Source organism: Polaribacter gochangensis, from assembly GCF_046224025.1.
Lineage (GTDB): Bacteria > Bacteroidota > Bacteroidia > Flavobacteriales > Flavobacteriaceae > Polaribacter > Polaribacter gochangensis.
Genome location: NZ_JBJXRF010000005.1, coordinates 57,672 through 115,342 on the forward strand (window position 1 = coordinate 57,672; position 57,671 = coordinate 115,342).

Sequence of the window (57,671 nt, forward strand, 5' to 3'; positions counted from 1 at the left end):
AGCCGGAGTTGCACAAACGTGGACGCCAGATTCTTTTGTAGAAAGTACTGTTGAGAAAATTAGAGCAAAAGTTGGAACAGAAAAAGTTGTTTTAGGATTGTCTGGCGGAGTTGATTCTACCGTTGCAGCAGTTTTATTACACAAAGCAATTGGAGAAAATTTACATTGTATTTTTGTAAATAATGGCCTACTTCGTAAAAACGAATTTACTGATGTGTTGAAGCAATACGAAGGAATGGGCTTAAACGTAAAAGGTGTTGATGCATCTGATCGTTTTATGGATGCATTAAAAGGAATTTCTGAACCAGAAGCAAAAAGAAAAGCAATTGGAAATGCGTTTATTGAAGTTTTTGATGCAGAAGCACATCAAATAGATGATGCAAAGTGGTTGGCACAAGGAACTATTTATCCAGACGTGATAGAATCGGTTTCTGTAAATGGTGGACCGTCTGCAACCATTAAGAGCCACCATAATGTTGGAGGTTTACCAGATTTTATGAAATTAAAAATTGTAGAGCCTTTGCGTATGATTTTTAAAGATGAGGTTCGTAGAGTTGGAGCATCAATGGGGGTTGATAAAGAACTATTAGGAAGACATCCTTTTCCTGGTCCAGGTTTAGGAATTAGAATTTTAGGTGACATAACAAGAGAAAAAGTACAAATTTTACAAGAGGTAGACGCCGTTTTTATCAATGGATTAAAAGCCAGCGGATTGTACGATAAAGTTTGGCAAGCGGGAGCTATTTTATTGCCTGTAAACTCAGTGGGAGTTATGGGAGATGAAAGAACTTACGAAAAAGTTGTAGCTTTAAGAGCTGTAGAAAGTACAGATGGAATGACAGCAGATTGGGTTAATTTACCGTATGAATTTTTGCAAAAAACATCTAACGATATTATTAATAAAGTAAAAGGTGTAAATAGAGTTGTGTACGACATAAGCTCTAAACCACCAGCAACAATTGAGTGGGAATAATATACTAAGTGGGCATTTTTTGTGTTATACTACAGAAGTTGCTAGCTATAAAAACGTTTTCTAATAGCAGAAAAATAAATTACATGAAGCATTTTAAATTATTAGTTACCCTTTTTGTTTTTACCATTGCAGTTTCTTGTGGGCAGCAAAAAAAGTACATCACTTATAAGGTGAAGAAAGGTGAAACTATGCGAACCATTGCAAAAAAACTAGATATTGCTACTAAAGATTTACTGACCTTAAATCCTGATGTTGGAAGAAGACCAAAACCAGATACAGAGATTTTTATTCCAAATAAAAACTCAATTAAACTTCTAGAGAAAAGCGATAATTCGAAAGATATTGTTGTAAAAGATACCATTCAAGTTGATACTGATCGTATAAAAAAGCTAGATGATATTGAAGATTTAAACGAAGATTTTATAATTCATAAAGTTCGTAAAGGCGATACCTTTTACAGTTTAACGAGATATTATAATGTGTTAAAATCAGATTTATTAGCGTTAAATCCAACTTTAACTGAGGGATTAAAACTTGGTTCAGTATTAAAGATTAAAAAACGGGTAGAAGGGGAGAGAATTGACATAATCTATAAGGATAGCATTGTGAATGATGCTGTGCTAAAGGTTGCATTATTACTGCCTTTTAGAGCAAAAGTATTTGACACCGTTTCATCACAAGATATTTTTAAAAATAGAGCGTTGCCAAATATTGTCACTGATTTTTATCTTGGTGCAGAATTAGCAATAGATTCATTAAGAAATCAAGGAATTCAAATTGATTTTACTGTTTTTGATACAGAAGATAGAAATACTAAAATTAACGATATTATTACAGAGAATTCTTTAGACGATAAAGATGTAATTATTGGTTCAATTTACTCTGATGAAACGATAAAATTAGCAAATAGTGTAAAAGCACCATTAGTTTTCCCTGTCTTTTCAAACGCTCAAACTTCTTTTACTTCTTCTAGAATAGTAAAAACATCGCCAGATAAACATTTGTATAAAGAGAAGTTGTTGTCGTATGTTACTAAGCAATATAAGAACGAAAATATTATTATTGTTGGCGATTCTACAACAGCATCGATCACAGAAATTAATCAGATTGCAAATATTTTAAAGCAACACGATTCAATTAATGAAGTTTATCAAATTGTTCCGCATTTTGGATATATTGCCCAAGAGCGCTTTTTAAAGATGATGAAACCAGACTCTACTCAGGTTGATAATTGGGTGATTATAGCAACGAATAACGATGTAATTGCTTCAGATGCTATTAATAGTTTGATTAGTTTTCCTGATCCGCCAGAACCAGAAGAAGGAGAGGAGCCAGAGCAAAAAATTAACTATAAAGTAAAATTATTTGGTTTTAATAAGTACGATTATGTTGCATATAATAAGCTTGCACAGTTAGAATTTGTATATGTTACAGATACATATGTAGATGAAAGTTCTTTAGCGGCTAGAGTATTTAATAAACAATATTTACAGAAAAATAAAGCTTTGCCTTCTCATTACGCTACACGTGGATTTGATGTTACTTATGATGTCATTATGCGTTTGGCTTCAGGAAATGACCTGTATGATACCTTCAAAGACGGAGTTTCTTACCGAGTAGAAAGTAAGTTCGATTTTAAGAAAAGACTCTTTGGTATTTCACAAAACAGAGGGTTGTTTTTACTTGAATTTCAACCAGATTTAAGTTTAAAGAGAATTGAGTAAACTAAAAAAAAGCTTCTGAATTTTTCAGAAGCTTTTTTTAGTTGATTTATTTATAAGAAACTAGATTTTTTTCATCTGTTGTTTCATCATTTTTATTTGATCGTTTAGCATACCCTGTTTGTCTAATTTCTTAGCTTCGTTCATTAACATAGTTGCTTCACGTTTTCTTCTTTTTGTCATTGCAATTCCTGCCAACTGTAATTTTGCCATTGCTAAATCATGTCCCATAGACAACCCTAATTTTACCGCTTTTTTTAAATATTTTTCTGCTTGTGTTATATTTGTTTGCGATAACATAATTCCGTGTAAAAAATTATAATAACCTTCTTGCTTTCTTGTTAAGGCAGCACTTGGGTTTTTAATATAGTTCAGCCATTTTTGAGCTCCAGGGAAATTTTGCTTACGCAATTGTAAAAACGCCAATAAAATAAATTCGTTTTTAAAATATAAAAGGATAAAAATTCCGGCTAATAATAAAATAGAGATTCCATTCATGATGTGTCCTTGCGAAAATTCGTACACAGACCAGGCAGTAATTATAGTTGCAATTATTAATTTAAAATTTTTATGAAACATATATTGTTATTTTAATTTTTAAGAAAGCAAAAATACAGCTTTCATTTTATTTTTATCTATCACCTCTAGTCAAATTTCAATAATGAAATTTAAAATTAAGAGCTTATTTTTTATAATATTTTTTATATTTAAACCAAGCAAAAGTTCCTAATATTGCTACAAACCCGATAGAGTAATACACCGAAGTAGGGGTAATAACTTTATCTCCACTTGCATACGAATGCAATCCAGATAAGTAGAAATTAACTCCAAAATAGGTCATCATAATAGATGCATAAGTAATAATAGACCACAAGTTAAATGTAAACCTACTTCGCAAACCAGGAATTAAGCGCATGTGCAGTACAAAAGCATATAACATAATACTAATTAATGCCCAAGTTTCTTTTGGATCCCAACCCCAATAACGACCCCAACTTTCGTTGGCCCACATTCCGCCTAAAAAGTTTCCGATGGTTAACATAATTAAACCAACTGTAATAGACATTTCATTAATGATGGTTAATTCTTTAATGGCCAAATCTAATTTATTTTTGTTCTTTTCGTTTGTAAAAGCCATTAAGAATAATACAAAAATCCCTAAAATCATTGCCAAAGAAAAGGGTCCGTAACTAGCAACAATAATTGAAACGTGAATTAATAACCAGTACGAATTTAATACAGGTTGTAAGTTTGCAATTTCTGGATCTAACCAGTTCTGATGTGCAAATGCTAAAATAACTGCGGTTAAAAATGTTGTTGCAGCTATTGTTAAAGCAGATTTTCTTCCGAAAGACAAACCAAAAAGCATCGTTGCCCAAGCAACATATATAATGGATTCGTAAGCATTACTCCAAGGTGCATTTCCACTTATATACCATCGAGCACCTAATCCTAATGTATGGAAAACAAACAATCCAATAATGATTCCAATCAATCCTTTTACCAAGTAATTAAATACTTTTTTATCAGAAAATATTTGTGCAATTACCACAATAATTAACAAAGCACCTGCCAAACCTAGGTATTTAGCTAATCGACTAAAAATACTGAACTTATTGTAAGCAATTTCTAATTCAATTTTGTCATCAGAAGGAATTACACTAGCACCAAATTTCTTTTGAAAGTTTTTAATTCCAGCTAAAATTTTATCTGCTTGTTCATAATTTTTAGATTCTTTAGATTTTTGAAGCATTTGAATATACACTGGTAATACCTGACGAACAAAAACAGAATCTGTTCCTTTAAAACCGGCATGTAACGTTTCTGGTTGAGAAACCCAAGTATTGTTTGCGTCATTCGGAATTGGAAAAATCTTAAAGATTTGCCCACCAATTGCCGTGTATAGCAACCCAACTCTTTTGTCAATGTTTATTAAATCTTTTTCAAATTTATTTTTTACATTTTTCTTTTGAGCTTCATCAATTCTTGCTCTTATTTTATAGATACCTTCTTTAGTTAAGAAGTCAGACAATCTTGCATGTGTGGCATCATTTGAAACCCCAATAATTTCTCTAATTTGAGAATTCCCTTTTTCTAAATAAACCATTGGTACTTCAATCCAAAATCTTGGATTTTCAATGATTGATAATAAGACTTGACTCGGATTCATTCCTTTAAAAGTCTCTTGATGTGTTACTTTTCTTACCAATTGAGAAGCAAAAGTGTGCGCTGGTTTCATTCTTCCTCCAGCATCTTGAATGACCAAACTATTAAATAAATCGGCATGTTTTGCATCTACAATATTGGCGGCTAAAATGGAATCTATTTGTTGTTCTGATATGGCATGTTCTTGATGTTGAGCAGAAATAGATACAGTAACAAACAACAATCCAATAAGTGATAAGGCTGCTTTTTTCTTTCTGATTTTTTTCAAGGTATTTTTTAAATAATCAAAACGAGTCTTTTTTGCAAATAGAATACTAATCATACCAAAATACAACATCGAATATCCGATGTAAGTAAAAAGTGTTCCCCAAAAATCATGGTTTACAGACAAATGCGTTTCTTCTACTTCTTTAGAATTATCATAACTAGATTGAAATAATTTATAGCCTTTATAATCTAAAATATGATTCATGTAAATTCTGTAATCAAAGGTTTCTTCTTTTGTAATTACAGTCACTTCACTTGCATAAGAAGCTGCACTTTCTGATCCTGGATATTTTTCTAATTGAAAATCTCTTAATTTCACATGAAAAGGTGTTTCCAACGTTTTAGAACCATATAACATTCTAAAATTTAAATTATCAACAGTTATTTGCTCGGAGTTTTGTGTGTTAAATTTCCCACCTAATAACTCAACTCTTTCTGTTTTGTTATTTGTGGTTATATCAACAATGATGATGTCGTATTTTTGGTCATCTTTTGGTCCACTAACCATTTTTAAAACGCCTTTTTCAGCAGGTTTTGGAATTACAAATTGTAAATCAGAAATAGAATGAAGAGTAAGATACTTAAACGGAGTTAAAGAATCTTTGGAGATGGTTCCATTAGCTTGATCTGCCATTCTAACCCAAGTTCCTTCTTTTTTTGAAGACATTTTTAATTCGCCATCTACAGTTGTAAAATTGATGGTTGAATTTTCTCCAGAATCAAATCCAACTAAAACATTATGGATGTTTTGTGAAGTCCCTTTTTTAATATAATGTTCGTGTCTTGTTCCTTCGCTAGATTCTACAAAGAATAAATATTCATCACCATTTTCATCTTCAACTAATTTTTTTTCTGCCCATGGGATGTATTCTACTAATTTAAAATCTACTTCCTGATTGATGAATTTTGTAGAAAACCCCCAATTGTTAGTTCCCCAAGCTGATAATAATATGGGTTCATGAATGGTTGGTTTTTGTTGTGAGTTGTCATCAATCACAACATTTAAATAGGTTGTTTCTGAAATAAATTTATTGGTAACTTCACCTTCTTTAATAATCATCAATCCCTCATAACCAATATAGCGAGTAATTCCTGCTCCAATTAATATGAATAAAAATGATACGTGAAATAATAATACAGGCCATTTTTCTTTTTTATGTAAACGATATCTAAAAATATTACCAAAAAAATTGATAACAAAGAAGATCATGATTGCTTCAAACCACCAAGTATTGTAAACTAAAGCTTTTGAAGTTTGTGTTCCGTAATCATTTTCTATAAAAGTGGCTACACCCATTGCAGCTGCAAATAGGAAAAATAAAACAGCCATTAAACGTGTTGAGTAAAGTATATTTAAGATTTTTTTCATCTTTGAAGAGTGTAAAATAAAAGTTCACAAATTTAAGGATAAAAGCTTGAATAAACGTTTGGATTTAACTGTTTTTTTAATAGAAGAAACAATTAATTCTCTCGTCTAAACTCGGCACGTTTTAATAAAAATGTAATTTCATCTTTCCCCGTATAAACTTTGTTCCATTGCATTTCAAAAGCAGTTTTGTCAATGGTAATCATAGCCGTTAGTTTGTCTTGTAAACTATCATGTAGAATTGCATATTCTTCTCCTTCATAATAATACATGCTATCGCTAACTTTAAAAAAGGTGGAAGTGAAAACCGCTCTTTCACAATAAAAATTAGCGTTCAACTCTAAGTAACAATCCACAAAGCTTTCATCTATATAGGTTAATAGCTATTCACTTTTGTTATTTTATAGTTGCTTTAAAAGGATGTTATTCTGCAATACTATCAATTAAAATAGTTAACATATCAATAGCAGCTTGAGCAATTTTTGTGCCTGGACCAAAAACACCAACTGCGCCAGCATCAAATAAAAATTGGTAATCTTGTGCAGGAATTACGCCACCAACAATCACCATAATATCTTCGCGTCCGTATTTTTTTAATTCAGAAATTACTTGCGGAACCAACGTTTTGTGTCCGGCAGCCAACGAAGAAATTCCTAAAATATGAACATCATTTTCTACGGCTTGTCTAACGGCTTCTTTTGGCGTTTGAAACAACGGACCAATATCTACATCAAAACCTAAATCAGCATAACCCGTTGCTACTACTTTTGCGCCTCTATCATGACCATCTTGCCCTAATTTGGCAATCATTATTCTTGGACGTCTTCCTTCTAATGTAGCAAAATTATCTGCTAATTCAGATGCTTCTTTAAAAGTTTTGTCTTCTTTTATTTCTTTACTATACACGCCAGAAATGGTTTTATGAGCTGCTTTATGTCTTCCGAAGACTACTTCTAAGGCATCAGAAATTTCGCCTAATGTTGCTCTGTTTCTTGCAGCAATAATTGCTAATTCTAACAAATTTTCTTCACCAGTTTTTGCAGCTTCAGTCAAAGCTAATAAAGATTTTTCAACTTCGGCTGTATTTCTTTTAGATTTTAGTTGGTTTAAACGTTCAATTTGCGACAAACGAACCGCTTCATTATCAACTTCTAAAATATGTAAAGGATCTTCCTCCTTTAGTTGGTATTTATTGACGCCAACAATCACATCTTGGCCACTATCAATTTTTGCTTGCTTAATTGCGGCAGCCTCTTCAATTCGCATTTTCGGAATTCCCTTTTCAATAGCTTTGGTCATTCCGCCCAGTTCTTCTACTTCTTTGATTAGTTCCCAAGCTTTATTGGCAATATCTTCTGTCAATTTTTCAACATGATAACTCCCTGCCCAAGGATCAACCGTTTTGGTAATATTGGTTTCTTCTTGTAAATATATTTGTGTGTTTCTTGCAATTCTTGCAGAAAAATCTGTTGGTAAAGCGATGGCTTCATCCAATGCGTTTGTGTGTAAACTTTGCGTTCCTCCAAAAGCAGCAGCCATAGCTTCAATAGTAGTTCTGGCAACATTATTAAACGGATCTTGTTCTGTTAATGACCAACCGCTTGTTTGACAATGGGTTCTTAATGCTAATGACTTTAGATTCTTCGGATTAAACTCTTGTACAATCTTTGCCCACAACATTCTTGCTGCTCGCATTTTTGCAATTTCTCTAAAATGATCCATTCCAATTGCCCAGAAAAAAGAAAGACGAGGAGCGAAACTGTCAATGTCCATTCCGGCTTCAATTCCTTTTTTGATATATTCTAATCCGTCTGCTAATGTATATGCCAGTTCAATTTCTGCAGTTGCACCAGCTTCTTGCATATGGTACCCAGAAATGGAAATAGAATTAAATTTCGGCATTTTATTGCTTGAATATTTAAAAATATCAGCAATAATTTTCATAGAGGGCGTTGGCGGATAAATGTAGGTATTTCGCACCATGAATTCTTTTAGAATATCATTCTGAATGGTTCCAGAAAGATTTTCCGGGGCAACACCTTGTTCTTCAGCAGCTACAATATAAAAAGCTAAAATGGGTAAAACGGCACCGTTCATTGTCATAGAAACCGACATTTTATCTAATGGAATTTGGTCAAATAAAATTTTCATATCCTCAACAGAATCGATTGCAACTCCCGCTTTACCAACATCGCCTTGCACACGTTCATGATCGGAATCGTAGCCTCTGTGAGTTGCCAGATCAAACGCAACAGACAAGCCTTTTTGACCGGCTTCTAAATTTCTTCTATAAAAAGCATTGCTTTCTTCTGCTGTAGAAAATCCAGCATATTGTCTAATTGTCCAAGGTCTACGTACATACATTGTAGAGTAGGGCCCGCGTAAAAAAGGCGGAATTCCTGCAACAAAATCTTCGTGAAAAAAAGTATTTTCATCTTGATTTTTAGGAGTTGACAATGAAATGTTTTGAAGATTTTTTCTATTCATTTTGTAAGAACTTATAACTTCATTTTTTTATACATTTTTTCTCCTAAAGATTGAATTTCTTTATTGATGTCTTTAATTTTAAGAGTAATTATAACGATATAAATTGCTGTTGTTAAAACAAAAAAAGCACTAATAACGAGAATTAAATTATAACTATTACCCAAAAATTTATCAAGCTTTCCTTCTAGTAAAAATACAAGGGCAATTGCAAAAAAAATAAAAATAAAAATAGAGTATGGTATTTTTCCTTTTATTTTTTTGACACGTTTTTTTAGTACTCGCTGTTTTGTTTCTTGCTCAACTACTGTTTTTTCTTTTACCATAATAATAGTTTTATTCTGAATTTATTCTATTTTTTTCAACAGACTCAGACAATCGTCTTTTTATTACGGGAGATAATAATGTTTTGATCGGTTTTATTTTTACAAACGGATAAATTTCAATTTCATTTTTCATGAAATCATCTTTATTAGCTTGTTTGTTTGTACCTAATAAAACAATTTCTTTTTTGTCAAATTTTTCTTGTTCTTTAGTCGCACTTTCAGTAATTTTTCGTTGGATGACTCCTTGTTTTAACTGTTTTAAAAATCCGCCAGATTTTTCAATATCTTTAAATATTTGTAGCGCTTTTTCTGCTAACTGATTGGTAATACTTTCTATATAATACGAACCATCTGCAAAAGTATTTGCATTTTCTAAATAGCTTTCTTTTTGTAAAATCAGCAATTGATTTCTTGCGATACGCTCTCCAAATTCATTTTTTTTATGAAAAACACTATCGTAAGGTAGGTTGTTAATTGTGTTTGCGCCCCCTAAAATTGCACTCATACATTCTGATGTTGTCCTTAACATATTTACATTATAATCGTAAATTGTTTTATTTCGTAGTGTTGGTTGTGCAAAAATATGTGTGTTTGTTTCTGTCACATCGTACTCATTTAAAAGCGATTTCCAAAGAATTCTAAAAGCTTTTAGCTTGGCGATTTCAAAAAAATAATTGCTTCCAACCGCAAAATTAAAATGAAATTTATGTGCAATGCCTTTACCGAAATGATTTAGATATTCGTTCGCATGGGCTAATGCATATGCTAATTGTTGTGTAATTGTTGCGCCAGCATTTTGATATAAAGTAGCATCAACTCCAACAGAATTATTACAAGAATTTACAACGTTTTCAAAGGCTAAATGATCTGCTTTTAAATTTGTGAACCAATTTCCGCTTTGGGCTAAATTATTGATAATATCAACCTGTATAAAGCATTTTTCTGAATTGACACATTTGGCAACTTCATGAATAAATATAGCGTCTAAAAAATAAAACCTAAAATAAAGTGTTGTTTGGTTGGTGTCAATATGTTTGATGACAGCTTTATAATCAAAGGTTTTGTCTGCAATAAATTCAATAGCATTGGCGCCTTTTTCAAGAGCGTTTAGAGCTATGTAGTTGGCTATTTTTTCATCATTAATAAAAAGCGATTGAGAAATATTACTATTGAATTTGGTTTCTGTTGTGGTACTGTTTTTTCTGTCATCTTTTGTGTAAAATGGTTTTACAACAATATCCTCATCTGTTTTCCATAAAAGCGTATCGTTGTAATCCGCGCCTTTTAAATCAACCTGAATTTTTTGTTTCCAAGCTGCAGCAGAAGTGGTATTAAAGTGTTTAAATAACGTTGAACTCATTATTTTTTTATGGTATCAAATTCTATAATATAAATATCTTCATTTTTCTTCTTCATCAAATATTGCTCTCGAGCAAATCGTTCTATTTGTAAAGAGTCGTCTAAGTTCTTTATAGTTAGTTTATCTTCTTCAATCTTTTTTTTGTAGAATTCTATTGCAGTTTCTAATTCATCAATTTCTTTATTGAACTCTCTGTGTACAAGATAAGAATTTTCATCAAAAAATAACATCCAAATTGAAAATACAATTAGAATAATTACATATCTATTGGTAAAAAATATGACAAATTTATTTTGTTTAAACTGCTTAAAAGTCATTATAGTTTATTACTGATTACAGTTCTAACTATATCAATAGCAACATTATTGTGCCTGTCGTTTGGGATAATAATATCAGCAAAATTTTTTGTTGGCTCAATAAACTGTTGATGCATTGGTTTTAAAGTATCTTGATATCTACTTAAAACTTCGTTAACATCTCTACCGCGCTCATTAATATCTCTTCGAACTCTTCTAATTAATCTTTCATCCGTATCAGCATGCACAAATATTTTTATGTCAAAAAGATTTCTTAACTCTTCATTGTTAAAGATTAAAATCCCTTCAACAATTACTACTTTTCTTGGATGTGTTTTAACAACGTCTTTGGTTCTGTTGTGTGTAACAAAAGAATAAACAGGTTGATTAATGGTTTTGCCCGTTTTTAATTTTTTTAAATGCTCAATAATTAATTCGAAGTCAATAGCTCTAGGGTGATCAAAATTTATTTTTGATCGCTCTTCATAACTTAATTCGTTGGTAGCTTTGTAATACGAATCTTGTGATATTACACAAACCTCATCGGTAGGAAGCTCTTTTATTATTTTATTAACAACAGTAGTTTTTCCACTTCCTGTTCCTCCAGCAATTCCAATTATAAGCATAATGATAAGGTGATTTATGTGTGATAATTGTGAACAAATTTAATGAAAATTCATTCAAGTTTAAGCATAAAAAAAGTCCTTTCTTTTGAAAGGACCTTAAAGAGCCGATGAAGGGACTCGAACCCCCGACCTGCTGATTACAAATCAGCTGCTCTAGCCAGCTGAGCTACATCGGCTTTTGCTTATTTTTAAGCGTGGCAAATATATTATCATTTCTGATATTGACAAACTATTTTTTAATTTTTTTAAAAATAAAAATTGGTTCTTAAAAAGCTTGCCTCTTTTTTATTTTAATGAGCTATGTTTTTTAAAATAATTAAGAAAAGATATAGTAATTTAATTAAATAATCTTAATTTGTAATCTAAGTTTAATCCGTTAGCATAAATTGTAATTAACAAGAATGTTTGGCACTATTTAGATTCTTTACTATGCATAAATCTTTTACCCTCAAAGAAGAATTTTACACCTTACTTCAAGAAAAATTATATTTGTATGATTGGTTAACAGAAGATGTGCTTTACGGAGTATGGTATTGTAATCTTACCAATCCTAATGATTTATTCATAAACGATTCTTTTAAGAAAACCTTGAAATATTCAACTTCTGAAGATCAAGATACTTCTGATATTTTCACCAATATTTTAATTCCAACAGAAAAGAAGAAGCTAGAAAAATGGTTGCAAACCTGCCATAAAAATGGTTCTAAAAATTTCGATTCCGTTTTTGAATTTAAAGATTATGAAGGTGAAAAAATAACACTACTAGCAATAGGAAAAACCATTGTAGATAAAACTGAAAATAGAAAAGGTCTAATCATTAAGTTTTTAAAACCAGAAAAACCAGAAGAACGAACTGTTGGTTTAAAAAGTAAAAATATAGCTTTAGATAAATTTCAGAAAATTTACGATGAAACGAATGAAATTGCAAGAGTTGGTGGTTGGGAAGTAGATTTGGTTTTGGGTACTGTTACCTGGACAAAAGTCACAAAAGACATTCATGAAGTAGCACAAACATATGTACCTGATTTAACTACAGGAATCAATTTTTATAAAGAAGGTTATTATCGAGACCTCATTACTAAATTGGTAAATGATGCTATAGAAAAAGGAGATTCATTTGATACTGAGCTTAAAATTGTAACCGCAAAAGGGAATGAAATATGGGTGAGATCTTTTGGGAAACCCGAATTTGAGAATGGAAAATGTATTAGAATTTACGGAGCTTTTCAAGATATTAACGAGAAAAAGAAACGTGAGCTACAAATGAAAGGTGCCAATGAGCGTTTCGAAAAAGTTTTTACAAACTCTTCTCTAGGGATTCTCCTTGTAAATACAAATAATGAGATTTTAATGATTAATAAATCTATTTATAAAATCTTTGGCTTTAAAGAATCTGATAAAGGAAAAATGTTGAATATGACCTTTAAAGATTTGTTGCATCCCGATTATTTAGATGAAGCAATAGAAAAAAGAAAAAAACTTCTTGCAGGAAAAATTAATAGCTATAAAACAGAAGCTAAATATTTTACTGCTAATAGAGAAATAATCTGGTGTGCCACCAATACGTCTATTGTATTAGGTAATGATAATTCTGATGACCTAATCATTACTCAAGTTGAAGATATTACTAAAAGAAAAGAATTTGAACGTCTTTCGTTAGAAAATTCTAATAAGTTTATGAACGCCTTTGAATACTCTCCTAATGGAATGGGTGTTGTTTCTATTGAAGGTGAGTGGTTAATGACTAACAAAAACTTATCTCAGATAATAGGGTATAGTAAAGAAGAACTTTTACAACTTAAATCTAAAGACATAACTCATAAAGACGACTTGTATAATGACACCGAATTATTACGTGAGTTAATAAGTAAAAAACGGGAGTCCTACAGTGTAAAAAAACGATATATTCATAAAAACGGAAAAATTGTTTACTGTTATTTAAATGTTTCTTTATTAACGGATAAAAATGGTAACCCCACTTCTATTATCGGTCAAGTTGTTGATATTACTGAGAGTGTAAAATCAGAAAAAATTTTAAAAGACACTTTAAATGATCTACAAAACCTTCTCAACGCCACTACACATGTTTCTATCATAGAAACAGATTTAAATGGTATTGCTAGAAAATTTAATAAAGGAGCAGAAAATTTATTACAATATAACGCAGAAGAAGTTGTGGGCAAACTAAATGTAGGAGTATTACATGATGCAACAGAGATAGAAAAAAAAGAGTTAGAACTATCTAATAAGTACAACAAAGAGATAAAAGGGTTTGATGTATTTACTTACAAAGCGAATTTAGGAGAACATGATTCTAGCGAATGGACTTATATTCGAAAAAATGGAGAAAGATTCCCTGTGCAACTAGTAGTTACCGCAATCAAAAACTCTGAAGGAGAAATCACAGGTTATTTGGGAGTCGCTACAGATATCTCTGTGTTAAAGAAAATGGAAACTTCTTTGGTAAAGTCAAAACTTAAGGCAGAAGCCGCTAACAAATCTAAATCTGAATTCTTGGCCAATATGAGTCATGAAATTAGAACACCATTAAATGGGGTAATAGGTTTTACTGATTTATTAATGAGAACCAATCTCTCTACGGTGCAGAAAAAGTATATGGATACTGTATACAATTCTGCAAACGTTTTGTTGGATTTATTGAGCGATATACTTGATTTTTCTAAAATTGAAGCAGGTAAATTAGAAATTAGTAAAGAGAGAATAGATTTGGTGCAGCTTTGTGAGCAAACTATAGATATTATTAGACATCAAGCACACGAAAAAGGCTTGGAATTACTGCTAGATATTCCTCCAAACACAAACAAATTTATCGAAGCAGATTCGGTTCGTTTACGTCAGGTTTTAACAAACTTATTAGGTAATTCAGTAAAATTTACTGAAAAGGGGGAAATTGAACTAAAAATTAGAACGGAACCAAACCCAAACAATAAAAAAGAAATGCTTTATGAGTTTTCTATAAGGGATTCTGGTGTGGGTATAGCTCAAAAAAACTTAAAGAAAATATTCTCAGCATTTGATCAAGAAGATTCATCAACTACTAGAAAATACGGAGGAACTGGTTTGGGACTTACAATTAGCAATAAATTGCTTCACCTAATGGATAGCCAACTTCATGTAGAAAGTGAATTGGGTGTTGGTAGTACTTTTTCATTTAAGGTAAGTTTTAAAGTAGAAAAGGATGATGAATATATAGGTCGAAACTCAAAAAACATTAAAAGCGTTTTGATAATTGATGACAATACAAACAATCGTACTATTTTAGAACGTATGTTGGCTATTGATAAAATTGAAACTACCTCTTTTAATAATGGTGCAGATGCCATTGAGTTTTTGAAAAAGAAAAACCCTTTTGATTTAGCAATAATAGATTATCACATGCCAGGTTTAGATGGATTGGAATTAATTAAACAGCTTAGAAAGAAGCTGGCAATTGGCTCAGTAAACCTTCCAATTATTTTATTACACAGTTCTGGAGATGATAAGATCATACATCAAGAATGTAAAGCACTTGATGTACAGTTTAATGTGGTAAAACCCATCAAGATAAGTACATTGTTTGAACTGATTGGGAAAATTGATGAACCATTAATAAAAAAGAAACAAGAAAAGCCTGTTATTGAAGGTGGTGATTTGTCTGAATTATCCTTTAACATATTAGTAGCAGAAGATAACCCCGTTAATAAGTTTTTATCTAAAACAATTATACAGAAAATCCTTCCAAAGGCAACTATTTTGGAAGCAGATGACGGGCTTGAAGCTGTTAGACTTTATGAAGAAAAAGAGATAGATCTTATTTTTATGGATATTCAAATGCCAAACATGAGTGGTTTTGAAGCAACAGAAGCGATAAGAAAATTGGAAATGAATGAAAGTCATGTACCTATAATTGCATTAACTGCTAGAACTATTAAAGGCGAAAAAGAGCGTAGTATAGAAAACGGTATGGACGATTACATTACAAAACCTGTAATTCTGGAAACGATGAAAAAAGTCATCATAGAATTTTTGGTTAAACCAAATACATAAAAACGTAGCATCAATAATACGCAAATAAAAAAAAACTGATAATCATTTGATTATCAGTTTTTTTAGTCGGGGTGGCAGGATTCGAACCTGCGACCTCCTCGTCCCAAACGAGGCGCGATGACCGGGCTACGCTACACCCCGAAATTTGAAATTTGTAATGTTATTTATCTTAAAAAAATCAAGAGATTACACCTCAAATATTCGGATTGCAAACATACTATATTATTTCTATATTGTAAAGTATTTCTGTTTTAAAAATAAACAATAAAATGAAGAATTTAAAAGCAATTTTCGGGATCATATTAACGTGTTTTGTACTACTTGGTTTTATCAAACAAAACAATGTAGAACCACAAGAAAGTAAAGAATATGAATTGATTGTTCCAGGTTTATCAATTCCGTGGGGATTTACCTTTTTACCAGACAATTCGATGTTAATAACAGAAAAAGAAGGGAAGTTAATTCATTTTAAAAATGGTAAAAAGCAAAATATTTCAGGGTTGCCAAAGATTAAAGTGCAAGGCCAAGGCGGTTTGTTGGATATAGAATTGCATCCAAATTATAAAAAAAATGGCTGGATTTATTTTACATACTCATCAGCTTCAGGAGATGGAGATGGAGCAAACACAACATTGATGAGGGCCAGATTGAGTGACGCCAGGTTAATTAATCAAGAAGTTTTATATAAAGCAAGTCCAAATTCTAGAAGAGGACAACATTTTGGTTCTCGTATTGCTTTTGATAGAAAAGGATATCTTTATTTTAGTGTTGGAGATAGAGGAGACAGAGATGTAAATCCGCAAGATCTTACAAAAGATGGAGGTAAAGTTTACCGATTGCATGATGATGGTAAAATTCCAAAAGACAATCCGTTTGTGAAAATAAAAAATGCAAAATCAGCAGTTTATAGTTTCGGACATAGAAACCCGCAAGGAATGGAAATAAATCCGTTTACTGGAGAAATTTGGACGCACGAACACGGACCAAGAGGCGGAGATGAAATCAATATCATTAAGAAAGGAAAAAATTATGGATGGCCAACAATAAGCTACGGTATTAATTATAGCGGAACAAAATTTACAGATAAAACAGCTTTGCCTGGTATGGAACAACCATTACATCAATGGACACCATCAATTGCGCCAAGCGGAATGGCTTTTGTAAATTCTGATAAATATCCAGGATGGAAAGGCAATTTATTAGTTGGTTCTTTAAAGTTTCACTACATATCGTACTGTGTTTTAAAAAACGGAAAAGTGGTCAAAGAAGAAAAAATATTAGAAGGCTTAGGAAGAGTTCGTTCTATAGAGCAAGGAAATGATGGATATTTATATGCAGGAATTGAGCAATTGGGAATTGTAAGAATTCTTCCAAAGAAATAATTTTCAGCACTATTTGTTTTTATTATAAAACTATTTTAATTTATCATATAATATCCTTTAGAAAATAGTTTAAAAAAAATACATTTGCAATCATAAAATTAAAACAACAATGGCAGAAAGAATAAAATGTTTAATTATCGGTTCTGGTCCAGCAGGATATACAGCAGCAATTTATGCAGCAAGAGCAGATATGAAACCAGTGATGTACACTGGAATGCAAATGGGTGGTCAGTTAACAACTACAACTGAAGTAGATAATTTTCCTGGTTACGCAAACGGAACAGATGGAACTGCAATGATGAACGATTTGCAAAAACAAGCAGAACGTTTTGGAACAGAAGTTCGTTTTGGAATGGTAACGAAAGTTGAATTGAGTGAAGAAGTTGGCGGAATACACAAAGTTATTGTGGATGAATCAGTAGAACTTGAGGCAAATACCATAATAATATCGACTGGTGCAACAGCTAAATATTTAGGTTTAGAAAGTGAACAACGATTAATTGGTGGTGGAGTTTCTGCTTGTGCAACTTGTGATGGCTTCTTTTATAAAGGACAAGATGTTGTTGTTGTTGGAGCAGGAGATACTGCTGCTGAAGAAGCGACCTACTTAGCGAATATTTGTAAGAAAGTAACCATATTAGTTCGTAAAGATTTTATGAGAGCTTCAAAAGCAATGCAACATCGAGTTAATAAAACAAAAAATATTGAAGTCTTATACAATTCTGAATTGGATGAGGTTCTTGGAGATACTGTTGTAGAAGGTGTTCGTGTTGTAAATAATCAAACAAAAGAAAAACATAATATAGATGTTACTGGAGTTTTTATTGCCATCGGACATAAACCAAATTCTGATTTGTTTAAAGGAGTTTTAGAGATGGATGAAGTAGGTTATTTAATAACCAAAGGAAAGTCTACAAAGACAAATTTACCTGGCGTATTTGCTGCTGGTGATATTCAAGATAAAGAATACAGACAAGCGGTAACTGCAGCCGGAACAGGTTGTATGGCAGCTTTGGATGCGGAGCGTTATTTAGGTGCTTTAGAATAAGTAAATTATATATTATAATAAAAAAGAGACTGCGATTGCAATCTCTTTTTTTTTGCATTAAAAAGACCGTTAGAAATTTCTAACGGTCTTTAACAAACAACTAAATTCTAAAACTTATAAAAGTTTAAGAAAGTTTTAAATATTTTTAAAAACAATATTTGTTTTCTGCTTTTACTTTTTCTGCAATGATGTTCCTTAATTCAACTACGTTTGGGTAATTTGTGTATTTTGTAAAACGTTTTAATCCCATCAACATCATACGTTGCTCATCACCTTCGGCAAAAGAAACAATTCCTTCTTTTCCGTTTTTATTGATGATTTCTACAGCGTTGTATAAATACAATTGAGACATTGCAATTTGTTCTTTTTGAGATTCAACACCAAAACGTTTTGCGTTTTTTTCAGTTCTTAAAACCCCAGATTCTGCCATGTATATTTCAATCAAAATATTAGCAGCAGCATTTAATAATTGTTGGTGCTCTTCTAATTCAGGTCCAAACTTTTGTATTGCAGCTCCGGCAACCATTAAAAAGACTTTCTTTAAATTGATAAGAATTTGTTTTTCTTCAGCAAATAATTCAGAGAAATCTGGCGTATCAAAAGAAGGAATTCCTAATAATTCTTCACCAACTGCCATTGCAGGATTTAATAAATCAACATGACCTTTCATTGCTTTTTTTACCAACATTCCAACAGATAACATTCTGTTGATTTCGTTTGTTCCTTCGTAAATACGAGCAATTCTTGCGTCTCTCCAAGCAGATTCCATCGGTGTTTCCTCAGAGAATCCCATTCCACCAAAAATTTGAATTCCTTCATCAGCACAATGTTGTACATCTTCAGAAACAGCAACTTTTAAAATAGAACATTCTATAGCATATTCTTCTACACCTTTTAATTCCGCTTCTTGATGAGAATTCCCAGCTGCTTCACGCATTGCAATTCTATCTTCAATGTTTTTTGCAGCTCTGTAAGATGCAGATTCACCAATATACGTATTGGTTGCCATTTCAGCAATTTTAGATTTGATGGCACCAAATTCTGAAATTGGAGTTTTAAATTGTTTACGCTCATTGGCATAATTTACAGCAATACTCGTAACTCTACGTTGAGAATCTAAACAGGCTGCAGCTAATTTAATACGTCCAATATTTAAAGCATTCATGGCGATTTTAAATCCTTCACCACGACCAGCTAACATATTTTCTACAGGAACAACTGTATCACTAAAAAAGACTTGACGCGTTGAAGAAGCTCTAATTCCTAATTTGTGTTCTTCTTCTCCTAAAGTAATTCCATTTGGATTTTCTCCATTATATTCAACGATAAATCCAGTAATATTTTTATCATTTTCAATACGCGCAAAAACAATCATCAAACTACAGAAACCTGCATTTGAAATCCACATTTTTTGTCCGTTGATTTTATAACTTTTTCCATCTTCTGATAGAGTAGCAGTTGTTTTTCCTGAATTTGCATCAGAACCTGCTCCAGGTTCTGTTAAACAATACGCACCAAACCATTCTCCACTAGCTAATTTAGGAACGTATTTTTGTTTTTGTTCTTCAGTTCCGTATAAAGTAATTGGCATTGTTCCAATTCCTGTATGAGCACCAAAAGCAGTACTAAAAGATCCCGTTCCGCTTGAAATATAATCACAAGTTAACATGGTAGAAACAAAACTCATTCCTAATCCGCCATAAGCTTCAGGAACAGCAACACCTAAAAAACCTAATTCACCAGCTTTACGCATCACTTCTTCAGTCAATGCATAATCTTTAGCTTCAAATCTTGCTTTGTGAGGAATAATTTCACGATCGTTAAACTCCATCACAGCTTCTTTCATCATGGTTTGCTCTTCCGTAAAATCTTCTGGAGTAAACACATCTTCACACTTTGTTTCTTTGACAAGGAATTGTCCTCCTCTTAGTAATTCTTTATTTTCTGTACTCATGATCTATTTATTTTTTAACTTTCTTGCTTTAATACTTTGTGATTATTTTAAAAACTCATAAATTCCTGCAGCACCTTGTCCAGTACCAACACACATGGTAACCATACCATATTTTCCAGACATATCTCTTTTGCGCATTTCATCAAATAACTGAACAGATAATTTTCCTCCTGTACAACCTAAAGGATGTCCTAAAGCAATTGCTCCACCGTTTACATTTACAATGTCTTGATTTAAACCTAATTCTCTAATCACAGCTAAAGATTGAGATGCAAATGCTTCATTCAATTCTATTAAATCAATATCATTTTGTTTTAACCCTGCCTGCTTTAAAGCTTTTGGAATTGCAGCAACTGGTCCAATTCCCATAATTCTCGGCTCAACACCAGCAGCAGCATAATTTACCATACGAGCAATTGGTTCAATGTTTAATTCTTTAACCATTTTTTCGCTCATGATTAATACAAAAGCTGCTCCGTCACTCATTTGAGAAGAGTTTCCAGCAGTTACGCTTCCACCTTGAGCAAATACAGCTCTTAGTTTTGCTAATACTTCTTTGCTTGTTCCAGCTCTTGGACCTTCGTCCTTTGTAACTGTATACGATTTTGTTGCTTTTTTTCCGTTCGCATCAATATATGTTTGTTCTACATTGATAGGAACAATTTGATCTTGAAAACGATTTTCAGCTTGAGCTTTTAATGCTTTTAGGTGAGAATTGTAAGCAAACTCATCTTGATCTTCTCTAGAAATTTTAAATTGATTTGCAACTGCCTCCGCAGTATTTCCCATTCCCCAGTAATATTCTTCGTAACCAGCCTTTACTAAATCGTAATTTAATTCTGGTTTAAACCCTGTCATCGGGACTGCACTCATGCTTTCTGCTCCACCAGCAATAATACAATCTGCCATTCCAGCTTGAATCTTAGCTGTTGCCATAGCAATTGTTTCTACTCCAGAAGAACAAAAACGATTTACAGTAACTCCAGGAACATCAACAATGTTTAATCCCATTAACGAGATTAATCGTCCCATGTTTAACCCTTGAGAGCCTTCTGGCATTGCATTACCAACAATAACATCGTCAATACGTTTTTTGTCAAAGTTTGGTAATTCGTCCATCATATACTTGATGGTTTCTGCAGCCAATTCATCCGTTCTTTTAAAACGGAATACACCTTTTGGAGCTTTTCCAACTGCAGTTCTGTATGCTTTTACTATATATGCTGTTTTCATTTTTTTATGCTTTTGGCTTTAAGCTGTAGGCTCTAAGCTCTGATTTGTATTAGTTTTAGCCTATTGCATATAGCATAAGGCTTTCAGCGTCGCAATTAATTGCGAAGCGGTTTTCCTGTTTTTAACATATGTTGAATACGTTCTAATGTTTTTCTTTCTGTACAAAGACTTAAGAAAGCTTCACGTTCTAGGTCTAATAAATATTGTTCTGATACTCTTGTTGGTTCAGATAAATCTCCACCAGCCATTACATAGGCAAGTTTATTGGCAATTTTCTGATCGTGTTCTGAAATGTAGTTGCTTGCTTCCATAGAGTCAGTTCCTACTAAGAACATACCTAATGCTTGTTTTCCAAGAACTAAAACATCTTTGCGTTTTACGGGTTGTGTATATCCAGCTTCTGCTAATAAAACTGCGTGTTTCTTAGCTTCAGCAATTTGTCTGTCTTTATTGACAACCACTACATCTTTTCCTTTTTGCAAAATTCCCAAATCAAAAGCTTCGTATGCTGAGGTTGCTACTTTTGCCATTCCGATTGTTAAGAAATGTTCTTGTAATACATTTAATTGCACATCACCTTTGTGAAATAAATCTTGTGCTCTTAAAGCCATTTCTTTAGATCCACCACCGCCAGGAATTACCCCAACGCCAAATTCTACCAATCCGATATACGTTTCTGCAGCAGCAACAACTTTATCTGCGTGCATTGAAATTTCACATCCACCACCTAAAGCCATTCCGTGTGGAGCAGCAATGGTTGGGATTGATGAATAACGCATGCGCATCATGGTATCTTGAAAATATTTGATGGCCATGTTTAGTTCGTCATATTCTTGCTCAACAGCCATCATAAAAATCATTCCAATATTTGCTCCGACAGAGAAATTTGGTGCTTGATTTCCGACAACTAATCCTTGAAAATCTTTTTCTGCTAAATCAATAGCTTTGTTGATTCCTGCCAACACATCACCACCAATGGTATTCATTTTAGATTGGAACTCACAGTTTAAGATTCCGTTTCCTAAATCCTCGATAACAACTCCTGAATTTTTAAATACTTCGTTTGATTTTCTGATATTATCTAAAATGATAAATGAATCTTGTCCAGGTTTTTTAGTTTGTGATTTTGCAGGAATATCATAATAATATGTTGCTCCTTCTTTTACTGTATAGAATGAAGTTGAACCATTTGCTAACATTTCTGTTACCCAAGCAGCAGGCGTTTTCCCTTCTGCTTTCATAATTTCAATTCCTTTTTCTACACCAATTGCATCCCAAATTTCAAACGGGCCATTTTCCCAACCAAATCCAGCTTTCATTGCATCATCAATTCTGTAAACTTCGTCTGAAATTTCTGGAGTTCGATTAGAAACATATTCGAACATTGCCGAGAAATTTTTTCTGTAAAATTCCCCAGCTTTGTCCTTTCCACTAACCAATACTTTAAATCTATCAATCGGTTTATCGATTGTTTTTGTCAACTCTAAAGTTGCAAACTTTGCTCTTCTATTTGCTCTGTATTCTAAGGTATCTAAATCTAAAGTTAAGATCTCTTTTTTACCATTTGCATCCACAGATTTTTTGTAAAAACCTTGCCCGGTTTTACTTCCTAACCATTTATTTTCCATCATGGTATTGATGAAACTAGGAAGCTTAAACAACTCGTGCGCTTCATCATCTAGACAGTTTTCATAAATTCCGTTTGCCACATGAACCAACGTATCTAATCCAACAACATCAACAGTTCTGAAGGTTGCAGATTTAGGACGTCCAATAACAGGCCCCGTTAATTTGTCAACTTCTTCAACAGTTAATCCCAATTCTTTTACTTGATGAAATAAAGACTGAATTCCGAAAATTCCAATTCTATTTCCAATAAAAGCTGGCGTATCTTTAGCTAAAACCGAAGTTTTACCTAAAAATTTAGAACCATAATCCATTAAGAAATCAGTTACTTCTGGTTTACAATTTGGACCAGGAACCACTTCAAATAATTTTAAATATCTAGGAGGATTAAAAAAGTGTGTAACTGCAAAATGTTTTTGAAAGTCTTCACTTCTTCCTTGGTTCATAAATTTGATCGGAATCCCAGAAGTATTTGAAGAAATAAGAGTTCCAGGAGTTCTGAATTTTTCAATCTTTTCAAAAACTTGTTGTTTGATGTCTATACGCTCAACTACAACTTCCATCACCCAATCAACATCTTTTATCAAATGTAAATCATCATCGATATTACCGGTGGTAATTCTATCGGCAAATGCTTGAGAATAAATTGGTGAAGGTTTCGATTTTAACGAAGCAGTTAATGCATCATTTACCAAACGATTTCGAACCACTTTATCTTCTAAAGTTAGTCCTTTTGCTTTCTCTTTATCATTGAGTTCTCTAGGAACAATGTCCAATAAAAGTACTTCAACACCAATATTGGCAAAATGACAAGCAATTCCGCTTCCCATTATTCCAGAGCCAACAATTGCTACTTTTTTAATTCTTCTAGTCATTTGTTTGTCGTTTATTTTTATACAGCTTTTTTATTGATTTCTTTATAAATCTGTTTGTCTGCAATTAGTTTATTAATCGTGGAAGTTACTTTAAAAAAAGTGTTTATTTCTTTTTCTGAAAGATGTTCTCTAACCACTTCATTAAATTGTATGACAGAATCTTTAGATATTTTTCGCATCTGTTTTCCATATTCTGTTAATTTAATAAGTACACTTCTTCCGTCTTCTGGATTTTTTTCTCTAGAAATAGCTCCTTTGTCTTCCATCGTTTTTAAAATTCTAGACAAACTCGTAGGCTCCATTCCCATTAAAGGGCCTAAAGAGGTTGATGGCGTTCCGTTTTCATAATCAATATTTAACAACACAAAAGCAGTTGCCATTGTGCTATCGTGCTTTGCAGCTTGCTCATTATACAGTTTTGCAACTGCTTGCCAAGTTGCTCTTAATTGATGATCTATAGAAAACGTTTTATCCATGTTTACAAATGTATAAAAAATATATTATGCACGCATAGTAAATTGCAAAAAATTATGCACGCATAGTAAATTTTTCTTGTACCACTTTATTTTATTAACAAACAATTAAAAACTAATGGGATGGAGTAAAAGAATATTACTTAATTTTGTTCACTATCAAAAACTACTAGTATTTGTTTAATTATCAAACCAAATCAATGAGTAACTTATTAGAAATACAAAATGTAACGAAGAAATACGGTGAGTTTACAGCTTTAAACAACATATCGCTAAGCATTTCAAAAGGAAGTGTTTTTGGGTTGTTAGGTCCAAATGGAGCAGGAAAAACATCGTTAATTAGAATAATCAACCAAATTACATTGCCAGATAGTGGAACTATTTTGTTGGACGGACAACCGTTGCAACCAATTCATATTGAACAAATTGGATATTTACCAGAAGAACGCGGTTTGTATAAAAGCATGAAAGTGGGTGAGCAAGCGTTGTATTTAGCACAATTAAAAGGTTTGTCTAAATCGGAAGCTAAAAAACGATTAAAATATTGGTTTGATAAATTTGACATTTCTGCTTGGTGGGATAAAAAAATTGAAGAACTATCAAAAGGGATGGCGCAAAAAGTACAATTTATAGTTACAGTTTTGCATCAACCAAAATTATTGATTTTTGATGAGCCTTTTTCTGGATTTGATCCGATTAACGCACAATTAATTGCCAAAGAAATTTTACAATTGCGTGATGAAGGTGCAACCATCATTTTTTCTACACACAGAATGGAATCTGTTGAAGAAATGTGTGATGAAATTGCTTTGATTGATAAATCAAACAAAATTGTTGATGGAAAACTAGACGATATTAAAAGACAATATAGAAGCAATACTTTTCAAATTGGGTTAAAAACAGCGAATTCTTCAGAAATTGAAACCATTTTAAAACAACAATTTGAAGTAACTCCAACAGACTTTAGAATGTTAAGTGAAGGGTTTACAGCGAATGTTAAAATTCCTGAAAACGAATCTCCAAATCAATTAGTATCCTTGTTAACAAACTATGGAGAAGTGCAACATTTTTTAGAGTTGGTGCCAAGTGCAAACGATATTTTTATTCAAGCAGTAAACAAAAACAGCTAAGTTATGAAGAAGTTGAAGTTAATTATTAGAAGAGAATTCTTGGCAAAAGTGAGAAACAAATCATTTATAATGATGACTTTTTTGAGTCCGTTATTAATGGTTGGTATTGGGTTTTTAGTATTCTTTTTAAGCAAAAAAAACGATGAGAAAGTAAAGGAAATTGTGTATGTAGACGAGTATCAGTTGTTTACTAAAGAAGATTTTAAAGACTCTAAAACAGTACACTATTTAGATTATACAACAATCGGAATTGAAGAGGCTAAAACCAAAGTTGAAGCAGGAAATTACTACGGAGTTTTATACATTCCTAAAAAAGAAAGTTTAGAAACCTTGGCAAAGGCGGTTGAGTTTTATTCAAAAGAATCGCCAAGCATGTCGGTAATTGGGAATTTAGAAAATAAAGTAGAAGCCAAGTTGAGAAACCTAAAGCTAGATCAATTTGGAATCGATTTAGAAAAAATAGAAGCATCTCGAATCTCCACAAATATTAAAATGTATAATTTTTCTGGAGAAGAATCATCCAAATTAATTAACGGCTTAAAGATTGGTGTTGGTGCCATTGCAGGCTATCTATTAATGATGTTTGTAATGATTTATGGAACGTCTGTAATGCGTAGTGTTATCGAAGAAAAAACGAGTAGAATTATAGAAATAATTGTTTCGTCCGTAAAACCGTTTCAATTAATGTTAGGTAAAATTATTGGAAATGCTTCTGCAGGATTGTTGCAATTCTTTATTTGGGGAATCATTTTGTTGATCATAAGTATTGTTTCATCATCTGTTTTTGGAGTTGGAATGACAGAAGTACAAGCTTCTAAATTATCTCCAGAACAAATTGCAGCAATGAAAGATGTAGCCGGAAATGGTGAAATGCAAAAAGTAATTCAAGAATTTTTTAGATTGCCATTAGTAACTATTTTTATCTTGTTTATTTTTTACTTTTTAGGCGGATTCTTTTTGTATAGTTCTTTATTTGCTGCAGTTGGTGCCGCAGTTGATAACGAAACAGATACACAACAGTTTATGTTGCCAATCATGTTGCCTTTAATTTTAGGAGTTTATGTTGGTTTTGCAACCGTAATTAATGATCCTCATGGACCTATTTCTACCATCTTTTCTATGATTCCATTTACTTCTCCAATTGTAATGTTAATGCGTGTTCCGTTTGGTGTGCCTTGGTATGAGATTGCAATATCAATAGCATTATTATTATTTACCTTTGTGTTTATGGTTTGGATGGCAGCTAAAATTTATAGAGTAGGTATTTTAATGTATGGTAAAAAACCAACCTATAAAGATTTGTATAAATGGATAAAATATAAAGGATAAAATGTATCTTTAAAACATGGAAAATATCAAAGAGTTTTTAAATTATTCGTTTTCTTTTGGTGAAAAAATACAGATAAACGTTTTGGCGATTATAATTTTAATTCTGGCTTTAATATTTACAGGATTTTTGTTAAAAATATTGCGAAAATTTATAACGAGAAAGCTGCCGGATAATGATAAAGTAAAATTTATATCAGTATTTAATTACTTAAAGTGGTTGATATATATTATTATTTTTTTAATAACAATGCATACTTCTGGAGTAAATGTAACTGCAATATTTGCTGCGTCTGCAGCCTTGTTAATTGGAGTTGGTTTGGCTTTGCAAACGCTGTTTCAAGATATCATTTCTGGTATTTTTATATTAATAGACCAGTCGGTGCATGCAGGAGATATTATTGAGTTAGAAGGGAAAGTAGGTCGTGTTACAGAAATTAATTTGCGAACCACAAGAGCTGTAACTGTTGATAATAAAGTGATGGTGATTCCAAATCATATGTATTTAACAAATACCTTGTATAATTGGACAGCAAATGGAGAGGAAACGAGGGAAGGAGTAGAAATTGGAGTAGCTTACGGAAGTGATGTTACACTAGTAAAAAAGATATTATTACAAGTGGCATCAGAACACAAATCGGTATTAAATTATCCTGAACCAGCAGTCTTTTTTACCAATTTTGCTGACAGTTCTCTGAATTTTCGTATTTCTTTCACAATCAATAATAGCTTTGAAGTTCGTCATGTGCAAAGTGAAATTCGATTTGAAATTGATAGACTGTTTAGAGAAAACAATGTTTCTATTCCTTTTCCACAAAGAGATATTCACATTATAAATAAATAAAAAAAGTATGCCAAAGATTTTAATCATTGAAGATGAAGCAGCAATTAGAAGAGTACTAAAAAAAATTATCTCAGAAGAAAATGAGACCTATAATCTGGAAGAAGCAGAAGATGGTTTACAAGGAATTGAAATGATTATGAATACGGATTATGATTTGGTTTTTTGTGATATAAAAATGCCAAAAATGGATGGTGTTGAAGTGTTGGAGAAAGCAAAAAAAATTAAACCAGAAATACCTATAGTTATGATTTCTGGTCATGGTGATCTAGAAACTGCTGTAAATACAATGCGTTTAGGAGCTTTCGATTATATTTCTAAACCGCCAGATTTAAACCGTTTGTTAAACACTGTCCGGAATGCGTTAGATAGAAAAGAATTGGTTGTAGAAAACAAACGATTAAAGAAAAAAGTAAGCAAAAACTATGAGATGGTTGGCGAAAGTGATGCTATTTCTCATATAAAAGAGATTATAGAAAAAGTTGCGAGAACAGATGCACGGGTTTTAATTACAGGCCCTAACGGAACAGGAAAAGAATTGGTTGCACATTGGTTGCACGAAAAATCGGATCGTTCTAAAGCAGCAATGATTGAAGTTAATTGTGCTGCGATTCCGTCTGAATTAATTGAAAGTGAATTGTTTGGTCACGTAAAAGGAAGTTTTACAGGAGCAAATAAAGACCGAGCAGGAAAGTTTGAAGCAGCAAATGGAGGAACTATTTTTTTAGATGAAATTGGCGATATGAGTTTGTCTGCACAAGCAAAAGTGTTAAGAGCATTGCAAGAAAGTAGAATTTCTAGAGTAGGGTCAGACAAAGATATAAAGGTAAATGTTAGAGTAGTAGCAGCAACAAATAAAGATTTAAAAAAGGAAATTTCTGAAGGAAGATTTAGGGAAGACCTATATCACAGATTAGCTGTAATTTTAATTCAAGTTCCGGCGTTAAATGACCGTAGAGAAGACATTCCGTTATTGGTAGATTTTTTTTCTCAAAAAATATCCGAAGAACAAGGCGGTGCAAAAAAATCATTTTCTAAAGAAGCAATTCAATTGCTACAAGAATACGATTGGACAGGGAATATTAGAGAATTACGGAATGTGGTAGAACGTTTAATTATCCTTGGAGAAAAAGAAGTATCAAAAAGTGATGTAAATTTATTTGCGAGCAAATAGTTTATATCTATTTCGGTTTTAATTAAGTATAAATAAAGTTGATGTTAATATAAAAAATTAGCATCAACTTTTTTCATTTTTACTGTAAATGCTTGGTATATTTGTTGTAGAAAAAAAAGAATATTAATCATAATAAAACATAAAAAATGGCAACAGCAGTTGGTAAAAAATTTCCAGATTTAAGTGTAGATGCAATGAACGAAATGGGAGATACATTTAAATTAAATGTATTAGAAGAAGCAGTTAACAACAAAAAGAAAGTGGTATTGTTTTGGTATCCAAAAGATTTCACATTTGTTTGTCCAACAGAATTACACGCTTTTCAAGCAGCAATTGGTGAATTTGAAAAAAGAAACACCATTGTAATTGGAGCATCTTGTGATACTCCAGAAGTACATTTTGCTTGGTTAAGTACAGCAAAAGATAATGGCGGAATTGAAGGTGTAACCTATCCAATTTTGGCAGATAGTAATAGGAATTTATCATCTATCTTAGGGATTTTAGACATCACTAACGAAACTTTTGATGAAGCGACTCAAACCATTCAAGTTGAAGGAGATAATGTAACATATAGAGCTACATACTTAATTGACGAAGAAGGAACTGTTTTTCATGAAGGAATTAACCATATGCCAGTTGGTAGAAATGTAAATGAATATTTGCGTTTAATTGATGCTTATACTCATGTTCAAACAAACGGAGAAGTTTGTCCGGCAAACTGGGAAGAAGGAAAAGATGCAATGCAGGCAAATGCAAAAGGAACTGCTGCATATTTGGCTTCTCACTAATTAATAATATAAAAAGGTTAAGTTCGTGCAATACAATTGGGGGATTTGAGCACGAACTCCTTTTTTTAAAAAATTGAGTTATGGTACAAGAATTAGATCAAGATAATTTAGGGCACATAGTTGCAGACAATAAAACAGTTGTTGTTCAATATGCAGCTACTTGGTGTGGAAACTGTAGAATTATGAAGCCAAAATTTAAGAAGTTAGCTTCAGAAAATGAAAACATAGTTTTTGTAATTGCAGATGCAGAAAAATTTCCAGAAAGCAGAAAGTTAGCAGATGTAAGTAATTTACCAACATTTGCCACTTTTGTAGATGGTAAATTTGTAAATCAAACACAAACAAACAAGTTTGATGTTTTAAAAGAATTAGTAAACGAAGTTGTGTGAAAACACATTAATACATTAAAAAATTCAAGGATTAAAAGATTAATAAAGTAGACCAAAATTTAGCTTTTAATGATTTTAATTTTTAAATAGAAAAAATGAAACTACCAATAATAAAACACTTAACTAATTTTATCGAAGAAAACGATCAGGATTATGTTATTGAAACAATAGAGACCTTAGAAGCATTAACAGAAGTTCCGTCTTTAAAAGACGAAGAACTGGATGTAATCGGAGAATTAATTTCTAATATGTACGGAGCTATTGAGGTAGATAAAATGATCAAAGAAGGCAGGCCAAAGAAAGAAGCATTAAACGCTTTTATGAAACGTGTGTTGGGGTCTATTGATGCCTAATTCTTTAAATATAATTTAAATATAAATCCCGAGTAGTTTACTCGGGATTTTTGCTTTATTATTTAGTCAACTGAAAAATTTTCTCTGATTATTGCACCAACCACATCAGCAGTTAAAGGCTTTGATATAAATCTATTTATTTGGGTAATTGCTTTTGCTTTTTCTTTATCTAAAGGATCTGATGAGGTTGAGAGCATTATAACTACTTTTTCACCTTTTTGCTTGTGGTCAATTTTTTTGTATTCCTCAATAAACTCCCATCCATTCATTCCAGGCATGTTAATATCCAGAAAAATGATATCAGGCTGAGGATACTTATTATCTACTTTAGAAGTTAAATAATTTAACGCATCTTGTCCACTTTGTTTGCAAATAATATTTTTTGCACATTGTTCTTTTTCTAAAATAAACTTGTGAATAAAATTGGTGGCTTGATCGTCGTCAATTAACAAAATAGTATCTAGTTTTTTCATATTTTTTCGTTTGATATTGTAAAATAAAAGGTACTACCTTCATTTGGTTTAGATTTCACCCATATTTCTCCGCCATGAAGATGTACTATTTTTCGACAATGTGCTAGTCCAATTCCTGTACCTTCATATTCTTCTCTTAAGTGAAGTCGTTGAAAAATAGCGAATATTTTTTCTTGAAATTCTTGCGGTATACCAATTCCGTTATCTTTTACAGAAAATTCCCAACCATGCTCCATGGTTTTGGCTTTAATTTCTATAATTGGGTCAATTCCTTTTTTAGAAAATTTTATTGCATTGCTAATTAAGTTTTGAAAAAGCAATCTAAATTCAGTTGGAGAAGCCTCAATGATTGGTAGTTTTTTATACTTTATAATTGTATTACTGTTCTTAATTAAGCTATTTAAATCAATAGAAATGGTCCCTAAAATTAAATTTGTATCAACATCGATAAACTTTTCTTTTTGCCCAATTCGAGAATAATCTAATAAGTTTTTAATCAAAGAACTCATTCTGCCAGTTGCTTGTTTGATAAAGGTGAAAATCTGCTTGGCTTGATCATCAAGTTTATCGTTGTATTCTGAGTAAAGAATGTCAGAAAAGCTAGTGATAGTTCTTAAAGGTTCTTGTAAATCGTGCGAAGCGATATAGCTAAATTGTTCAAGTTCTTTATTTTTATCTTCAAGTTTTTTTACATATTTAGAAGCAAGTAGCTCCTCAGCTTCTTTCTTTTTTGTGATGTCTAATTTAATAGCCATATATTCATACACTTCACCAAACTTGTTTGTAAAGGGTACAATAGCCGTATCTGTCCAGTAAAAAGAACCATCTTTCGCTTTGTTTTTTACTTCTCCAAACCAAGTGTCTCCTGAAGATACAATTGCTAATATATTTTTATGAAATGAAATAGGATGATGGTTAGATCTTACAATCTTGTCGGTATAGCCAATAATCTCTTTTCTGGTGAATTGAGAAATGGTGCAAAAATTATCGTTGACATATTTAATAACGGCATTTTTGTCTGTAATGGCAACAATAGCAATTTTATCTAAGGCATCTTTAAATTGAGATAGCTCTTCGTTTTTTGCTATTAATCTATTTTCTAAAGCTTTTCTCTGTATGTCTGATTTGTTTAGTCCGATAGAGATAATATAGGTGTAAAAAAAGCTTAAAAAAATTAGAATCATTGTGTACAAGATGATTCCAAATTTTGCATCAACTTGTTCTGTGTTGATAAAGTGAAGTAACAGAGAACTTAAAAGGAAGGGTATAAAAACGATAAATGGTATAAGTTTTCTTAAAGATTGACTTCCAAAATAATCACCAAACAGCATTTTAGTAAACCCTACATTTGGAAATTTAAAGGCTAGTAAGAAAGTGCTAAGTGAAAAACCTAAAGAAGTTTCTATAGACATTGTTTTAAAAAAAACAGTTTTACTATCTAAAGGGATACGCAAAGCATACGTAATAATTGATATAAAAGCAATCATCGTTGTGATAAGTACTAAATGCTGTGCAACTTTTTGATACATTTTGCCTTTTATTATTAATCCCGATAAACCAATACCAAAAAATAAAAAGCAAAAAGCAGAAGATAAAGACATTCTTCCAGGATGAATAATTGAAATGGTATCTTTAATTAAAAAGTGATCAACGAGATTTATATCATAGGAATATTCTATAATGGTAAGAAAGCTAAAAACTAGAATTATAAAAGTGAAAATTTGAAATAAAATTCGATAGATTTTCTTTGTTTGAGTGGATAACTGAATGCTAAGAGCAGATAGAAAAAACAAAAAAGCAGTATTAAATTTCATTGTTGCTCCGCTCGCTTTGTAGTGTCCTAAAAAAGTATTGGTTTTAGAAATCCACTCAAACATAACGATGCTACTAAAAAGGAGTATAATACCTATAATTACTATTTTAGTATTCGTATGTTTTAGTAACTTCATAGGTAGGTTTATAAGCTTGAAATTATCTTCTTATATTCGGCAAGGCTTACTTCAAAATTAGCCATTATTTTTTTGTTTAATGCCACTATAGTAGCATGGTCTTTTTGTTGAGAGCTTAATCGTTCTATTTCCGCAAGATCATCTTTAGATTGTAGCCCCATGATGCTAAAAGTTGATTTTAAAAAATGTGAAGTTTCTTTTATTACCTCAAATTTTTTTTCGGAAACACTACTGTCAAGAAGTTTTATTTTTTCTGGACTTTGATCTAAGAAAAGTTGAATCATTTGTTTTAACATTCCTAAATCTCCAGAAAGCGATTCATCTAAATAACTAAGGTCAACGACCTTACTTGAAAATAGGTTTTTTTCTGACTTATTTATATCTTGAGAGCTCAAAATTTACTATATTTGGTTAATAAGTTTGCTTAATTGATAAAAGTAATTAAAAAAAAATTAGCATTGCAATACTTCCTATAAATAAAAAAATGAAAGAAGTAAAAAAGATAGTTATTGCAGAAGATAACTCGGTATTTTTAATGCTTATAAAATTCCGATTAGAAAAAGAGGGTTATAAATTGTTTCTTGCAGAAGACGGTAAAAAAGCTATTGAATTAATAGAGACTCATAATCCTGATTTAATTCTAACAGATATTATGATGGCCTATGTGAACGGTTTAGAAGTAATAAGTCACGTTAGAAATAAGTTAAAACTAAAAACACCAATTATTGTTTTTTCTGCTTCTGGTCAAGAAGAAATGGTGGTAAAAGCTTTTGACTTAGGTGCTAATGACTTTATGGCAAAACCATTAAGTCCAAATGAGTTAATAATTCGAGTAAAAAGAGCTTTGATGTAATTTTTTTACCCGTGCTAATCTTTTTATGGATAGTATACAAGAATTTATAAATTTATTTAAAGAATTCCCTTTTATCATTAAAGTAATGTGGGGAATCGCTATTCTTTCACTTTTAATATTGGTTGAGCTTACAATACATTTAAAAATATTAAGAAAGAGACTTAGAAGGCACGAAGCTTCATTACTTAAATTTCAAAATGAATATGAAGAGCTGTTGATAAGCTATTTATATGCTTCTGAAGAAACAGGAGAGCTTAATAAAGTTCAAAAAAAAATTAATAGTAAAATTAAATTAGGACTTTTTAAGAACTTCAAAAGAAAAATATTCGTCGATGTAATGATTAAGTTGATGAATGAGGTTTCTGGTGAGGTGGTAGAGGATTTAAGAAAATTATATAGAGAATTGGATTTGGTGAAATATGCCAAATTAAAATTGCATCACGAAAAATGGCATGTAATTGCTATCGGAATAAGAGATTTAAGGCGCTTTAAAATACATGAAGTTGCAGATGAAGTGATTGGTCTTATTAATCACCCTCAAGAAGAGGTTCGTAGAGAAGCCCATTTGTATTTCTTAAATGTATTTAATTTTAAAGGCTTAGATTTTTTAAGTCAATTAAAAGCATCATTATCAGAATGGGATCAAATAGGTTTTTTTAGTGTATTGCAAAAATTTGATGAACAAGAAATTCCAGATCTTACAAAATGGTTATTGTCAGAAAATGATTATGTAGTGTTGTTTACATTAAACCTCGTAAAAATTTATAACAGAATAGAAACGAAGGAAACGTTATTGAAATTATTAAACCATAAGAACTGTGAAGTTCGTTGTAAAGTGATAGAATTATTAGACTATTTTTATGTGGTAGATGCAAAACCAACCCTTCTAAGGATTTATCCAGAATTAACTGAAAAAGAAAAAAATAGAGTGTTTAGGTTCTTAGAAAACATGAATGATGCCGAAGATGCACATTTTATTTTTAATCATATAGAAACTGCCAGCTTCGATTCTAGAGTTATTGGGTTAAAAATATTAAAAGAATTAAATGCCCCAATGTTTATTGAGTTAAAAGAACAAACAGAAGACGAGCAAACACACAAAATTTTTAATTTTATAGAAAATAACCAAAAGTGAATATAAATCAGATACTCCATCTTGTTTCAGAAGTATTTCAGTACTTGTTTTTGATGTATGCTTTTTTGGTTATTACATCATATATTTTATTGGCCATTTTTTCTACCAAAGAAACAATTTCGTATCTCAAAAAAAACAGCTTTGTAAATTATTCAGATATTTTATCTTCTAAAATAGCACCATCTATATCTATTATAGCGCCAGCTTATAACGAAAGTTTAAACATTGTAGATAATGTAAGATCGCTACTCTCTGCTCATTATGTTAATTACGATGTGATTATCGTAAATGATGGAAGTAAAGATGATAGTTTAGAAAAACTAATAGAAACCTATCAATTGGTAAAAGTAGATTACTTGATAAACGAGCGTATTAAAACCCAACCACTTAGGGCTGGTGTTTTTAAATCTACCAATCCAGCTTTTGAAAAATTAATAGTAGTTGATAAAGAAAATGGAGGAAAATCAGATGCGTTAAATTTGGGGCTTAATATTAGTAATAATGAGTATGTTGCTTGTATTGATGTTGATTGTTTATTGCTTGAAGATTCTTTACAAAAAATGGTAAAACCTTTTCTTGAATATACAGACAGAAAAGTAATAGCATCGGGAGGAGTTATTAGAATTGCTAATTCTTGTGTTATCGAAAACGGAAAATTAATTGAAGTAAATTTTCCAGATAAATTAATAGAAAGAATGCAGATTTTAGAATATTTCAGAGCATTTCTATTAGGAAGAATGGCTTGGAGTCGTTTAAATGGTTTGTTGGTGATTTCTGGAGCTTTTGGTATGTTTGATAAAGAAATAGCAATAAAAGTTGGAGGTTATGATGTAAAAACGGTTGGTGAAGACATGGAAATTGTTGTTCGCATGAGAAGGCATATGGAAGAGAATAAAGAAAAATATAAGGTTGCCTATATTCCTGATCCTTTGTGTTGGACAGAAGCACCAGATAATTATAAAATATTTATTTCTCAACGTAATCGTTGGACACGTGGTACTATAGAAACTCTTAAAGAACATAAAAAAATTGGATTCAACAGAAAATATGGTGTGTTGGGTATGTTAAGTTTTCCATATTGGTTCTTTTTTGAACGAATGGCGCCTATTATAGAAGTTTTAGGAATTATTTATTTTATCTTGTTGGTAATTTTTAGAGACATTCGATGGGATTTTGCATTAAGTTTTTTCTTGGCAGCTTATTTGTCATCCATTATTTTTACAGTATTTGCGATCTTTTCTGAAGAATTAACGTATCATCAATACAAGAAAAAAGGTACAGGAAAAAAACTTATTATTACAGCATTTTTAGAACCATTATTGTTGCATCCATTTTCTTTGTATGCAGCATTAAAAGGAAATTTTGATTACTATTTTAATAAGAATATTAAGTGGGGAGCAATGACTAGAAAAGGATTAAGTAAGAAGTAGAATTAAAAATCAAGAATATGAGTTTATCAAAAAAAATACCGTATCGTTATTTAAAAGTGATTTTAGCGCTGCTACTAACTTTTTGGGCATTGAGTGCGTTGGAGGTTTTCACAGGTTTTCAAAGTGAAAAAACAGCTGTAATTATTTTAAAATCAATTGGGTTTAAATTTTTAAATGATTTTTGGGCAGTTGCTATTATTGGGATTCTTTTTTGTCCAATATATTATATTTTAAATCTAGGAAAGAAAAAGTTTGGAGAAGCTATTCTTTTAATTTTCTGTATTATTTTAGTGTTAGGAGAGTTTTCTTTAGTACAGTATAGTCAAACCACATTATTAAATTTAGGAGCAGATTTGTTAGGCTATTCCTTTGATGATATTTCTAGAACAGTTTCTTCATCTACATCTTTTTCTTTATTAAGTTTACTTCCCATCTTCTTATTCCCATTATTGTTTATTTCAGCGAGGTACTTTTTTATTAAAAAAATGACAAAGACATTTATACATGTCGTCGTAATTGTATGTACAGTACTTGTAGTTTTTTTGAAGTTTTTCATGTCAGAATTTAATGATACTAATTATCAAAATAAAATAGATTTTTTATTTTCTGATATTATCAAGTCAAAATTAAACACATATCAATCGGGTAATTATATTGTTACAGATTCAAATGAATATCCTTTATTAAAAGCAGCAACAGAAACAAAAGATGTGTTAAAGCCGTTCTTTAATATTCAGTCAGAAAAACCCAACATTGTTATGGTTGTACTTGAAGGAATGGGAAGTGAGTTTGTTGATGGAAATGCCTATAGTGGCTTTTCTCCGTATTTAGATAGTTTGATTACCAAATCGCTGTATTGGGAGAATTTTGTAAGTACAACTGGGAGAACTTTTGGAGTAGTACCATCTTTAGTAGGGTCGCTGCCATATGGTGAAAATGGCTTTTTGGCAATTCAAAATACTCCAACTCATGTTTCACTTTTTAATATTTTAAAAGAAAATGGATATACAACATCATATTATACGGGCACTCAGTCAAGTTTTGATAATGTTATTAATTTTTTAGAATATAATAATGTAGATTTTATTGAGGATGAAAAAAAGTTTGGGCAAGATTATCAGAAAACCAAAGGAGTTGCTGATGGGTTTTCTTGGGGGTATCCTGATTCAGAGTTATTTAGAAAGGCATTGCATACTTTTAAAGTTAAAAAAGAACCAAGATTCGATGTGATTTTGACCTTAAGTAATCACGAACCATTTAGTTTTCCTAGAAAAACAATTTATGAAAGTAAAGTTGATAGTTTATTAAATTCAAATCAAGTTTTTAAAGTTTCTAAAAGTAACTTTAGCAAACATAAAGATATTTTTGGCGCTATTCTTTATGTAGATAATTCTCTTGAAAGCTTTATGAAATCTTATGAAAAAAGAGACGATTTTAAGAAAACAATTTTTATCATCACAGGAGATCATCGATTAATTCCTATTGAGCAAAAAGATAAATTAAGTAGGTTTCATGTTCCTTTTATTATTTATAGTCCAATGTTGAAAAAACCAGCGCGTTTTAAATCAGTTTCATCACATTTAGATGTGGCGCCAAGCTTAATGGCTTTTTTAGCGAATAATTACAACCTCTCATCAATTAAAAATACCGCGTGGATGGGAACTGGGTTAGATACTGCTAAAAGTTTTAGAAACATTCATCAAATAGGTTTAATGCGTTATAAAGGCGGATTGAAGGATTTTATCTATAAAGATTATTTATATAATGAAGGTGATCTTTTTAAAATTAGTAGTTCGTTTGATCTAAAAAAAATAACTGACGAGCATTTACTTAAAAAAATACAAGATTCGTTTGCGGCTTTTAAAAAGTTGAATACTTATGTAACAAGTCAAAATAAAATCTACCCTCTTTCTTTGGTAGGAAACTTTAAGAAAGTAAAAGTTGAGTTTACAGAAGCGCAACAACTTCAAATTAAGGAATTAACAGAAGGGAAAACGATGGATGAGGTTTTTTTAATAGCTAGAGAAAATGCATTTAACGAAAAGAGAGAAGTGGCTAGGTTATTGTGTAATTATATTTTAAATGATTTTCCAAACCACTCGGATGCAAGAATTTTAAAAGGAAGAACTTTGTCTTGGGATGGTATGTATAAAGAAGCTGAAGAAACGTTACTAGACGCTGTTAATAGAGACCCTTTTTATTTTGATTCTTATTCTGCATTGTTAGATATGTATTGGTGGTCAGATCAAGAAGAAAAAGGTGTTGAGCTGGCAAAAAAAGCATTGAAAAATAAGATTGAAAACCCTGAGATTGCTTTCAAATTAGCAAAATCATATCAGCGACTTAATCAAAAACTTAAGTCAGAAACAATTATAGATAGTCTTTTAAAGATTTATCCAAAAAACAACGAGTATACAGCATTTAAAAATTTACTAAAATGATGAGTTTTAACAACAAAAATATAGCCGTTATCATATTAGTCTTACTAGTGTCTCCAATGTTTTCTCAAGAAAATGAATTTACGGGAGATCCTGATAAAGGTTTTGAAGATGCAAGAAATATGGCTTTTAACAACCAACGTAAAGCAGCGCAAGAATTATTAATACGCATTATTGCTAAGTATCCAAATTATTTAGATTTACGATCTTTTTTGGCTACTACCTATTCTTGGGATGGTAATTACAAAGAAGCAAGAGAAACTTTTGATTTTGTTTTGAAAAAAAATCCAAAAAGAAAAACAGATTGGATTGCAGCAATCAAAAACGAATTTTATGCAGAAGCTCCATACAAAGCAAGTATTTTGATAAAAGAAGCGTTGAGCCATTATCCAAAAGACCCTGAGTTATTGTATCAAAAAGCACGCTCAGAAGAAAGGTTAAATAGGCCAGAAGACGCACTGTATACGGTAAATAATATTCTAAAAATTGACCCAGAAAATGAAGATGCCTTAGCATATAAAGAAAGTTTAAAAGATTCTTTTAGGTTGAGTGCTGTTGGGATGAGTTATTCAACATTAATTTACAATAAAAACGAAAGAGATGCGTCTCATTTTGGTATTTTAAAGTATTCAAGACAAACAAAATATGGTAGTATTACAGGGAAATTAAACTACTCAAAAAGATTTGATACAGATAATTACCAGTACGAAATAGATATGTATCCAAGAATTACAGAAGGTTTGTATGCTTATGCAAGTGTAGGTTTTTCTAATTCTAGGTTGTTTCCAAGTATACGATATGGTTTTGAGTTGTTCAAATCTTTGCCTAATAGTTTTGAAGCTTCACTTGGTTTTAGAGGATTAAAATTTGGAGAAACAACAATTATTTATACAGGTTCTGTTGGATGGTATTCTGGAAATTCATATTGGTCTTTTAGAACCTATGTTACACCTGGTGATGATGGAGTTAGTAAATCTGGTGCCTTAACTTATCGAAAATATTATAGTGATGCTGATAATTATTTTAGCATAGGAATCGGAATTGGATTTTCTCCAGAATTAGATAGATTTCCTGTAAACGATAATGAAACAGTTATTTTTAATTTAAAATCACAAAAATTTAATTTAGGATACACATTTTCTACCAGCAATAAAAGAAATATTTGGGGAACCTCTTTTAACATACTTAGAGAAGAAAAGAGCTTTTCTAAAGGCGATTATTATTTAATTTATTCTTTGGGAGTTTCTTATAATTTTAAATTTTGATAGTCACATAAAACCGATACTTTCAATAAAAAGATCCCGAGTAATTTACACGGGATTTTTATTTTCATTTGCCTTTCTAATAATTGCTTTTAATTTTTCTTGATGTGCAATTTTATCTTGCTTTACCTTATTAATTTTACGATTCATTAATTTGGTGTGTTTGGCTTTATTTACAGTGTTTTTTGCTTTTCCTTTTTTGGGCATTTTATTTCTGTATTTTTTTTGGGTTTCACTAACTTATATAGTGTCAAACGCTTCAAAACTAAAAACAAGTTCAGCATAAATCAAGTTCAACATAAATGTTTTATATCAGTAGCTAGCGAAGTTATCAAAAAACAAGTTTAGAAACAAGCTATATTATTTTTCTGTTTGTAAAGAAAAGAGTTTTAAAAATGTGCATTTTGGCAATATTTTATGCTGAAAAAACCAAATAACAAAAGAGTTTTCTATATCTTTAACGTACTTTTTATTGTGAAAAATTAGATGCAAAAAACATGAAGTTAAAACTAGAAAAACCAATCGTATTTTTCGATTTAGAAACCACAGGAATTAATATTGGAACGGATAAAATTGTAGAAATAGCAATTTTAAAAGTCTTTCCGAACGGAAATAAAGAAAGTAAAACGTGGTTGGTAAATCCAGAAATTGAAATTCCGAAAGAAGCATCAGATATTCACGGAATTACAAACGAGCAAGTAGTTACTGAGCCAACGTTTAAAGAATTGGCGCCACAAATAAATGAACTTATTGCAGATTGTGATTTGGCAGGTTTTAATTCCAATCGTTTTGACATTCCGTTGTTGGCAGAAGAATTAATGCGTGTTGGTATCGATTTTAATATGAACAACAGAAAAGCAATTGATGTTCAAGTAATTTTTCATAAAAAAGAACAAAGAACACTAAGCGCTGGTTATCAATTTTACTGCGGAAAAGAATTAGAAGGCGCACATGGAGCAGAAGCAGATACAAATGCAACTTACGAAATCTTATTAGCACAATTAGAAAAATACGATGATATTGGAACTTCTGTAGATGATTTAAGTGCATTTTCATCACACGGAAAAAGAGCAGATTTTGCTGGTTTTATTTTGTTTAATGAGGATGATCAAGAAATATTTTCTTTCGGAAAATATAAAAATAGAACAGTGGAAGAAGTGTTTAAAGAAAACCCAGGTTATAATAATTGGATACAAAATGCAGATTTTCCATTATTTACAAAAAAAGTTTTGAGAGAAATTAAAGAACGTATGTCTGAACCAAAAAGTACCATGACAGATGATGAAAAACTAAACGCTTTACAACAAAAATTTAACCTACGATAATTGTCAGTTTAAGCGTTGTAGAAAGCTAATGCTAGATATAAAAATGGAAAAAGTACTTCTTTTATTATTTGTAGTCACAAATGTTTGTAGTCAGCAAGCAACTTTTAAAGGGAAACTGTTAAATGCAAAAACAAAAGAGCCCATTGTGTACGCAAATATTAGTTTTATACAAACTACTAAAGGAATTTCTACAACAGAAGATGGTACTTTCTTTATGAACATCAATCAGAAATATTTAAACGGAAAAGTGCATATTTCTTGTTTAAATTATAAAGACACGTTGGTAAATGCATCTGATGTAAACAACACAACCTTGTTGATGTTTCCAAAAGAAAATGTGTTAGATGCAGCTGTAATTACAAAAAGAATTGATAAAACAATTTTAGTAGATAAAGTAAAAAAGAAAGTGCATGGAGTACATACAATGGGAATGCGAATGTTGGCAAAATATTTTCCGAACATAAAGAAAAATGAATGCTGCAATTATGTTTCTAAAGTAGCTATTTATTTTTCTAAAAGACACAATAAAAAATCGAAATTTAGAGTTCGTATTTTTGATAAAGACGCCAAAACAGGATTGCCAAAAAACGATTTGCTCAATGTAAATTTGCCTGTAACCATATCAGAAGGACAATTAAATACTGAAATTGACATCTCAAATTATAGTATAGAAATGCCCAAGAATGGTTTGTTTATTGCTTTCGAAAAGTTGTTGATTCCGTTTAATGAATACGGCAAAAAACAAACAGCATCAACATCAGAAGTTTTTTATGCGCCGGTGATTGGATTTACCAAGTATAATTATAATAAACCTAAAGAAAGAACGTATTATTATGTAAAAGGAATTTGGACAGCATCTGCATTAAATAAAATTAGTAGATTTAGAAAATTTGCTCCTGCAATTTCTTTAACTTTATCGAATTAAAAAGAAGACAAAAATGTTTACAGAATATAAAAACTTACCGAATAACTCTAGAGTTTGGATGTACCAATCCGATCGAGTATTTACAGCCCAAGAAATCGATTTTATTTCTATGAAAGCCAAAGATTTTATAGAGCAATGGACGCGACATGGAGATAATTTAAAAGGCTCATTTACCATCAAATACAATCAGTTTTTAGTATTGGCGGTTGATGAAGGATTTAACAATGTTTCTGGCTGTTCTATTGATGCGTCTGTTCGTTTTGTAAAAGAATTAGAAAACGAATTGCAAATCGATTTGATGAATAAAATGAATGTTTCTTTTAAAGATGGTGATAACATTAATATTATAAAGTTAGCAGAATTTCAGCAGTTTGCCAAAGAGCAAAAAATCACCAAAGAAACCATTGTTTTTAACAACATGGTTCAGACTAAAGAAGAAGTAGAAAATAATTGGGAGGTTCCGGCAAGTAAAAGCTGGCATAATCGTTTTATGATATAATTTATGAAAAATAGTTTAATTTTCCTTTTTGTGTTTTGTTTATGTGTAACACAAGCGCAAACAAAAGATCCATTATTAACAAAAGATAAAGAAACTCAAGAAATATGGGTAAATAACATCTTAAATAAAATGACTAATGAAGAAAAAATTGGTCAATTATTTATGGTGCAAGCTTATTCTACAAACGATACTGTGAATGAAAAATTAGTGGAAGAATTGATACAAAAATATCATGCCGGAAACTTAATTTTTATGCAAGGAACTCCACAGAAACAAGCCGAATTAACGAACAGGTACCAAGCAATGTCAAAATATCCATTATTGATTGCAATTGATGCAGAATGGGGATTAGACATGCGTTTAAAAAATTCATTTCGTTATCCTTGGAATATGGCTTTAGGCGCAGTAAGAGACAATTCTTTGATTGAAAAATTTGGAGAACAATTAGGGAAACATTCTAAACGATTAGGAATTCACATTAATTTTGCTCCAGTTGTTGATATCAATATCAATCCAAAAAATCCAATTATTGGAAATCGTTCTTTTGGAGAAGATAAAAATAATGTTACCGATAAAGCAATCGCTTTTACTCGTGGAATGCAGCGTTTTGGAGTGTTAGCAAATGCAAAACATTTTCCAGGTCATGGAGATACAGCGGCAGATTCTCATCACACATTGCCAGTTATTAATTTTGATGCAACTCGTTTAGATACGTTAGAATTGTATCCGTATTATAAATTGTTTGATGAAAATTTAGCAAGTGTTATGACGGCGCATTTGAGTATTCCTAAATTAGAACCAAACAAAAGTTTGCCTTCTTCTTTATCTCATAAGATTACAACAGGTTTGTTAAAAGGAAAAATGGGTTATAAAGGATTGATTATAACTGATGGATTAAACATGAAAGCTGCTGCAGATTTTGCAACGTCTAAAGAAATAAATTTAGAAGCAATTTTAGCAGGAAATGATTTATTGTTGATTCCGCATGAGGTTCCAGAAACAATGGACTATTTTCTAAAAGCTATTAAAGATAAAAAGTTAACAATTGAACGATTAGACGAATCTGTACGTAAAATTTTAAAAGCTAAATATTGGGCAGGGTTACAAAATTACAGACCGATAGCATTGCAAAATTTACACGAAGATTTAAATACCAAAACAGATGAATTGTTGCATAGAAAATTGGTTGAAAATTCTATTACTGTTTTAAAAAACGAAGAGGATATCATACCTATTCAAAATTTGGACAAACAGAAAATTGCTTATGTAAAGTATGGCGATGCTAACAATACCTCGTTTGTTACTATGCTAAGTAAGTATGCAAAAGTAGATGTAATTTCTGGCACAAATACATCTAATTTACTATCAAAATTAAAACCATATAACTTGGTGATTATTGGGTATCATACATCAAATTTACATCCATGGAAAGGCTTTAAGTTTAAAAAAGAAGACATTGCTGAAATTCAACACATTGCAAAAGTTAAAAAAGTAATTTTAGATATTTTTGCTAGCCCTTATAGTTTGTTAGACTTTACATCATTTACAAATGTAGAAGGATTGGTGGTGTCGTATCAAAATAGTGAAATAGCACAAGAAATATCTGCGCAACAATTATTTGGTGCAATTAAAGCAAAAGGAAAATTACCAGTTTCTATCCATGAAAAATTTAAAGAAGGCTTTGGTTTGTATTCATCAACATTAAGTAGATTAAAATACGGATTGCCAGAAGAAGTAAAAATGTCTTCTGTAAAATTGGCAGAAATTGATGTGATAGCAAACGAAGTTGTAAAAAAAAAAATGGCTCCAGGATTACAAATTCTAGTTGCAAGAGCCGGAAAGGTCATTTATCAGAAAAGCTTTGGATATCATACAAATGACTCACTTTTAAAAGTAAAAAACTCAGACATTTATGATGTTGCTTCTTTAACAAAAATTTTAGCAACATTGCCAATGGTAATGAAAGCTGAAGGTGAAGGCAAATTTAGAATTGCAACAAAACTGAAACACTTATTACCTGAGTTTAATCACACCAATAAAGACACATTAACCTTAAAAGAAATTCTATCTCATAATGGTAGGCTAAAGGCTTGGATTCCGTTTTATTTATTAACTCAAGATAGTGTAACTAAAGAAAATTTACCTGATTATTACCAGTTAAAAAGAACAAAAACATACAATATAGAAGTCGCTAAAGACTTGTTTTTAAGAACTTCATTTAGAGATTCTATTGTTGCTCGCATTAAAAATGTAGATCAAAGAGAGCAGGAGGGTTATAAATACAGCGATTTAGGGTATTATATTTTAAAAAGAGCCTTAGAAAAAAGGTATAAAAAACCATTAGACGAATTGGTACAAGAGAATTTTTATACTTCATTGGGTGCGCACAGAACAAGTTATTTGCCATTAAAAAAATTCCCTAAAAACGAAATCGTTCCTACAGAACAAGACGAATATTTTAGACATCAATTATTGCAAGGTTATGTACACGATATGGGGGCAGCAATGTTGGGAGGTGTTGCAGGACATGCAGGAGTATTTTCTAATGCAAACGATGTAGCAAAAATGATGCAAATGTATTTGCAAAATGGATATTATGGAGGCAAAAGATACTTAAAAAGCAATACCGTTAAAAAGTTTAATACACGTTATTACGCAGACAAAAAAATACGAAGAGGTTTGGGTTTTGATAAACCACAGTTAGACCCAGATATTGAAGCAACTTGTGGCTGTGTTTCTGATGAAAGCTTTGGGCATAGTGGATTTACAGGAACCTATACTTGGGCAGATCCTAAAAGTAGAATTGTGTATGTTTTTTTATCGAACAGAGTATATCCAACAATGGATAATAATGGCTTAATTACAGAAAATATTAGAACGAAAATTCAGCAAATTATACAAGATGCTGTTTTGTTGGAGTAGTGGCGAATTTGCTATATAAAAACGACAACGCTAATGTTGAAATAAAATAAATTCCAGTAATTTCTAGCGAAAAATACGTGTAAATTAACAAAGCCTGAATAAGATAAAAAAGAGGAAAAAGACTAATTCCTAATGCAACTCTAAACGTATCTACAAATTCAGTTTCTTCTACTTTTTTTGATAAGATCCTCCAAATGATCCACGGAAAAATACTGTTTAAAACCATTAGAAAATAAAGCGGTTTTGCATAATTAAAACTTTCTTTTCGGTTGGTGATTTTTCCAGATTTGATACTTTGATTGATTGTGTTTACCTCTGTAAAATCAACATTTTTAGCATTCAATTCTTTTATTATTAATTCATAGTTTTCATCCGCAGGAATATGAACCGATAATTCTTTTAGTTGGTTAGAAACTTCTTCTTTTAAGGAATTGGTTGATTTGTTAATTTCTTGGGGATTGTAATATTCATTTGCTAAAATTGGTTTGCCGTAATGAATGGCAACCTTACAAGGATAATGACTAATGTTTTGATAGGTAATTCCGACTGGAATAACAGTTACTTTTAGCTCAGGATATTTTTCAAATGCTCCAAAAAGTATTCGTGTAAATCCTTTGCTTAAATTCCGTACTGTTCTTCTTTTATCATGACTACCTTCTGGGAAAATCATTAATGCTCTTTGTTTCTTTAAAATTTCGAAACAATCATTAAATACAGCTTTGTTTTTAGAAAGTTCTTTAACACCATCTCTAATTCTGTAAATAGGCATTAAGTTTAACGTTGCTAAAAACTTTTTTACCAATGGTTTTTTAAAAACAGCAGCTCTAACTAAATAATGCGTAACTCTTGGTGTATTTGTTGTAACTAATAATGGATCTAATAATCCGTTTGGATGATTTACAGCAAAAAGAACGGCACCTTTTTTTGGAATATTTTCTTTGCCTACCACTTTTATTTTTTTGGTGTAAAAAAACAAACCTGTTTTAATGTAAATCTTAAAGAAGTTGTACCAAAGTTGTTTCAAACAAGTAAAATTTTAAAATCCTTGTGCTATTTTTTTAAGTTTAGGTATATTGATAAGAGAAATATTTTTCCCTTTTAAAGAAATAATTTCTTCTCTTTTAAACTCAGATAGTAAACGTATGGCAGACTCTGTAGCAGTGCCAATAATATTAGCAATATCTTCTCTTGATAAATGAATGTTTAATATATCATCAATATTGTTTCCAAATTTTTCATGTAGGTTTAACAACATTTCAGCCAAACGTTGTTTTACGGTTTTCTGAGCCATATCAACAATTAAGTTGTCAGCATTCTTTAAAGACATAGCCATATCTTTTAAAACACTATATGAAAAATCTGGATTTTGTTTTAAATCATTAATAATTTCATCTCTAGGAATAAAACAAACCTCCATGTCATTAATTGCGGTGGCTTTTAAGTTGGCAACTTCATCACTAATTAAACTTCGTTCACCTAAGAAATCTCCTTTATTTACTAAATGAATAATTTGCTCTCTTCCGTTGGGACTCATTTTAGAAACTTTGCAAACTCCAGAGCTAATACAAAAAATACCATTGATATGTTCGCCTTCGTCAAAAAGAATATCTCCTTTTTTTATTATTCGGGTTGATTTACACGCAGAAATTTTTGAAAGCTCTTTTGGTGTTAACGCTTTTAAAGAATTTAATTGCCTGACTACACATTGCTCACATTTACTCATTCCTTGATCTATTTATCCTTTCAAATATAGGTAAAAACTGACAATTATCATATTTTAAATTAATGTAATCTCAGACATTTGCAGCAGGCATTTAGAGTAAATAATATGAGCGATTTAATTTGTTATCATTGTGGTAATGTGTGTGATAATAATTCAATTACAATAGACGATAAGTTTTTTTGTTGTAATGGATGTAAAACTGTTTTCGAAATTTTTTCTGAGAACGATTTAACGTGTTATTACGATTTTGATCAAAATCCGGGAGCAATTCCAGAAGAAATTCACGGTAAATACGATTTTTTAGACAATCAAAAGATTGTAGGAAAATTAATCGAATTTAATGATAGTAATAAACAGGTTGTTTCTTTATACATTCCGCACATTCATTGTAGTTCTTGTATTTGGGTGTTGGAAAATCTAAACAAACTGCAGAAAAATATTATTGCTTCTCAGGTTAATTTCCCAAAGAAAACCATCAGAATTACATTTGATTCAGAAAAGACAAGCTTAAAAGAAATTGTTTTAATGTTGAGTTCAATTGGTTACGAGCCTTATATTAGTTTAGAAGATTATGAAGTTGGTAAAAAGAAAATAGACAGAACTTTATTATATCAATTAGCTTTTGCTGGCTTTGCATTCGGAAACGTAATGTTTTTATCGTTTCCAGAATATTTTGAAGTAAACGAATTTTGGTTAGAGCAATACAAACATTTGTTTAGATGGTTGATGTTCGCCTTTTCTTTACCTGTAGTTTTTTATTCTGCAAAAGATTATTTTATTTCTGCTTACAAAGGTTTGCGTTCTAAAATGCTCAATATTGATGTGCCAATTGCGCTCGGGGTTTTAGTGTTGTTTATAAGAAGTACAGTAGAAATTGCGTTTGATTTAGGTGCAGGCTTTTTTGATAGTTTAACAGGTTTGGTTTTCTTTTTGTTGACAGGTAAATTTTTTCAACAAAAAACCTATAGTTTCTTGTCTTTTGAGCGCGATTTTAAATCGTATTTTCCAATTGCAGTTACCAAAATAAATACTGATAAAACAGAAGAAAATACACAAATTTATGATGTTGTAAAAAGCGATAGATTGTTGATTAGAAACAACGAATTAATTCCTGTTGATGGTATTTTAATCAGTGGAGATGCAACTATAGATTACAGTTTTGTAACTGGAGAATCTGTTGCAGTCGAAAAAAAATCTGGAGATAAAATTTTTGCTGGCGGAAAACAACTCAACGGAATTATAGAAATGGAGGTTTTAAAATCTGTTTCGCAAAGTTACTTAACACAATTGTGGAGCAATGATGTTTTTAATGAAGAAAAAACTTCAAAATTTAAAAACCTAACCGATACAATTAGCAAGCGATTTACCATTTTTGTTTTGTCAATTGCTACAATTGCCACAATTTTTTGGCTGTTTACAGATGCTAGTAAAGCATTAAATGTATTTACTGCTGTACTAATTATTGCGTGCCCGTGTGCCATTGCATTAGCTGCACCTTTTACTTTGGGTAATTTGTTAAGAATTCTCGGGAAGAAAAAATTGTACCTTAAAAACGCAGCAATTATTGAGAAAATGTCAAAAATAGATACCATCATTTTTGATAAAACAGGAACGTTAACATCCACTAAAAAGAATGAAATACAGTACCAAGGAAAATCATTTTCAGGAATAGAAAAAGAAATTTTACAAAATGCAGTCCGAATTTCTAATCATCCATTAAGTAGAATGCTGTACGATACTTTTGGATCGATACATCATGTTGAATTAGATGCTTTTAAGGAAATTGTTGGGAAAGGAATTGAGGCAAAGGCAAATGGAGTTTCAATTAAAATTGGCTCACAATCATTTGTAGAAAATAGTCCGAAAGACATTCAGTTTGAAACCACAATTCACATTAGTATAAATGGAGAATATTTCGGGAAGTACGTGTTTAAAAACGCGTACCGAAAATATATGAAACGATTGTTTCAAAAGTTGAAAAACAATTATAATTTATCAATTCTCTCTGGTGATAACGAAGGCGAAAAAAAATATTTAGAAAAAAGATTACCAAGTAAAGTAGAGTTTTTATTCAATCAAAAACCAGAAGATAAATTAGAATATATAAAATCATTACAAGAAAAAGGAAACAAAGTATTAATGATTGGCGATGGTTTAAATGACGCTGGAGCTTTGGCTCAAAGTGATGTTGGGTTTTCTTTATCAGAAAATATCAACGTGTTTTCGCCAGCTTGTGATGCTATTTTAGATGCTAGTGAATTTAAAAATATTGCCACCTATTTAGAATTGTCTAAAAAAGCAATTCAAGTTATAAAATACAGTTTTGTATTGTCTTTATGTTATAATATGGTTGGGTTGTATTTTGCTGTAACAGGACAGTTAGAACCTGTGATTGCTGCAATTTTAATGCCGTTGAGTTCTATTACAATTGTTGTTTTTACAACAATTATGACGAATATATTAGGAAGAAAATTAAAATAATAAATAATGAGTGTACATATTGATGCAAAACCAGGAGATGTTGCAGAGTCTATTTTGTTGCCTGGAGATCCGTTAAGAGCAAAATGGATTGCAGACACATTTTTAGAAAATGTAGTTTGTTATAATGAAGTTCGTGGAATGCTTGGTTTTACGGGTACTTATAAAGGAAAAAGAGTTTCGGTTCAAGGAACAGGAATGGGAATTCCGTCTGCATTAATTTATGCAAATGAATTGATTACACATTTTGGAGTAAAAAATTTAATTCGTGTAGGCTCTGCTGGTTCTTATCAAAAAGAAGTGAAAATTAGAGACATCGTTTTAGCAATGGCTGGTTCTACAACTTCGGGAATTAATGCACAACGTTTTCACGGAGCAAGTTACGCACCCACTGCAAATTTTGAATTGTTCAATAAAGCTGTAATTGTAGCTAAAGAAAAAAATATTCCGATCAAAGCAGGAAACGTATTAAGTTCAGATGAGTTTTATACAGATAATTTTGAAGATTATAAGCATTGGGCAGAATTCGGAGTGTTATGTGTAGAAATGGAAACAGCTGGTTTGTACACAACTGCAGCAAAACACAATGTAAAAGCCTTATCAATTTTAACAATTTCTGACAGCTTGGTTACCAAAGAAAAAACAACGGCAGAAGAAAGAGAACAAACGTTTAAAGAAATGGTTTTAATTGCCTTAGATATAATCTAAATCGATTGATATTCTTTCAATTCGAGCGGAGTCGAAAATGAGAAGATATAATTAAAAGAAAATAAAAAATGAGTTCATTAATACAAAAATACAACATACCAGGACCTAGATACACGAGTTATCCAACGGTTCCGTATTGGGATACAAAAGGGATTTCTAAAGCAAATTGGATACAAAGTTTTCAAAAATCTTTTACAGAAAGCAATCAATCAGAAGGAATTAGTATCTACATTCATTTACCTTTCTGTGAGAGTTTGTGTACGTTTTGTGCGTGTCATAAACACATTACCAAACGGCACGAAGTAGAAGAAGATTATATAGATACCGTTTTAAAAGAATGGAAATTATATGTTGATTTGGTGGATGAAAAACCCATCATAAAAGAAATTCATTTAGGTGGCGGAACCCCAACGTTTTTTTCGAGCTTTCAACTTAAAAAATTAATTGACGGATTATTTGTGTATGCTGATAGACATGCTGATTATGAATTTAGTTTAGAAGGACATCCAAACAACACAACCAAAGAGCAATTGCAAACGTTGTATGATTTAGGATTTACTAGAATTAGTTTTGGCGTACAAGATTACGATCCAATTGTGCAAAAAGCAATTCATAGAATTCAGCCTTTCGAAAATGTAGAAAATGTTACAAAATGGTCTCGAGAAATTGGTTATACATCGGTAAGTCACGATTTAATTTTCGGATTGCCTTTTCAAACCAAAGAAAATATTATCGAAACTATTGAAAAAACAAAAATGTTACAACCAGATAGAATTTCGTTTTATAGTTATGCGCATGTTCCGTGGGTAAAAGGAGTTGGTCAACGTGGTTTTAACGAAAAAGATTTGCCAAAAGACGATGAAAAAAGAGAGCTCTATGAAGTAGGAAAACAACTCTTCGCAGAATTAGGGTATGTAGAAATTGGAATGGATCATTTTGCCTTAAAAACAGATTCACTTTTTAAAGCCACTCAAGAAAAAACCTTGCATAGAAATTTTATGGGTTATACCGCCAATAAAACATTACTAATGGTTGGGTTGGGAATGTCTGCAATTTCAGATTCTTGGTATGCCTTTGCACAGAATGTAAAAACAGTAAAAGAATATCAAAAATTGGTAAATGAAGGTGAAATACCAATCTTTAAAGGGCATCTATTAACCGAAGAAGATTTAATAGTTAGGAGACATATTTTAAACATGATGTGTCATTTTAATTCAACTTGGGATAAAAATGATTTAAAAATTATAGATATAGATAAACATTTTTTGTTTTTAGAGGAAATGGTTGCAGATGGCTTGGTCGTTTTAGGAGAACATTCTTTGACAATTCCAGAAGAAGCAAGACCCTATGTTAGAAATATTTGTATGGCTTTTGATGTGCGGCTGCAAAAAAGTAAGCCAGAAACGCAACTGTTTTCTATGACAATTTAATTTTTTCAATAAATAAGAAAAGATGACAAATATCATATTATGAATAAACGAGCAACTGTATTTTTGAACTTCAAATCAGGCAAGGTATGAGCGTTATATATTTACTACTTACACTAAGTATCTTAGTGGCAATCATTTTTTTTATAGCATTTATTTATTCGGTAAAAAGCGGGCAGTATGATGATTCATATACACCGTCAGTTCGAATGTTGTTTGATGATGAATTGGTAAAAACACCAACCCCCAAAAAAAAACTAACTAACTAGAATTAAATACAATTAAATTATGGAAATGCAACAGTTTTATTACGATAACAAGATCGTGAAGAAATTTATCTATGCTACTTTACTATGGGGAATAGTAGGGTTTAGTGTTGGATTAATGCTAGCTTTTATGTTTTTATTCCCAAACTACACCGACGGTATTTCATGGTTAAGTTTTGGGCGTTTAAGACCTTTACACACAAATGCAGTAATTTTTGCCTTTGTTGGTAATGCAATTTTTGCAGGAGTTTATTACTCGCTTCAAAGATTATTAAAAGCAAGAATGGCAAGCAACTTTTTAAGTAATTTTAATTTTTGGGGTTGGCAGTTAATCATTGTTGCAGCTGCAATTACATTACCTTTAGGTTATACGAGCTCTAAAGAATATGCCGAATTAGAATGGCCAATAGATATTGCAATTGCATTAGTTTGGGTTGCTTTTGGTGCTAACATGATTTGGACCATCTTACAAAGAAGACAAAGACATTTATATGTTGCAATATGGTTTTACCTTGCAACTTTTGTAACGGTTGCAGTTTTGCACATTTTTAATAGTTTGGCCTTGCCAGTAAGTTTCATGAAAAGTTATTCTGTGTATGCAGGTGTTCAAGACGCTTTAGTGCAATGGTGGTACGGACATAATGCAGTGGCGTTTTTCTTAACAACACCTTTTTTAGGGTTGATGTATTACTTTGTTCCTAAAGCAGCAAACAGACCCGTTTATTCTTATAGATTATCAATTGTACACTTTTGGTCGTTGATCTTCATTTATATTTGGGCTGGTCCTCATCACTTATTATATACTTCTTTACCAGATTGGGCGCAAAACTTAGGAGTTGCATTTTCTGTAATGCTATTAGCTCCGTCTTGGGGTGGAATGATAAACGGATTGTTAACACTTCGTGGAGCTTGGGATAAAGTAAGAACAGATCCTGTTTTAAAATTCTTTGTAGTTGCGATTACAGGTTACGGTATGGCAACCTTTGAAGGGCCAATGTTATCATTAAAAAATGTAAATGCAATTGCGCATTTTAGCGACTGGATTATTGCTCACGTTCACGTTGGAGCATTAGCATGGAATGGTTTCTTTGCTTTTGGTATGATTTATTGGCTGGTTCCAAGAATGTTTAAAACAAAATTATTTTCTAAAGGATTAGCAAACGCTCACTTTTGGATTGGAACATTAGGAATCATTTTATATGCATTACCAATGTATGTTGCTGGATTTGTACAAGCATCAATGTGGAAACAGTTTAATCCTGATGGAACATTAACATACGGTAATTTCTTAGAAACTGTAAACGAAATTGTACCAATGTATTGGATGCGTGCAATTGGAGGAACTATGTTTATTATTGGAGCCATAATAATGCTTTATAATATTATTTTAACGATACGATCTGGAAGTGATGTTACAGATGAATTGGCAGAAGCACCAGCCTTAGAAAAAGTATCTAAGTACCGAACTAAAGGAGAAGGATGGCATACTTGGTTAGAACGTAAACCAATAAAACTTACAATTTATGCAACTATTGCCATATTAATTGGTGGTGCAGTTCAGATTATTCCGACCTTATTGGTGAAATCAAACATTCCTACAATTAGTAGTGTTAAACCATACACACCTTTAGAATTAGAAGGAAGAGATATTTATATCCGCGAAGGTTGTGTGGGTTGTCACTCACAAATGGTTCGACCTTTTAGAAGTGAAGTTGAACGTTACGGAGAGTACTCTAAAGCTGGAGAATTTGTATATGATCATCCATTTTTATGGGGATCTAAACGTACAGGTCCAGATTTACATAGACAAGGAGGAAAATATTCTGACAGCTGGCATTTAAATCACATGTACGATCCTCAGAGTACTTCACCAGGATCAATTATGCCAGGTTATAAATGGTTGATTAAAGATAAATTAGATAAGTCTGATACAGAAAGTAAAATGAAAGTAATGGTAACACTTGGTGTACCATATACAGAAGAAGATATTGCAAATGCTCAGCAACATATGTTAGAGCAAGGAACAATTATTGAGCAAAATTTATATGCTGACCCAGATTTTGTAAAAAATTATGAAGCAGATAAGAAATATGCAGAAGATAATAATGAGCCATTTATTGAAATGAAGAATAGAGAAATTGTAGCGCTTATTGCGTATTTACAAAGACTTGGTACAGACATTAAGGTAAAAGATGTAGAAGCTTTATTAAACGATTAAAAATAGAAAATCATGTTAAAATTTGTAAAAAATCATATGGAAAGTATTACAGGAATAGAAATTTATCCAATGATTTCTCTGTTAGTCTTTTTCGCGTTTTTTGTAGTGCTTTTTTGGTGGGTATTTACCTCTAAAAAAGAATACATTAATAAAGTAAGTCAAATACCATTAGATAATTAAAAAAATAAAGAGTAATGAAAAAATATATTATAGCAATCGTATCTGTTCTTTTCATTTTTGCGATGCCGCTTGTTTTTACAGAAATAGAGGCTAGTTTTGAAGAACCATTCAATTTTTTGGACAACCCTTTGCCAGGTTTAGTATTAGCTACTTTTTTAGTAGTGTTATTAATGCTTGTCTTATTATTAATAATGGCGCTTAAAAAAGTTCAATTATTAGAAAATGAGAAAAATGGAGTTGTACCAGAAGCAACTAAAGTTAATTATACAGTTTGGGTCAAAGAGTTGTTGCAAAAATGGACAAACACAAAAGGAATTGATCAAGAAGAAGAAATTATTTTAGATCATGAATATGATGGAATTAAAGAGTTAGACAATTCGTTGCCGCCATGGTGGGTGTATATGTTTTATGCAACCATCATTTTTGCAGTTGTGTATTTAGTTCGTTTTGAAGTAATGGACGGAGATAATCAGGTAACTGAGTATAATAATGCTGTTGCAGAAGCAAAAGCATCATTAGATAAATACAAGGAAACTGCTACAGATCTAGTAGATGTATCAACAGTTACATTATTAACTGATGAAAAAGATTTAAGCAGAGGAAAAGCTATTTACAATTTAAATTGTGCGGCTTGTCATGGTGCAGATGGTGGCGGTACAATCGGACCAAATCTTACAGATGAAAATTGGATTTTAGGAGGCGGAATTAAAAATGTTTTTGCAACGGTTTCTAACGGAGGAAGAGATGGAAAAGGAATGGTAGCTTGGAATAAAATTTTAAAACCAATAGATGTTGCTAAAGTATCTAGTTATATTATTTCATTACAAGGTACATCACCAGCAAACCCTAAACAACCAGAAGGAGAAATTTGGAAGGAATAACTTTTTGTTAATTCTGAAATATCATACATAAATGGAAACACCCGAAAACGAACATTTTAGAGATAGTATTGGTACCATCAACAAAGAAGGGAAGCGTTCTTGGGTTTTTCCAAAAAAACCTAGTGGGAAGTTTTATAAATATAGAAGTTATGTGAGTTATTTTTTACTGGCAATCCTTTTATCTTCACCTTTCATTAAGGTTAATGGGAATCAGTTTTTTCTATTTAATGTATTAGAAAGAAAGTTTACTATTTTTGGTTTTCCTTTTTGGCCACAAGATTTTCATTTGCTGGTAATTTCAATGATAATTGGCGTTGTTTTTATCATTTTATTTACCGTTGTTTTTGGTCGGATTTTCTGTGGTTGGATTTGTCCGCAAACCATCTTTTTAGAAATGGTTTTTAGAAAAATAGAATATTGGATTGATGGCGATAGAGGGAAACAAATAAGATTAAGTAAACAACCTTGGAATGCTAAAAAAATAAAAAAAAGAGTTTTAAAATGGAGTATCTTTTTTATCATCTCTTTCGTTATCGCCAACGTATTTTTAGCCTATTTAATTGGTGGAGATACACTTATTGAATACATCACGGGCTCTCCGTTTGATAATTTAAATACATTAACATCACTATTAATTTTTACCGGTGTTTTCTATTTTATATTCGCTTGGTTTAGAGAGCAAGTATGTATCATTGCTTGTCCGTACGGAAGATTACAAGGCGTTTTATTAGACAATAAAACCATTAATGTTGCCTACGATTTTGTTCGAGGAGAAAAAGAAGAAGGAAGAGCAAAATTTAAGAAAAACGAAGACAGAGAAGCTTCAGGAAAAGGAGACTGTATAGATTGTTTTCAATGTGTACATGTATGTCCAACAGGAATTGATATTAGAAATGGTACGCAATTAGAATGTGTTAATTGTACTGCTTGTATTGATGAATGTGATGATATGATGGAAGCAGTTGGGCTTCCAAAAGGATTAATTCGCTACGCAAGTGAAGATAATATTGAGAAAAAAACGCCTTTTAAACTAACCGCTAGAATGAAAGGATATTCTGCTGTACTATTTATTTTAGTTGGTATTTTAATCGGAATGCTATTTTTAAGAAATGATGTTGAAGCAACTGTGCTAAGATTACCAGGTCAATTATATCAGCATAAAGAAGGTGGTATGATTAGTAATGTGTACACGTTTAAAGTCATCAACAAAACAACAGAAGATATTAATGATGTAAGTTATAAGTTGCTATCCCATAAAGGAACTATAGAATTGGTTACACATAAAGATTTTTCTGTACCAAAACAAGGTTTAGCACAAGGTACTTTGTTTATAGAGATTCATAGTTCTTTAATGGAGAAAGATAAAATTGAGCTTAAAATAGGAGTGTATAGCGGAGATAAATTAATAGAAACAACAAGAACCAATTTCTTAGGACCAAGAAGTTATCGATAAAAACTTTTAAAAATGAAGATTAAATTTAATTGGGGATTTGGAGTAGTATTAGCTTTTATAGGCTTTATAAGTTTTATTATGTATTTTATTATTACGATGAGTTCTAATAATAAATACAGTTACGATTTAGTTGCAACTGATTATTACAACCAAGAATTAAAATTTCAAGATAATATTGATGCAACACAAAACGCAAAAAACTTGAAAGAAAATATTAAGATAGAACGTGTTAAAGAAGGAATGAAGATAATCTTTCCAAAAGAATTTAAACCACAAGATATCAAAGGAAAAGTGTTCCTATACAGACCATCTAATAAACAATTGGATTATGAAATGCCTATCGCACTTTCAGATTCATCTTATTTGCTCATGCCTGACAAACGTTTATTGGATGGTCGCTGGAACATTATCGTCAAATGGACGTATAATCAACAAAGTTACTTATTTAAAAAAGAAATTTTCTATTAAATGTTGTTTTCGGCAATCATTTTTGGACTTTTAGGTAGTTTTCATTGTATTGGAATGTGCGGTCCAATTGCTTTTATGTTGCCGGTTGATAGAACAAATAAAGCCAAAAGAATTTTGCAAGTTTCTGTATATCATTTTGGGAGATTATTTACCTACGGAATTTTAGGATTGCTTTTTGGTTTCTTAGGAAAAGGATTTTACCTTTTCGGATTTCAACAATATGTATCTATAGTAATTGGTGTTTTAATGATTTTAATGGTGGTATTGCCTAAAAAAACAATCAATACCTTTAGTATCACAAAACCGATTTATAAATTATTATCAGGAGTTAAAAATAGATTAGGAAAAGAATTAAAAAAGAAAAAAACGGACACTTTTTTCACCATTGGTTTCTTAAATGGATTTTTACCTTGCGGATTGGTGTACATGGCAAT

Annotated in this window: 49 protein-coding genes and 2 tRNA genes (2 of these 51 cut by a window edge); 31 read left to right on the forward strand and 20 right to left on the reverse strand. The window is 31.3% G+C overall.

Annotated elements, in window-relative coordinates; genetic code table 11:
* Both guaA and ACEWL1_RS11295 read left to right on the forward strand, forming a co-directional pair.
* Positions 1–973 carry the 3' portion of a glutamine-hydrolyzing GMP synthase gene (gene guaA / locus ACEWL1_RS11290; protein ID WP_409233407.1) on the forward strand. 563 nt of this gene lie to the left of the window's left edge, so the window shows 973 of its 1,536 coding nt (coding positions 564–1,536); its start codon lies beyond the left edge, outside the window; the stop codon is at positions 971–973.
* An 83-nt stretch (positions 974–1,056) separates the two neighbouring features.
* Positions 1,057–2,697, forward strand: coding sequence for a LysM peptidoglycan-binding domain-containing protein (locus ACEWL1_RS11295; protein ID WP_409233408.1), 1,641 nt, complete (start codon positions 1,057–1,059; stop codon positions 2,695–2,697).
* Between the two features lie 60 nt (positions 2,698–2,757).
* Here the strand turns inward: ACEWL1_RS11295 and ACEWL1_RS11300 are convergent, their stop codons facing one another.
* From ACEWL1_RS11300 to ACEWL1_RS11340, 9 genes are all read right to left on the reverse strand, one after another.
* Positions 2,758–3,273 carry a DUF2892 domain-containing protein gene (locus ACEWL1_RS11300; protein WP_409233409.1) on the reverse strand — a complete coding sequence of 172 codons (516 nt, stop codon included), beginning with the start codon at positions 3,271–3,273 and terminating at the stop codon, positions 2,758–2,760.
* A 103-nt stretch (positions 3,274–3,376) separates the two neighbouring features.
* On the reverse strand, positions 3,377–6,496 hold the full coding sequence (ccsA, locus tag ACEWL1_RS11305) for a cytochrome c biogenesis protein CcsA (protein ID WP_409233410.1): 3,120 nt from the start codon (positions 6,494–6,496) through the stop codon (positions 3,377–3,379).
* Positions 6,497–6,588: 92 nt separating this feature from the next.
* The gene (locus ACEWL1_RS11310) at positions 6,589–6,831 is read right to left on the reverse strand and encodes a hypothetical protein (protein ID WP_409233411.1); all 243 of its coding nucleotides are present in this window, start codon (positions 6,829–6,831) and stop codon (positions 6,589–6,591) included.
* 85 nt (positions 6,832–6,916) lie between these two features.
* On the reverse strand, positions 6,917–8,980 hold the full coding sequence (gene scpA / locus ACEWL1_RS11315) for a methylmalonyl-CoA mutase (RefSeq protein ID WP_409233412.1): 2,064 nt from the start codon (positions 8,978–8,980) through the stop codon (positions 6,917–6,919).
* An 11-nt stretch (positions 8,981–8,991) separates the two neighbouring features.
* On the reverse strand, positions 8,992–9,303 hold the full coding sequence (locus tag ACEWL1_RS11320; protein WP_409233413.1) for a hypothetical protein: 312 nt from the start codon (positions 9,301–9,303) through the stop codon (positions 8,992–8,994).
* 10 nt (positions 9,304–9,313) lie between these two features.
* Positions 9,314–10,663: a methylmalonyl-CoA mutase subunit beta gene (locus tag ACEWL1_RS11325; RefSeq protein ID WP_409233414.1), complete on the reverse strand. Its 1,350-nt coding sequence runs from the start codon at positions 10,661–10,663 to the stop codon at positions 9,314–9,316.
* Positions 10,663–10,980: an FtsB family cell division protein gene (locus ACEWL1_RS11330; protein WP_409233415.1), complete on the reverse strand. Its 318-nt coding sequence runs from the start codon at positions 10,978–10,980 to the stop codon at positions 10,663–10,665. The genes ACEWL1_RS11325 and ACEWL1_RS11330 overlap by 1 nt, the downstream gene beginning before the upstream one ends.
* Positions 10,980–11,585, reverse strand: a complete 606-nt coding sequence (udk, locus tag ACEWL1_RS11335) for a uridine kinase (protein WP_409233416.1) — start codon at positions 11,583–11,585, stop codon at positions 10,980–10,982. The genes ACEWL1_RS11330 and udk overlap by 1 nt, the downstream gene beginning before the upstream one ends.
* Positions 11,586–11,687: 102 nt before the next feature.
* Positions 11,688–11,761 (reverse strand) — tRNA-Thr (locus ACEWL1_RS11340).
* A 253-nt stretch (positions 11,762–12,014) separates the two neighbouring features.
* Here ACEWL1_RS11340 and ACEWL1_RS11345 point away from each other — a divergent pair.
* On the forward strand, positions 12,015–15,632 hold the full coding sequence (locus ACEWL1_RS11345; protein ID WP_409233417.1) for a PAS domain S-box protein: 3,618 nt from the start codon (positions 12,015–12,017) through the stop codon (positions 15,630–15,632).
* A 66-nt stretch (positions 15,633–15,698) separates the two neighbouring features.
* On the opposite strand, the gene ACEWL1_RS11350 is transcribed toward ACEWL1_RS11345, so the two are convergent.
* A tRNA-Pro gene (locus ACEWL1_RS11350) sits at positions 15,699–15,773 on the reverse strand.
* A gap of 128 nt (positions 15,774–15,901) precedes the next feature.
* Here ACEWL1_RS11350 and ACEWL1_RS11355 point away from each other — a divergent pair.
* Together ACEWL1_RS11355 and trxB are read left to right on the forward strand one after the other, a co-directional pair.
* A complete protein-coding gene (locus ACEWL1_RS11355) occupies positions 15,902–17,014 on the forward strand; it encodes a PQQ-dependent sugar dehydrogenase (RefSeq protein ID WP_409233418.1) in 1,113 nt (370 codons plus the stop codon).
* Positions 17,015–17,123: 109 nt separating this feature from the next.
* Positions 17,124–18,062: a thioredoxin-disulfide reductase gene (gene trxB, locus ACEWL1_RS11360; RefSeq protein WP_409233419.1), complete on the forward strand. Its 939-nt coding sequence runs from the start codon at positions 17,124–17,126 to the stop codon at positions 18,060–18,062.
* A gap of 145 nt (positions 18,063–18,207) precedes the next feature.
* Here the strand turns inward: trxB and ACEWL1_RS11365 are convergent, their stop codons facing one another.
* The 4 genes from ACEWL1_RS11365 to ACEWL1_RS11380 form a co-directional block, all read right to left on the reverse strand.
* Complete coding sequence (locus ACEWL1_RS11365) at positions 18,208–20,016, reverse strand: acyl-CoA dehydrogenase family protein (protein ID WP_409233420.1); 1,809 nt, start codon at positions 20,014–20,016, stop codon at positions 18,208–18,210.
* A 42-nt stretch (positions 20,017–20,058) separates the two neighbouring features.
* Entirely contained in the window at positions 20,059–21,249 is a 1,191-nt protein-coding gene (locus ACEWL1_RS11370; RefSeq protein WP_409233421.1) for an acetyl-CoA C-acyltransferase, read from the reverse strand.
* 95 nt (positions 21,250–21,344) lie between these two features.
* Positions 21,345–23,750 (reverse strand): 3-hydroxyacyl-CoA dehydrogenase/enoyl-CoA hydratase family protein, encoded by a 2,406-nt coding sequence (locus tag ACEWL1_RS11375; protein ID WP_409233422.1) that lies wholly within the window; start codon positions 23,748–23,750, stop codon positions 21,345–21,347.
* 17 nt (positions 23,751–23,767) lie between these two features.
* Positions 23,768–24,226, reverse strand: a complete 459-nt coding sequence (locus ACEWL1_RS11380) for a MarR family winged helix-turn-helix transcriptional regulator (RefSeq protein WP_409233423.1) — start codon at positions 24,224–24,226, stop codon at positions 23,768–23,770.
* Between the two features lie 197 nt (positions 24,227–24,423).
* Between ACEWL1_RS11380 and ACEWL1_RS11385 the strand changes: the two genes are divergently transcribed.
* The 7 genes from ACEWL1_RS11385 to ACEWL1_RS11415 all read left to right on the forward strand — a co-directional run bounded on the left by ACEWL1_RS11385 (position 24,424) and on the right by ACEWL1_RS11415 (position 30,224).
* Positions 24,424–25,353, forward strand: a complete 930-nt coding sequence (locus tag ACEWL1_RS11385; protein ID WP_409233424.1) for an ABC transporter ATP-binding protein — start codon at positions 24,424–24,426, stop codon at positions 25,351–25,353.
* 3 nt (positions 25,354–25,356) lie between these two features.
* The gene (locus tag ACEWL1_RS11390; protein ID WP_409233425.1) at positions 25,357–26,682 is read left to right on the forward strand and encodes an ABC transporter permease; all 1,326 of its coding nucleotides are present in this window, start codon (positions 25,357–25,359) and stop codon (positions 26,680–26,682) included.
* 16 nt (positions 26,683–26,698) lie between these two features.
* Positions 26,699–27,523, forward strand: coding sequence for a mechanosensitive ion channel family protein (locus ACEWL1_RS11395; RefSeq protein WP_409233426.1), 825 nt, complete (start codon positions 26,699–26,701; stop codon positions 27,521–27,523).
* A 7-nt stretch (positions 27,524–27,530) separates the two neighbouring features.
* Positions 27,531–28,694 carry a sigma-54-dependent transcriptional regulator gene (locus ACEWL1_RS11400; protein WP_409233427.1) on the forward strand — a complete coding sequence of 388 codons (1,164 nt, stop codon included), beginning with the start codon at positions 27,531–27,533 and terminating at the stop codon, positions 28,692–28,694.
* A gap of 146 nt (positions 28,695–28,840) precedes the next feature.
* On the forward strand, positions 28,841–29,482 hold the full coding sequence (locus tag ACEWL1_RS11405) for a peroxiredoxin (RefSeq protein ID WP_409233428.1): 642 nt from the start codon (positions 28,841–28,843) through the stop codon (positions 29,480–29,482).
* Between the two features lie 80 nt (positions 29,483–29,562).
* Entirely contained in the window at positions 29,563–29,871 is a 309-nt protein-coding gene (locus ACEWL1_RS11410; RefSeq protein WP_409233429.1) for a thioredoxin family protein, read from the forward strand.
* Between the two features lie 95 nt (positions 29,872–29,966).
* On the forward strand, positions 29,967–30,224 hold the full coding sequence (locus tag ACEWL1_RS11415; protein ID WP_409233430.1) for a DUF6952 family protein: 258 nt from the start codon (positions 29,967–29,969) through the stop codon (positions 30,222–30,224).
* Positions 30,225–30,286: 62 nt separating this feature from the next.
* Here the strand turns inward: ACEWL1_RS11415 and ACEWL1_RS11420 are convergent, their stop codons facing one another.
* The 3 genes from ACEWL1_RS11420 to ACEWL1_RS11430 are packed head-to-tail and all read right to left on the reverse strand — an operon-like array spanning position 30,287 to position 33,041.
* Positions 30,287–30,697, reverse strand: a complete 411-nt coding sequence (locus ACEWL1_RS11420; RefSeq protein ID WP_409233431.1) for a response regulator — start codon at positions 30,695–30,697, stop codon at positions 30,287–30,289.
* Positions 30,694–32,646: a sensor histidine kinase gene (locus tag ACEWL1_RS11425; RefSeq protein WP_409233432.1), complete on the reverse strand. Its 1,953-nt coding sequence runs from the start codon at positions 32,644–32,646 to the stop codon at positions 30,694–30,696. Before ACEWL1_RS11425 ends, ACEWL1_RS11420 begins: the two co-directional genes overlap by 4 nt.
* A gap of 8 nt (positions 32,647–32,654) precedes the next feature.
* Positions 32,655–33,041, reverse strand: coding sequence for an Hpt domain-containing protein (locus tag ACEWL1_RS11430; protein WP_409233433.1), 387 nt, complete (start codon positions 33,039–33,041; stop codon positions 32,655–32,657).
* A gap of 89 nt (positions 33,042–33,130) precedes the next feature.
* Between ACEWL1_RS11430 and ACEWL1_RS11435 the strand changes: the two genes are divergently transcribed.
* From ACEWL1_RS11435 to ACEWL1_RS11455, 5 genes are read left to right on the forward strand one after another with little or no spacing between them, the layout of a single operon-like run.
* The gene (locus tag ACEWL1_RS11435) at positions 33,131–33,499 is read left to right on the forward strand and encodes a response regulator (protein WP_409233434.1); all 369 of its coding nucleotides are present in this window, start codon (positions 33,131–33,133) and stop codon (positions 33,497–33,499) included.
* A gap of 25 nt (positions 33,500–33,524) precedes the next feature.
* On the forward strand, positions 33,525–34,634 hold the full coding sequence (locus ACEWL1_RS11440; RefSeq protein WP_409233435.1) for a hypothetical protein: 1,110 nt from the start codon (positions 33,525–33,527) through the stop codon (positions 34,632–34,634).
* A 2-nt stretch (positions 34,635–34,636) separates the two neighbouring features.
* A complete protein-coding gene (locus tag ACEWL1_RS11445) occupies positions 34,637–36,064 on the forward strand; it encodes a glycosyltransferase family 2 protein (protein WP_409233455.1) in 1,428 nt (475 codons plus the stop codon).
* Between the two features lie 17 nt (positions 36,065–36,081).
* Positions 36,082–38,505, forward strand: coding sequence for a sulfatase-like hydrolase/transferase (locus ACEWL1_RS11450; protein ID WP_409233436.1), 2,424 nt, complete (start codon positions 36,082–36,084; stop codon positions 38,503–38,505).
* Positions 38,505–39,767, forward strand: coding sequence for a YaiO family outer membrane beta-barrel protein (locus tag ACEWL1_RS11455; RefSeq protein WP_409233437.1), 1,263 nt, complete (start codon positions 38,505–38,507; stop codon positions 39,765–39,767). The genes ACEWL1_RS11450 and ACEWL1_RS11455 overlap by 1 nt, the downstream gene beginning before the upstream one ends.
* Before the next feature lie 45 nt (positions 39,768–39,812).
* Here ACEWL1_RS11455 and ACEWL1_RS11460 read toward each other — a convergent pair whose 3' ends face one another.
* Entirely contained in the window at positions 39,813–39,971 is a 159-nt protein-coding gene (locus ACEWL1_RS11460; protein ID WP_409233438.1) for a hypothetical protein, read from the reverse strand.
* Positions 39,972–40,261: 290 nt separating this feature from the next.
* Between ACEWL1_RS11460 and ACEWL1_RS11465 the strand changes: the two genes are divergently transcribed.
* From ACEWL1_RS11465 to ACEWL1_RS11480, 4 genes are read left to right on the forward strand one after another with little or no spacing between them, the layout of a single operon-like run.
* Positions 40,262–41,089: an exonuclease domain-containing protein gene (locus tag ACEWL1_RS11465; RefSeq protein ID WP_409233439.1), complete on the forward strand. Its 828-nt coding sequence runs from the start codon at positions 40,262–40,264 to the stop codon at positions 41,087–41,089.
* A gap of 43 nt (positions 41,090–41,132) precedes the next feature.
* The gene (locus tag ACEWL1_RS11470) at positions 41,133–42,014 is read left to right on the forward strand and encodes a carboxypeptidase-like regulatory domain-containing protein (protein WP_409233440.1); all 882 of its coding nucleotides are present in this window, start codon (positions 41,133–41,135) and stop codon (positions 42,012–42,014) included.
* 13 nt (positions 42,015–42,027) lie between these two features.
* Complete coding sequence (locus tag ACEWL1_RS11475) at positions 42,028–42,513, forward strand: ABC transporter ATPase (RefSeq protein WP_409233441.1); 486 nt, start codon at positions 42,028–42,030, stop codon at positions 42,511–42,513.
* A gap of 3 nt (positions 42,514–42,516) precedes the next feature.
* Positions 42,517–45,435, forward strand: coding sequence for a glycoside hydrolase family 3 N-terminal domain-containing protein (locus ACEWL1_RS11480; RefSeq protein WP_409233442.1), 2,919 nt, complete (start codon positions 42,517–42,519; stop codon positions 45,433–45,435).
* Here the strand turns inward: ACEWL1_RS11480 and ACEWL1_RS11485 are convergent.
* Positions 45,407–46,459 (reverse strand): lysophospholipid acyltransferase family protein, encoded by a 1,053-nt coding sequence (locus ACEWL1_RS11485; protein ID WP_409233443.1) that lies wholly within the window; start codon positions 46,457–46,459, stop codon positions 45,407–45,409. The two genes, ACEWL1_RS11480 and ACEWL1_RS11485, sit on opposite strands and share 29 nt — an antisense overlap.
* Before the next feature lie 12 nt (positions 46,460–46,471).
* Entirely contained in the window at positions 46,472–47,158 is a 687-nt protein-coding gene (locus tag ACEWL1_RS11490) for a Crp/Fnr family transcriptional regulator (RefSeq protein ID WP_409233444.1), read from the reverse strand.
* 105 nt (positions 47,159–47,263) lie between these two features.
* Between ACEWL1_RS11490 and ACEWL1_RS11495 the strand changes: the two genes are divergently transcribed.
* From ACEWL1_RS11495 to ACEWL1_RS11540, 10 genes are all read left to right on the forward strand, one after another.
* The gene (locus tag ACEWL1_RS11495) at positions 47,264–49,639 is read left to right on the forward strand and encodes a heavy metal translocating P-type ATPase (RefSeq protein WP_409233445.1); all 2,376 of its coding nucleotides are present in this window, start codon (positions 47,264–47,266) and stop codon (positions 49,637–49,639) included.
* A gap of 6 nt (positions 49,640–49,645) precedes the next feature.
* Positions 49,646–50,344: a purine-nucleoside phosphorylase gene (deoD, locus tag ACEWL1_RS11500; RefSeq protein WP_409233446.1), complete on the forward strand. Its 699-nt coding sequence runs from the start codon at positions 49,646–49,648 to the stop codon at positions 50,342–50,344.
* Between the two features lie 68 nt (positions 50,345–50,412).
* Entirely contained in the window at positions 50,413–51,774 is a 1,362-nt protein-coding gene (hemN, locus tag ACEWL1_RS11505) for an oxygen-independent coproporphyrinogen III oxidase (protein ID WP_409233447.1), read from the forward strand.
* Between the two features lie 86 nt (positions 51,775–51,860).
* Positions 51,861–52,040 (forward strand): cbb3-type cytochrome oxidase assembly protein CcoS, encoded by a 180-nt coding sequence (gene ccoS / locus ACEWL1_RS11510; RefSeq protein WP_409233448.1) that lies wholly within the window; start codon positions 51,861–51,863, stop codon positions 52,038–52,040.
* 19 nt (positions 52,041–52,059) lie between these two features.
* Positions 52,060–54,255, forward strand: coding sequence for a cytochrome-c oxidase, cbb3-type subunit I (gene ccoN, locus ACEWL1_RS11515; protein ID WP_409233449.1), 2,196 nt, complete (start codon positions 52,060–52,062; stop codon positions 54,253–54,255).
* A 12-nt stretch (positions 54,256–54,267) separates the two neighbouring features.
* Positions 54,268–54,435 carry a CcoQ/FixQ family Cbb3-type cytochrome c oxidase assembly chaperone gene (locus tag ACEWL1_RS11520; protein ID WP_409233450.1) on the forward strand — a complete coding sequence of 56 codons (168 nt, stop codon included), beginning with the start codon at positions 54,268–54,270 and terminating at the stop codon, positions 54,433–54,435.
* Between the two features lie 14 nt (positions 54,436–54,449).
* Positions 54,450–55,316 carry a cbb3-type cytochrome c oxidase N-terminal domain-containing protein gene (locus ACEWL1_RS11525; protein ID WP_409233451.1) on the forward strand — a complete coding sequence of 289 codons (867 nt, stop codon included), beginning with the start codon at positions 54,450–54,452 and terminating at the stop codon, positions 55,314–55,316.
* Between the two features lie 31 nt (positions 55,317–55,347).
* The gene (gene ccoG, locus ACEWL1_RS11530; protein ID WP_409233452.1) at positions 55,348–56,769 is read left to right on the forward strand and encodes a cytochrome c oxidase accessory protein CcoG; all 1,422 of its coding nucleotides are present in this window, start codon (positions 55,348–55,350) and stop codon (positions 56,767–56,769) included.
* A 12-nt stretch (positions 56,770–56,781) separates the two neighbouring features.
* Positions 56,782–57,237 carry a FixH family protein gene (locus ACEWL1_RS11535; RefSeq protein WP_409233453.1) on the forward strand — a complete coding sequence of 152 codons (456 nt, stop codon included), beginning with the start codon at positions 56,782–56,784 and terminating at the stop codon, positions 57,235–57,237.
* Positions 57,238–57,671 carry the 5' portion of a sulfite exporter TauE/SafE family protein gene (locus ACEWL1_RS11540; RefSeq protein WP_409233454.1) on the forward strand. Its footprint extends 268 nt past the window's final position, so the window shows 434 of its 702 coding nt (coding positions 1–434); its start codon is at positions 57,238–57,240; its stop codon lies beyond the right edge, outside the window.

Excerpts from the sequence above, each read along its gene's own strand:
- ACEWL1_RS11295 (WP_409233408.1), top strand. The coding sequence starts at position 1,057 with ATGAAGCATTTTAAATTATTAGTTACCCTTTTTGTTTTTACCATTGCA.
- ACEWL1_RS11300 (WP_409233409.1), bottom strand. The coding sequence starts at position 3,273 with ATGTTTCATAAAAATTTTAAATTAATAATTGCAACTATAATTACTGCC.
- ccsA (WP_409233410.1), bottom strand. The coding sequence starts at position 6,496 with ATGAAAAAAATCTTAAATATACTTTACTCAACACGTTTAATGGCTGTT.
- scpA (WP_409233412.1), bottom strand. The coding sequence starts at position 8,980 with ATGAATAGAAAAAATCTTCAAAACATTTCATTGTCAACTCCTAAAAAT.
- ACEWL1_RS11320 (WP_409233413.1), bottom strand. The coding sequence starts at position 9,303 with ATGGTAAAAGAAAAAACAGTAGTTGAGCAAGAAACAAAACAGCGAGTA.
- ACEWL1_RS11325 (WP_409233414.1), bottom strand. The coding sequence starts at position 10,663 with ATGAGTTCAACGTTATTTAAACACTTTAATACCACTTCTGCTGCAGCT.
- ACEWL1_RS11330 (WP_409233415.1), bottom strand. The coding sequence starts at position 10,980 with ATGACTTTTAAGCAGTTTAAACAAAATAAATTTGTCATATTTTTTACC.
- udk (WP_409233416.1), bottom strand. The coding sequence starts at position 11,585 with ATGCTTATAATTGGAATTGCTGGAGGAACAGGAAGTGGAAAAACTACT.
- ACEWL1_RS11345 (WP_409233417.1), top strand. The coding sequence starts at position 12,015 with ATGCATAAATCTTTTACCCTCAAAGAAGAATTTTACACCTTACTTCAA.
- ACEWL1_RS11355 (WP_409233418.1), top strand. The coding sequence starts at position 15,902 with ATGAAGAATTTAAAAGCAATTTTCGGGATCATATTAACGTGTTTTGTA.
- trxB (WP_409233419.1), top strand. The coding sequence starts at position 17,124 with ATGGCAGAAAGAATAAAATGTTTAATTATCGGTTCTGGTCCAGCAGGA.
- ACEWL1_RS11365 (WP_409233420.1), bottom strand. The coding sequence starts at position 20,016 with ATGAGTACAGAAAATAAAGAATTACTAAGAGGAGGACAATTCCTTGTC.
- ACEWL1_RS11370 (WP_409233421.1), bottom strand. The coding sequence starts at position 21,249 with ATGAAAACAGCATATATAGTAAAAGCATACAGAACTGCAGTTGGAAAA.
- ACEWL1_RS11375 (WP_409233422.1), bottom strand. The coding sequence starts at position 23,750 with ATGACTAGAAGAATTAAAAAAGTAGCAATTGTTGGCTCTGGAATAATG.
- ACEWL1_RS11380 (WP_409233423.1), bottom strand. The coding sequence starts at position 24,226 with ATGGATAAAACGTTTTCTATAGATCATCAATTAAGAGCAACTTGGCAA.
- ACEWL1_RS11385 (WP_409233424.1), top strand. The coding sequence starts at position 24,424 with ATGAGTAACTTATTAGAAATACAAAATGTAACGAAGAAATACGGTGAG.
- ACEWL1_RS11390 (WP_409233425.1), top strand. The coding sequence starts at position 25,357 with ATGAAGAAGTTGAAGTTAATTATTAGAAGAGAATTCTTGGCAAAAGTG.
- ACEWL1_RS11395 (WP_409233426.1), top strand. The coding sequence starts at position 26,699 with ATGGAAAATATCAAAGAGTTTTTAAATTATTCGTTTTCTTTTGGTGAA.
- ACEWL1_RS11400 (WP_409233427.1), top strand. The coding sequence starts at position 27,531 with ATGCCAAAGATTTTAATCATTGAAGATGAAGCAGCAATTAGAAGAGTA.
- ACEWL1_RS11405 (WP_409233428.1), top strand. The coding sequence starts at position 28,841 with ATGGCAACAGCAGTTGGTAAAAAATTTCCAGATTTAAGTGTAGATGCA.
- ACEWL1_RS11410 (WP_409233429.1), top strand. The coding sequence starts at position 29,563 with ATGGTACAAGAATTAGATCAAGATAATTTAGGGCACATAGTTGCAGAC.
- ACEWL1_RS11415 (WP_409233430.1), top strand. The coding sequence starts at position 29,967 with ATGAAACTACCAATAATAAAACACTTAACTAATTTTATCGAAGAAAAC.
- ACEWL1_RS11420 (WP_409233431.1), bottom strand. The coding sequence starts at position 30,697 with ATGAAAAAACTAGATACTATTTTGTTAATTGACGACGATCAAGCCACC.
- ACEWL1_RS11425 (WP_409233432.1), bottom strand. The coding sequence starts at position 32,646 with ATGAAGTTACTAAAACATACGAATACTAAAATAGTAATTATAGGTATT.
- ACEWL1_RS11435 (WP_409233434.1), top strand. The coding sequence starts at position 33,131 with ATGAAAGAAGTAAAAAAGATAGTTATTGCAGAAGATAACTCGGTATTT.
- ACEWL1_RS11440 (WP_409233435.1), top strand. The coding sequence starts at position 33,525 with ATGGATAGTATACAAGAATTTATAAATTTATTTAAAGAATTCCCTTTT.
- ACEWL1_RS11450 (WP_409233436.1), top strand. The coding sequence starts at position 36,082 with ATGAGTTTATCAAAAAAAATACCGTATCGTTATTTAAAAGTGATTTTA.
- ACEWL1_RS11455 (WP_409233437.1), top strand. The coding sequence starts at position 38,505 with ATGAGTTTTAACAACAAAAATATAGCCGTTATCATATTAGTCTTACTA.
- ACEWL1_RS11460 (WP_409233438.1), bottom strand. The coding sequence starts at position 39,971 with ATGCCCAAAAAAGGAAAAGCAAAAAACACTGTAAATAAAGCCAAACAC.
- ACEWL1_RS11465 (WP_409233439.1), top strand. The coding sequence starts at position 40,262 with ATGAAGTTAAAACTAGAAAAACCAATCGTATTTTTCGATTTAGAAACC.
- ACEWL1_RS11470 (WP_409233440.1), top strand. The coding sequence starts at position 41,133 with ATGGAAAAAGTACTTCTTTTATTATTTGTAGTCACAAATGTTTGTAGT.
- ACEWL1_RS11475 (WP_409233441.1), top strand. The coding sequence starts at position 42,028 with ATGTTTACAGAATATAAAAACTTACCGAATAACTCTAGAGTTTGGATG.
- ACEWL1_RS11480 (WP_409233442.1), top strand. The coding sequence starts at position 42,517 with ATGAAAAATAGTTTAATTTTCCTTTTTGTGTTTTGTTTATGTGTAACA.
- ACEWL1_RS11490 (WP_409233444.1), bottom strand. The coding sequence starts at position 47,158 with ATGAGTAAATGTGAGCAATGTGTAGTCAGGCAATTAAATTCTTTAAAA.
- ACEWL1_RS11495 (WP_409233445.1), top strand. The coding sequence starts at position 47,264 with ATGAGCGATTTAATTTGTTATCATTGTGGTAATGTGTGTGATAATAAT.
- deoD (WP_409233446.1), top strand. The coding sequence starts at position 49,646 with ATGAGTGTACATATTGATGCAAAACCAGGAGATGTTGCAGAGTCTATT.
- hemN (WP_409233447.1), top strand. The coding sequence starts at position 50,413 with ATGAGTTCATTAATACAAAAATACAACATACCAGGACCTAGATACACG.
- ccoS (WP_409233448.1), top strand. The coding sequence starts at position 51,861 with ATGAGCGTTATATATTTACTACTTACACTAAGTATCTTAGTGGCAATC.
- ccoN (WP_409233449.1), top strand. The coding sequence starts at position 52,060 with ATGGAAATGCAACAGTTTTATTACGATAACAAGATCGTGAAGAAATTT.
- ACEWL1_RS11520 (WP_409233450.1), top strand. The coding sequence starts at position 54,268 with ATGTTAAAATTTGTAAAAAATCATATGGAAAGTATTACAGGAATAGAA.
- ACEWL1_RS11525 (WP_409233451.1), top strand. The coding sequence starts at position 54,450 with ATGAAAAAATATATTATAGCAATCGTATCTGTTCTTTTCATTTTTGCG.
- ccoG (WP_409233452.1), top strand. The coding sequence starts at position 55,348 with ATGGAAACACCCGAAAACGAACATTTTAGAGATAGTATTGGTACCATC.
- ACEWL1_RS11535 (WP_409233453.1), top strand. The coding sequence starts at position 56,782 with ATGAAGATTAAATTTAATTGGGGATTTGGAGTAGTATTAGCTTTTATA.